Source organism: Streptomyces sp. NPDC002742 (assembly GCF_042888885.1).
In the GTDB taxonomy this organism is placed as follows: Bacteria; Actinomycetota; Actinomycetes; order Streptomycetales; family Streptomycetaceae; genus Streptomyces.
The window spans coordinates 57515-113528 of sequence record NZ_JBIAQF010000024.1 but is presented as its reverse complement, the minus strand read 5'-3'; the positions used below and the strand labels follow the sequence as shown (position 1 = coordinate 113528).

The following is a 56014-nucleotide window of genomic DNA, read 5'->3' as shown; positions in this document are numbered from 1 at the left end:
ACGCCGAGCGCATAGGCGCCGACGTCGCGATGCCGTTCCAGGGACCTCATACCGAATACCGAATCCTCGTGGCGTTGGTGCGGACTGTGAGTGGTGTTGCTGTTGCCCACGGGTACGCACCAGACCGTCGAATCACTCAAGACTCGTCCGGAATCGGGGTCAGGACATTCGGAGCACGGGAGCTCGCGGATTGGTGCGAGCTCGAAAAAACTGTTCCCGGCGCGATCTCGGCCGTCGCCGGAAGGGTCCCGGCGCGGTCATGGCCCCGTCAGAAGAGGTGGATGGCCAGATGCCCGAGCGGCAGTCCCAGCCGCCAGGCCGCCGTCCACACCTTCGGACCGTCGTCCTCACCTGGTACGGAGCCGCCGCCGGGCACCGCGTCCAGGTCCGGAGCGAGCAGTTCCGTCTCCTCCAGCCAGCGCCAGGCCGCGGACGCCAGCTTCAGATCGGGGTCGGGCGCGGCGGATCCGACGGCCTCGGCCGCGCGCAGCGCCAGGTGTTCGCGCACCCACTCGTGCCAGGGCTGGTCGTACGCCGTCAGCGAAAGCCAGGTCTCCATCTGGGTGATGACCCGGATCCCGGGGAGTTCGCCCCCGCTGTCGGACAGGAAGACGGTCAGCGCCAGGGCGTCGCGCCCGGCGCGGAACTCGAAGGAGGTGGGCGGCATCAGGTCGCCCGTCCGCAGCAGTTCGTCAGCGATGTACTCGGCGTACAACCAGGCCATGGGGACGGTGAGTTCGCCCCCGCCGGTACCGTCCGTGCTCTCTTGCCCTCTGTGCAGCATCCCTTCCTGCCTTCCTCCGGTGCGTGCGCGTCGCCCGACCCCGGGCCCCAGTCCGGAACACGGATGAGGCAAGCTGATTGCTCAACCATGGTCCTCAGCAAGGCGCTTTACGGAGGTTTGACCAAACCTTCCGTTTCACCGCAGGTCGGCCGCGTATCCCGGAAGAACCCGGCGCAGGGCGCGCAGCGCGTAGTACGCGCGAGACTTCACGGTACCCGGCGGAATCCCGAGTGCCGCGGCGGCCTCCGCCACACTCGCCCCTTGGAAGTACACCAGCACCAGGACTTCACGGTGTTCGGGAGTGAGTGTCTTCACAGCCTCCCGCACATCGAGCGTCGCCGCCGACCGTTCGGCGTGATCGGCACAGACCCGCGCGGTGTCGAGGACGGCCTCCCCGACCTCCGGAGGTCGTGCCTGCCGGGCCCGGCGCGCGTCGATGGCGAGCCGCCGCCCCACGGTCAGCAGCCAGGGCCGAACGGAGTCGAACTCGTCGGCACGCAGGGCCTCGGGGTGCTGCCAGGCGCGTACGAACGTCTCCTGCAGCAGGTCCTCGGCGCGCTGGCGGTCGCCGTCGGACAGGCGCAACAGCAGGGCGAAGAGGGGGCGGCCGTGCTCACGCTGGAGTGCGGCCAGCTCGTGCTCGGCGGTCGTCCCGTGGGTGATGGTGGTGGTTCCGGCCGTCATGGCGTGTATGTCAGCGTGCCGGGCCCCGTGCGGACAGGCCGGGAGCACGGTTGTGCGGTGGGCGGTCGAAGCCGTCGGTGAACGGTGCGCCGAACGGTCCGCCGAGGTGGAGCCCCGGATTCCGGGGCAGCCGCTCCCGGCGCGCCGCCGTTCGCCCCGAAGGGCATGCCCGTGCGCGCCGAACGGGTTAGCGGCGGTGGTGTCTCCTTGACTGCCGGCTGCCCGTGTACGTGGATGCGTATCAATTGGTAATTAAATACGACGGTATGGGGTCGGCATGATCACACGCGCGCGACTGATCAATCTGGCCCTCGCGGCCGCCCTCGTCGCGGCGGCGGCCTGCCAGGCCCAGCGTTCGGGCGCGCACGGGCGCGGCGGGCAGCCCGCACCCGCGGCCGCCCGCGGCTTCACGCTCGTCGCCGGCGGCGCAGTCCTGTCCGACAGCTCGGTCGTCGAGCGGGCGAACTCCGACGCGGGAGGCGTCGGATACGACTTCCGGCCGATGCTCGCGGGCGTACGGCCGGTGGTGTCGGGGGCCGACCTGGCGATCTGCCGGATGGAGACCGTCTACGACGCCGGCCACACCGGCTCCCCAGCCTTCAAGACCCCGCCCCAGGTGGCCGAGGGCCTCGCCGCGACGGGCTACGACTCCTGCTCCACCGCCTCGGACCACACCCTGGACGACGGCGCCGAGGGCGTCCGGCGCACCCTGGACGCGCTGGACCGCGCGGGCGTGCGGCACGCCGGATCGGCGCGCACCGCGCGGGAGGCGAACGGCGTGACCCTCATGCGGGCGGGCAGCGCCCGGGTCGCCCATCTCGCGTACACCGACGACGCGAACGGGCTCCCGCTCCCCGGCGGGCAGCCCTGGGCGGTCGGCCTGATCGACCCCGACCGGATCGTCGCCGACGCCCGCGCCGCCCGGAAGGCGGGCGCCGACGTGGTCGTCGTCTCCCTCGACGGGGGCACCGCGTGGCAGGACGAGCCCGACGAGCGGCAACTGCTGCTGAGCCGGCGGCTGACCGCGTCCCGCACCGGCGGGCGGCCCGACATCGACCTGCTCCTCGGCACCCACGCACGCGTCCCGCAGGCGTACGAGAAGGTCAACGGCACCTGGGTCGTCCACGGCACCGGCGACCAGATCGCCGGCGAGATGTACAACGACCAGGGCGTCCAGGACCCGCGCGGCGACGAGAGCACCATCGCACGCTTCACCTTCGCCCCGCCCGCCCGGCGGGGAGCGCGGTGGGAGGTGACGAAGGCCGAGTTCATCCCGCTGGCCTTCGACCTCGACGCCGGCCGGGTCGTCGATCTCAACGCCGCGCTGGAGCAGGGCGCCGCGGTCGGCGCCGTGCGCGACCGGATCAGGGACGTCGTCCTCGGCCGGGGCGCGGGCCGGTCCGGCCTCGTCATGGGGAAGTGACGCAGGAGCCGTCCTACGGCACGACCGTGACCGGCCAGCGCCCCGCCTTCACCAGACGGATCGCCACCGAGCCGACGATACGGTGCCCCGCCTGCTCGGACGCCCCGACCACCACGGCGTCCGCCTTCAGCTCGTCCGCGGCGGTGACCAGGCCGTTGTAGGGGTCGCCGTGGAAGGTGTGGAACTCCCAGCGCACATCGAATATGTCCTTCACCCGCTCGGTCGCGTCGCGGATGTACTGGATCAGATCCGCGGCGATCTCGTCGGTCGTCTCCGCGACCGGCACCCCGAGCGCCGCCCCCGCCGCCATCACCGGCTGGATGTAGACGACCGCGAGCAGCGCCCGCTGCCGCCGCGCCAGCCCCCCGGCGTACGCCGCGGCGCGCAGCGAGGAGTCGGAACCGTCCACGCCGACGACGATGACCTTGGGACCGTCCGTCCCGCGCTCGAACCCTTGCGCGTGCTGCTCTTCCGTCACGGCTGCGAGGCTATCGGAAGGCGCAGGTCCCACGGCCTCGGGGGAGCGGGGAGGATTCGCTCGACGGGCGGGGCGGCGCCGCTCTTCCTACAGTCGGAACCATGAGTGCCACCGTGGAGGCCCACCCCCCGAAGACCACCACCGGCCCGAAACGGCCGCCTCGGGACGGCTTCCTCAGCAAGGTGCCCGAAGCCTTCGCCACGTTCTTCGGCGCCATCGGCCTGCTCTGCGCCCTGCTCGCCTTCATCCCCCCGGTCCGCGCGCTGCTCCGCCCGGTGGTGCGCTTCCTCGACCTTCTGATCATCCCGGTCAGCGCCAACCTCGCGTACGCCGTCTTCCTCTTCCTGCTCGCCGCCGCGACGGCCGCCCGCAAGCGGATCGCCTGGTGGCTGGTGGTCGTCTACCTCGGCCTGCTGGTCCTGACCGACGCCCTCGGGGTCTCCGTCGGCCTGTACGCCGCCTCGATCCCCTCGCTGGTCGTCTGCGGGCTCCTGCTCGCGCTGCTGATCGTGGCCCGACGGGAGTTCTACGCGGACTCGCGGCGCGCCGCCGTACGACGGGCGCTGCTCGTCCTGTTCACCGGACTCGTCGTGGCGATCCTGCTCGGCTGGGGCCTGGTCGTGCTGTTCCCCGGCACTCTGCCGGAGGGCCAGCGGCTGCTGTGGGCCGCGAACCGGGTCTGCGGCGGACTGGTCTCCGGGCGGTCGTTCGACGGCCGTCCGCCGCGCTGGCTGTTCTTCGTCCTCGGCCTGTTCGGCGCCCTCGCCCTGCTCAACGCCGCCGCCGCGCTCTTCCGTTCCCAACGCCTGGTCGCGGCCCTGCACGGCGACGAGGAGGCCCGTATCCGGGCCCTGCTCCAGGCGTACGGCGGTGACGACTCGCTCGGCTACTTCGCCACCCGCCGCGACAAGGCCGTCGTCTTCTCGCCCAGCGGCAAGGCGGCCGTCACCTACCGCGTCGAGGCCGGAGTGTGCCTCGCCAGCGGCGATCCCGTCGGCGACCGGGAGGCCTGGCCGCACGCGATCGCTGCCTGGCTGGACATCGCCCGCCGCTACGCCTGGGCGCCCGCCGCGATGGGCGCCTCCGAAGACGGTGCCAGGGCGTTCGCGCGCGCCGGGCTCGGCGCCCTCCAACTGGGCGACGAGGCGATCCTGCACGTCGCCGGCTTCGACCTTTCCGGCCGCGACATGCGCGTCACCCGGCAGGCCGTCAACCGCGTCAAACGCACCGGCGCCGGCTGCCGGGTACGCCGCCACTCCACCCTGTCCGAAGCCGAGATGGAGGAGATCGTCAGCCGGGCCGACGCCTGGCGCGACACCGAGACCGAACGCGGCTTCTCGATGGCCCTCGACCGGCTCGGCGACCCCGAGGACGGCGACTGCCTGCTCGTCGAGGCGATGGGGTCCGACGGCAAACTCCTCGCCCTGCTCTCCTTCGTGCCCTGGGGCCGCGACGGCATCTCCCTGGACCTGATGCGCCGGGACCGCAGCGCGCCCAACGGCGTCATGGAGTTCATGGTCGCGGAGGTGTGCGCGGTCGCCGGGAAGTTCGGCGTCCGGCGCATCTCCCTCAACTTCGCGGTGTTCCGCTCGGTCTTCGAGGAGGGCGCCCGCATCGGCGCGGGCCCGGTGCTCAGACTCTGGCGCAGGCTGCTGCTGTTCTTCTCCAAGTGGTGGCAGCTGGAGGCCCTGTACCGCTCCAACGCCAAGTACCACCCCGAGTGGTACCCGCGCTTCATCTGCTACGGCGACACGGGCGCCCTGGCCCGTATCGGCATGGCCTCCGCCATCGCCGAGGGCTTCGTCTCGGTGCCCTCGCTGCGCACGCTGTGGGGAAAGGGCCATGTGAAGGGCGGACCCAAACCCGCCACCACCGCGGGGCTGCCGTCGCTGTCGGCCCTCGGTCTGCCCACGGGGGACGGGACCGAGGCCGGTGATCCCACCACCGGTCTGCCCGACCAGGTCCGCGTGCGGCACCGCAAACTCGACCGGCTGCGCGCCGAAGGAACCGACCCCTACCCGGTCGGCATCCCGCCGCGCACGCATGTCCTGGCCGACGTCCGCGGCGGCGAGGACGTGACCGTCGCCGGGCGCGTGATGCTCGTACGCGACTTCGGCGGCATCCTCTTCGCCGTGCTGCGCGACTGGTCGGGCGATCTCCAGATCGCCCTCACCCGCAAGGAGTCCGGCGCCGCGCTCGACCGCTTCCGGCAGGTCGTCGACATCGGCGACCACATCAGCGCCGACGGTCTCGCGGGCGCCAGCGACACCGGCGAACCCACGGTCTTCGTCACGTCCTGGCAGCTCACCGCCAAGTGCCTGCACCCGCTGCCCGACAAGCGCAAGGGACTCGCGGACCCCGAGGCGAAGGTCCGCCGCCGCTATCTCGACCTGGTGTCCAGCACCGGGGCCCGCGATGTCGTACGGGCCCGCTCCACGGCCGTCCAGGCGCTGCGCCAGGGCCTGCTCGACCGCGGCTACCTGGAGGTCGAGACCCCGATGCTCCAGCAGATCCACGGCGGTGCCAACGCCCGGCCCTTCACCACCCACATCAACGCCTACGACCTGAACCTGTATCTGCGCATCGCGCCCGAGCTCTACCTCAAACGGCTGTGCGTCGGCGGCATGGAGAAGGTCTTCGAGATGGGCCGTACCTTCCGCAACGAGGGCGTCTCCTACAAGCACAACCCCGAGTTCACGATGCTGGAGGCCTACCAGGCCTTCGCCGACTACGACGTGATGCTCGTCCTCGCCCGCGAGCTGATCCAGGGCGCCGCGACCGCCGCCTTCGGCTCACCGATCGCCCGCAAGGACGGCACCGAGTACGACATCTCGGGGGACTGGCCCGTCAAGACGGTGTACGGCGCCGTCTCGGAGGCGCTGGGGGACGAGATCGACGCCGACACGTCCCTGGAGGCGCTGCTGCGGCTGTGCGACCGTGCGGGCGTGCCGTACACCGCGGACGACGGACGCGGCGATGTCGTACTGGAGATGTACGAACGTCTGGTCGAGGAGAAGACCCGGCTGCCCACCTTCTACAAGGACTTCCCGACCGAGGTCTCCCCGCTCACCCGGCAGCACCGCACCGATCCACGCCTCGCGGAACGCTGGGACCTTGTCGCCTTCGGCACCGAACTGGGCACCGCCTACTCGGAGTTGACCGACCCGGTCGAGCAGCGCCGACGGCTCACCGAGCAGTCACTGCTGGCCGCCGGGGGCGATCCCGAGGCGATGGAACTCGACGAGGACTTCCTCGACGCGCTGGAGTACGCGATGCCGCCCACCGGCGGGCTGGGGATCGGTGTCGACCGGCTCGTCATGTTCCTCACCGGCCTGACGATCCGCGAAACGCTGCCGTTCCCGCTCGTGCGACGCCGCTGAAAATGGTCCAGGCGGGTGCATTCACGGGGCCCTACCGGTGTTGCTCGGCGTGGTGAGCCCTCCGCCGGGTGACTGATTGGTCATGAAAAAGGATCAGCTGATTACCCGGCGCCGGGCGTTGATCGCGGGCGCCGCCGCCCTGGGGGCGGCCGGGGCGGCGGGCACAGCCCGCGTCCTGACCGCCGGCCAGGACGTCGAGCCGGCCCGGACTCTCCCGCGTTCCGGCCCGCAGGCGTCCCGCGCCCTCAAGCCGTCCGCCTACCGCCTCCAGCCGATCGCCGGGTACGGTCCGCCGCCGAACAGCGCCCACCTGCAGACCCTCGTCCGGCACGAACCGTTCATGCGCGTGTCCGCGCGCGGCCGCAGCCTGGTGCTGACCTTCGACGACGGCCCCGACCCGCACTACACCCCCGAGATCCTGCGTACCCTGCGCGAGTACGACGTGCACGCCATGTTCTTCGTGTGCGGGGAGATGGCCAACGACAACAGGGACCTGCTGAGCGAGATGGCCGACGACGGACACACCGTGGGCAACCACACCTGGAGCCATCCGCTGCTGACCAAGCTCTCGCGCTCCGCGATCCGCTCCGAGATCGAGCGCACCAGCAAGGTCATCGAGGAGGCCTACGGCGAGCCGCCGGTCTGGTTCCGCGCGCCGTACGGGGAGTGGAACCGGGCGACATACCAGATCGGCGCCGAACTCGGCATGGAACCCCTGGCCTGGACGATCGACACGCTCGACTGGTCGATGCCGGGCACCCGTTCGATCGTCGGCGCGGTCGAGAAGGGGGCCGCCCCGGGCGTCGTCGTCCTCTCGCACGACGCGGGCGGTGACCGCTCGCAGAGCGTTCAGGCGCTGCGCGCCTATCTCCCGCACCTGCTGGACTCCGGCTATCACATCACGGTACCGCGCCGGAAATACGCCTAGAAACGAAGGCGGGCCCCGCGCACCGAGCGTCGCGGGGCTTTAGGCCGGACCGGCCGGCGGGAGGTGAAAATCCTCCCCGACCGGCCTTTCGCCCGCCCGGTCCGGTAACGCTCAGCGCACCTCGGACAGACGGGCGAAGACGACCACGTTTCCGTCGTAGCCGTGCTGCTTGGAGAAACCGCCTCCGCACGTGATGACGCGCAATTCCGGGGTGCCCTTGCTGTTGTACACACGGTCGCCGGGGAAATCGCTCTTCGCGAAGACCTCGATGCCGTAGATCTCGAACACCGCGGTCTTCCCGTCCTTGCGCAGGACCTCGATCCGGTTCCCCTTCTTGAGCGCCCCGAGCCCGTAGAAGACGGCGGGGCCCCGCATGTTGTCGACATGGCCCACGACGACGGCCGTGCCCTTCTCGCCGGGCGAGACCGCGCCGGTGAACCAGCCGGCGAGATTCGGGTCGTCGGGCGGCGGCGCGTCGACCCATCCGTCCATGTCCAGGCCCACCGGCATCACCGGGGCGTCGACCCGGATGGCCGGGATCCGCACCCGGTCGACGACGGAGTACGGCAGCGGGTCCGGCGTGTTCGAGAACGTGGCACCCGGCGTTCGGCTGTCCGCCGCGGCCGCCGAGGCGGGCTGCGGGGGGCCCACGTCGAACTCACCGGAACCGTTCCGAATGAGTGCGAGGCCGGTCAGCAGAACAAGCGCTATCACGCCCCAGGGGGCGCGCTTCCTCTGCCGCTCCTCCTCTTCGGCCAGCTCGGACGCAGACATTCGCAATCCCCTCTCGACGCGGCCGTCGCCTCGTCATCCGCGCATATGAGCACGCTAATGGCAGCGGGACCGCCCGGCGACGGGGCGCGGGCGAACGGGTGGCGGGACGAATGCCCCGTGCGCCATCCGAGTTGCCGTGACCAGGAATCTTCCGACGGTGCGTGACCTGCGGCAATATCCGATTGTGTGGAATTCCTTCGGCGTGTCTTCTCACCAGGACGGACCATTCCCGAAATGCGGCCCCGCGCACGGCATCTGAGGGTCTGTCTGGGAGGCGCTTTCTCGCCGATCCACCGGGGACGGTTCCCGGGGCGCCCCCGCGGAGGATCACATGCGTACTACTCGTGCCCTGGCGGTGTCTGCCGCCGCGGTCGCCGCCGTGGGGCTCGCCGCCCCGATGGCCGCGGCGTGGAACACCCCGAGCAACATCGTCGCGATGCCCAGCGTCATCGCCCGCGGCGGCCAGCTGACCGTGACGGTCGACGGGTGCCCCAGAGGAGGCACCATGACCTCGCCCGCGTTCCGTCAGGCGAGGCTCTCGCCGCTCCAGGGCAGCCACAACGAGTCGTCCAGCGGTACGGCAACCATCAACCAGGACGCCCGCCCCGGCTCGTACGACATCACCGTCAACTGCGAAGGGACGGGCCCGCTGACCCGCCCGGCCGCCTTCACCGTCATCGGCGGTGTGCGCGGCGGTCTCGGCGGCAGCACCTCGACCGGTGCCACGTCCACCGACATGGCGATCGGCGGCGGGCTGGTGGCCGCGGCGGCCGTCGGCGGCGGGGTGTTCTGGATGCGGCGCAGGTCGGAGAGGCACATCTGACCGTTCCGCCCGGCGAGGCGGCCGGTCCCGCCCCCTTCGGAGGCCGGCCGTCCGCCGCGCGGAGCGCATCTGACAGCCCTTCGCTCCGGACCCGCCTGACAGGGACCGGGGCGAAGGGCTGTCAGATGCGCTCCGGCCGGATCCCGTGACGTCCGGGTCAGGATTCTTCGGACGTGTCACGTCGGCGCGACAGGTACCAGGCGGCGCCGACGGAGCCGGCGATGAGCGCGGCCCCCAACGCGATCTCCTTCGGATCGAAGCCGCCGACGCTGCCGCCGACACCGGCCCGGACACCTCGGTGCAGGGGGACCGGGGTCGGAGTGACCGGCCGGCCGCCGGCGATGGTGAGACCGGTGCTCCCGCTCGCTCCGCCGCAGGAGAACGTCACGTCGTACACGGCCCCGGGTCTGGCGTCCCAGTCGACCATGGCGGTGGCCGAGGACTGCCCTGGCGGGATCGTGACGGTGTCGAAGACCCCTGAGGTGACCGTGGCGGTTCCCCTGCACCCGCCGTCCCGCTTCAGGAGCAGCGACACCTGACCGCCCGCGGCGATGGTCGACGGCTGCACGCTGAAGGCGAACGGGGTGATCGGGGTGAGGCCGTGGTCCCCGTCACCGGCGAGGGCGGCGGGCGCGGCGAAGGTCAGGGCGGTCACGCCCAGCAGTGCGGCCGAAGCGACGCGTATCGCGCGCATGGTGAGCCTCCAGGTCCCCGAGGAGCCTTGCTGCGGACCTTTTCCGCTTGCGCCAGAAATGCACCTCGATGACCGGAACGCTAGGAAGGAGCGAACAAGGGCGCGATCCCAGTAGCGCGAACGGGGCAATGCTGTGGGCCGTTCGAGGGACGGCGTGCGTGCGGACGGGGGACGGACACGGCGTGGCGTCCGTCCCCCGAGCCGTCGCCCCCGGTCCGCTGGGGCCGCCCGGCGGAGCCGTTACCCGGGAAGCTGTGGGAACAGCGCCGTGAAGGGCTCCGCCGACTCCGTGATCCCCCGGCTGTAGGGCGCGTCGAAGTCCCAGATCAGGAAGAGCAGGAAGGCGATCAGGGCCGAGAACAGCCCGGCCAGGATCAGTTCCCGGGCGGTGCGCCGGATCTGCAGCGCGAAGATCATCCCGACCGTGACCACGGCACCGGTGATCAGCCCGAACCACACCACCCCCGGCATGGTCGCCCCCGTGGAGTCGGCGCGGGCGCTGCGTGCCGTGTCGGCCGCCGTCACCTGGTCGAGGAGCGGCTGGTACGCCTGCGCCTCGAAGTCCGACTTCGGCTGGTAATCGGTGACGTCGTGCCGGATCCGGTCGAGGAGCCGGCCGCCCTCGGCGGTCACCCGGCCGTGCTCGGCCATGCTCTTCCACTCGGTGGTGACCACGTAGTGGACGTACGTGTCGACGTCACCGCGGATACGGTCGCGGACGTCGGGCGGGTAGACCCTGACCCGCTCCGAGATCTCGTGCAGGGCCTGCGCCTCCGCCTGCACATGGTCCTGGGCGCCGCCGCGGGCCTCCCAGACACCGGCGATGGCCAGACCGAGGACGATGGCGTACACCACGCCGATCATCATCGTCATGTACTCGATGACGTCCGGGGTCTCGGTGGGGTCCTCGTCCTCGCGTGCCCTGCGATGGCGTACGAGGGTCACGATGAGGACCACGAGGCACGCGGCCGCCATCGCGAGGGCGAGAACAAGCCAATCCGACAAAGTGTGCCTCCAGGGGTCAGCGCGGGCGCAGTGCCGCGACGGCGAGCACCGCGGGCGCGGTGATGAGCAGGGTGAACGAGACCAGCGACGGACCGCCGCGGGGCTGGTGCTTGTGGGGCGGCGTGCGGTACGCCGGATAGCTGACCGGAACCGGCGGCGGAGTGGGGCGCGCGCTCGGGGTCGGCCGGGGCTTCGGCGTGGGTCTCGGTGCCACGACGGGGGCCGGCCGCGGCGGCAGGGGTCTCGGCTTCGGCGCGGGCGGAGGCGGAGGCGGAGGCGGCGGTGGGGGTGGGGGCGGAGGCGGAGTCGGTGGCGGCGGTACGGGCTTCGGAGCGTGGGTGGGCGGAGGGGGTGGTGTCGGCTTCGGCTTCGGCGGCGGAGGGGGCTTGGGGGGCGGCGGGGTCGGTGTGGGTGTCGGCGGGCAGGGCGGGGTCGGGGCCGGGCACTGGTTGGTGCTCCCGGCGACGGCGACCGCCCCGCCGCCCGCCACGGCCACCGCGGTGAGGCCGTCGCCGCCCGGGCCCGTGGAGGCGTACGCGCAGGCGTCGGCCGCGGCCGTTCCGCTCGGCGCGCCGACGAGGAGCCAGGTGAGCGCCGTCAGTGCCAATACGCGTATGAGGAGGGCGGATCGGGTCCGCTGGGGTGCGTGCACGACGGAGATCATGAGGCGCGCGGGAACCGGTCACGCCGGAGTGTCCGGGATTGCCCCCGAAGGGGGTACCTCCGGCCCCCGGCGGCTTGACGTGCGAAGGCCGGAAACGCGGGCCTGGATCGAATATGCGGGCGAGCGGCGTCGCGCGCGTCACAGTCTTCCGAAAGAAATTTGAGGCCCGTTTGAACACTACTGCCCCTCCCGTGCGTACCTAGGGCCATGCGCGGCGCTGCAGGGCGCTGCAACACTTATGCGAACAGCGGGAGTTACCAATGAAGACCTCCTGGCGGAGCGCCTCACTCGTAGCGTCAGCTGCGGCCGTGCTGGCGCTCACGACGGCGTGTGGTCAGGAATCGGGCACCCCTTCGACGGGCGCTCAGAACGTGGGTGCCACCGCGGTGGCGGGAGGCTACGGGACGAGCACCACCGCCGGCGCGGGCAACGGCTACGGCGCCGATTCCAAGGATCAGAGCGCTGCCGCCAAGCCGGAAGTCGCGGGCCAGCTCGCCGTGACGGAAAGCGCCAAGCTCGGCAAGGTGCTGACCGACGGCGCCGGATTCACTCTTTACCGCTTCGACAAGGACACCGCCGAACCGCCGAAGTCGAGTTGTGACGGTGCCTGCGCCACCGCCTGGCCGCCCGTGCCCGCCGACGGTGCCGAGGCCGCCACCGGTGTCGACAAGGCGCTGCTCGGCGAGGTCACCCGGACCGACGGCACGAAGCAGCTGACCATAGGCGGCTGGCCCATGTACCGGTTCGCCAAGGACACCAAGGCCGGTGACGCCAACGGTCAGGGTGTGGGCGGTACTTGGTTCGCCTCGGCGCCCAACGGCAAGAAGGCGACGCTGGCCGCCCTCCCCGGTCTGTCGGTCCGCAAGGACCCGAAGCTCGGCGACATCGTCGTCGACAAGAACGGCATGACCGTCTACCGGTTCATGAAGGACCAGGCCTGGCCCGTCTCGAAGTCGGCCTGCACGGGCGCCTGCCTGCAGAAGTGGCCCGCCGTCGCTCCGGTCCCCGCGAGCGACACCAAGGGCGTTCAGAAGAAGGGCCTGATGGGCTTCACCCGCCCGGACGGTGTGAAGCAGATGACGGTCAACTGCTGGCCGATCTACACCTTCTCCGGTGACAGCGCTCCCGGTGAGACCAACGGTCAGGGCGTGGGCGGCACGTGGTACGCCGTCTCGCCCGACGGAAAGCCGGTCGGCGCGTCCAAGTAGGGCATCGACTCCCCACGGTCGATGCGGAGGATCGGCACCCCACGGCCGATCCTCCCGCCGGACGGCATGGAACGCGTCGCCAAGGGTCCGCCCCCTCCGCACGGAGGGGGCGGACCCTTGTGCGTCCGGGCGCGGGCGAGGCGTTCCGGCCGTCGTCGGAACGTGAAAGATCCCGACGGCGGCCCGGATGTGAAAGAACGCCGCGTACAGACCGGCGACTTGGCCACGCTTCGTGACTCCGCTGAGCTTTTTGGAATGCTTCGGAGTGATTTCGCAGGGGCGGTGAGTGGCGTGCGCGGTATACGTTCGCAGATGCCAATCGGGCACTTGCCCGCGGCAGTGACCGGGAACGGACGGTCAATTTCCGTTTTGACTCGCCCCTTTGGCGGGCGATCAGTAGCCTCTGCTCGAACACCGGATCGTCCATGCCGTCGCCTACGCCTTGGAGAGATAGATGGAGCGTCCCGCCTGGGCCCCTCGCAGCATTGACATCTCAGTGCCGAGCGTGTCCCGAATCTACGACTATTACCTGGGCGGTTCGCACAACTTCGAGGTCGACCGGGAAGCGGCACGCAGGGCGATGGAGTTCATGCCGGGCCTTCCCAAGGTCATGCAGGCGAACCGGGCGTTCATGCGCCGGGCGGTCCGGTTCGCGGCCGGAGAGGGCATCGACCAGTTCCTCGACATCGGTTCCGGCATCCCGACGTTCGGCAACGTCCACGAGATCGCGCAAGGCACCCGACCCGGCGCACGGGTCGTGTACGTCGACCACGATCCGGTTGCCGTCGCACACAGTCAGGCCGTGCTGCGGGACAACGAGGACGCGGACGTCGTCGCCGCCGATCTGCTCAAGCCCCAGGAAATTCTGGCGAGCGCCCAGGTTCAGCGACTGATCGACCTGAACCGGCCGGTCGCCCTGCTTCTCGTTGCCATACTTCACTTCGTGGAAGACGCGGACGACCCGTACCGGGCGGTGGCCGAACTGCGCGACTCTCTCGCGCCGGGAAGCATGCTCGTCGTCACGCATGCCTCGTTCGAGGGAATTCCGCTCTCCCGGGAGCAGGCCGAGGGCACGGTCGACGTCTACAAGAACATCCGCAACCCGCTGATCATGCGCACGCGCGAGGAGATCGCGCGGTTCTTCGAGGGGTACGACATGGTGGAACCCGGACTGGTGCCGATGCCGAACTGGCGGCCCGACACGGCATCCGAGGACGAGGATCCTTATTCCTTCTCCGGGTTCGGCGGCGTGGGACGCACGGCGTGAGCGCCGAGCCGGACGGGCCGGAGGACAGACTGCGCCGGTTCGCGACGATCTGGAGCCGAGCGGTCTTCCCGGTCACCTCCACCTCGCTGACCCGGCCCGAGTTCGAGGAACAACTGCTGCCCCTCGCACGGCGGTTGAGCGAGGCGCTGCGGGCCAGGAACTTCGAGGCGGTCGAGGGGCGGATTGTCGGCGCCGCGCTCGTCGCCGCGCACTGCACCGACCCCGAGGCCCTCAGCCGGGCCCTCGACTGCGTCGACGCCTACCTGGTGCTCTACTGCGGCGAGGACGGCCCGGGGGAGGCGCTGCGGACCCGCTCCGCACGGCTCCAGCACGCCATGGCCGCCGGGTACGCCGAGGCGCTGCGCGAGCGGACGCTCGCCGAACAACAGGCCATCTCGCATGCCGCCCTGACCGCGCGCAGCGCCGTCGCCGAGGCGCTGCACGACAGTGAGGCCCGCTTCCGCGCGGTCTTCGAAGGCGCGGCCATAGGCATCGGCATCGCCGACCTGGAGGGCAACATCCTCCAGGTCAACGGAGCCCTGCTGCGTATGTTCGGCGGCTCCGAACAGACCATGCGCGGCCGCAAGGTCCCCGAGTGGACGCACGCCGAGGACGCTCCTCAAGTATGGCGGCTGTACGAGGAGTTGGTGAGCGGCCAGCGCGAGCACTACCACGTCGAGAAGGCCTTCTACCGTCCCGACGGCACCGCACTGTGGACCAATCTGACGGTCTCGCTGCTGCGCGACGCGGACGGCGAACCGCAGTACCAGCTGGCGCTGATGGAGGACACCACCGAGCGGCGGCTGCTCAACCTGCGGCTGCGCTACGAGGCGACGCACGACGCGCTCACCGGACTGCCCAACCGGACCCTGTTCTTCGAGCGTCTGGAGAAGGCGCTGGCCGCGGGCGAGGGACAGCGCTTCGGGCTGTGCTACCTCGACCTCGACGGCTTCAAGACCATCAACGACAGCCTCGGGCACGCGGCCGGTGACCGGCTGCTCGTCGAGGTCGCCGACCGCCTCCAGTCCTGCGCGACCGCTCCCGGCGAGATGGTCGCCCGGCTCGGCGGCGACGAGTTCGTGGCCCTCACCACCGGCCCGGACACCGAGCGCGAGGTCGACGAGCTGGCCGGGCGCATCATGAACGCGCTCGTCACCCCGATCAGCATCGACGGCCGCGACCTGACCGTGCGCGGCAGCGTCGGCATCGTGGAGGGCCCGGCCGGGGAGCGCGGCGCCGCCGAGGTGCTGCGCAGCGCCGACATCACGATGTACCGGGCCAAGTCCGCGGGCGGCAACCGCTTCGAGCTGGCCGACCCCGAGGCCGACGCCCGCGCGATCACCCGTAACGGACTCACCACCGCACTGCCCGCCGCCCTGGACCGGGGCGAGTTCTTCATCGAGTACCAGCCGCTGGTGCACCTCGGGGACGGCAGTGTGCAGGGTGCCGAGGCACTGGTGCGCTGGCTGCACCCGCAGCACGGCGTGCTCGGCCCCGACCGTTTCATCCCGCTAGCCGAGCACACCGGGCTGATCGTGCCGCTCGGCCGCTGGGTCCTGGAGCAGTCGGTGCGGCAGGCCCGCACCTGGCAGGAACGGCACTCCGGCGCGGGCCCGCTCCGCGTCAACGTCAATCTCTCGCCGTGCCAGCTGACCCATCCAGGTCTCGTCCAGGACACGGTCGACATCCTGGAACGTGAGGGTCTCGACGCCCAGGCGCTGTGCCTGGAGGTCACCGAGTCCGCGCTGATCGGCGCGGACGACGACCTGCTCAAACCGCTGCGCAGGCTCGCCGAGATGGGTGTCGACATCGCCCTCGACGACTTCGGCACCGGTTACTCGAATCTCGCCAACCTGCGTCGTCTGCCGGTCAGCATCCTCAAGCTGGACCGGTCCTTCACCAGGGGCATGCAGCAGTTCCCGGCGGATCCGGTCGACCTGAAGATCGTCGAGGGCATCGTCTCCCTGGCCCACAGTCTCGACCTCGCGGTCACGGTCGAGGGCGTGGAGACCGGCGCACAGGCCGAGCAACTGCGGATACTGGGCTGCGACACCGCCCAGGGCTGGTACTACGCCCGTCCGGGACCGCCGGAGCGGCTGCACGAGCTGGCGCTGGTCGACGCGGTCGGCTGAACCCGCGCGCGGCCCGGCCTCCCGCGACGGTGGCCGGGCCGCGTCGGCGGCCCGTCGTTCCGCCGGCCGGGCCGGACTTCCCGCGCCCGGCCGGACGCGTCGCCGCCCCGGCCGGGTGTCCTGTCACCCGGGCCGGACGTTCCGCCACCCGGGCCGGGTGGCCTGCCCGCACCGACCGGAGGGGTGCCCCGGCCGGCGTACAGGCCACCGCCGCCCGACCGGCGTACGAGTCGCACCGCGGTCCGCCCGGTCCACCGGTCCCGGCGCGGCCCGCTCGTCGTGACCGAGCTCGGACGGTTCCCGGGACGCCTCGCGCGCCCGGTCCCGCGTATGTCTCACTGGCCGTATGCCTCACTGACGGAACGCACTTCTCAGAAAAGGAGCCGAGACGGATGAGCACGGAACTTCAGGGCAGGACCGCCGTCGTCACCGGGGCCAGCAAGGGCATCGGGCTCGCGGTCACGGAGGCGCTGGCCGGCGCGGGCGCGACGGTGATCGCCGGCTCCCGCGGCACGTCCGCGGGCCTCGACTCCCTGGTCGGGAAAGGGAACGTCACCTGGGTGCCGGTCGACCTCGCCGAACCCGACGCGGCCGGGCGGCTCGTCGAGGCGGCGGGCGGGCGGATCGACGTCCTGGTCAACAACGTGGGTACGGCCCCCGCCCGCACCGGCGGCTTCCTTTCGGTGACCGACGAGGAATGGCGGCGCACCGTCGATCTGAACCTGCTCACGGCCGTACGGGTCACCCGTGCGGCCCTGCCGTCGATGCTGGCCGCCGGGCAGGGTTCGGTCGTGACGATCGGCTCGGTCAACGCGACCCTGCCCGACCCCCTGGTGATCGACTACAGCGCGGGCAAGGCGGCCCTGGTCGCGTTCTCCAAGGCGCTGTCGAAGGAGGTAGGCCCGAAGGGCATCCGGGTCAACACCGTGAGCCCCGGACCGGTGGAGACCGACCTGTGGCTCGGCGGCGGGGGAGTGGCGGCGACGGTCTCGGCCGCCGCCGGGCTCACTCCCGACGACGTGGTCGCCCAGGCCTCCGGCGCGATGGTCACGGGCCGTTTCTCCAAGCCGTCGGAGGTGGCCGACCTGGTTCTCTTCCTCGCAGGGGACCGAGCGGGCAACATCACCGGCAGCGACTTCGTCATCGACGGCGGCTTCATCCCGACGTGGTGAACCTGATGGGGTGACCCGGACGTGGTGAACCTGATGGGGTGAGCCGGACGCGGTGAGACCGATGTGGTGAGCCGGATGTCGTGAGACGGATCCGCTGGGCAGAGCCGGACGTCGTGAGACGACTCTGCCGGGCCACGACTTGGTGAACCCGGAGCTGACGAACCGGGCCGGGCCGCCGTGCCGCCCCGCGCGCCCGGGTGCGGCCGGCATCAGCGTTCCAGCAGCATCCGCTGGAGCTCCCGGGCCGCCCGGGGCGGTGCCACATCGCTGCGGTGCGCCAGCGCGATCGTCCGCTCAAGACCGGGCCTGGTCAGCGGGGTCACCCGCAGACCCGACCCGGACCGGGCGGCCACCATGCGCGGTACGACGGCCACACCGAGACCCGCCCGGACGAAGCCCAGGACCGCGTCCATCTCGCCGCCCTCGACCGCGAAGTCGGGTTCGAAGCCCTCGGCGCGGCAGGCGGCGACGGTCAGTTCCCGCAGGTCGTAGCCGTGCCGGAACATCACCAGACGCTCGCCCTCCAGATCGGCGACGCGCACCGTACGGCGGCTGCCACCACCGCCGGGCGCGGGGGCATCCGGCGACGACACCACGACCAGGTCCTCGCGCAGCAGCTCCACCGTGGTCAGCGCCGGGGACGGGGTGGGCAGGGGCAGGACGACCAGGGCGAGGTCGAGGGCGCCGCGTGCGAGCTCCCGTACGAGATCGTGCGAGCCGCCCTCCTCGATCAGCAGCCGGATGCCCGGATAGCGGTCGTGGAACGCGCGCAGCACGTCCGGCAGCAGGCCCGTGCACAGGCTCGGGGTCGCGCCGAGCCGCACCCGGCCGCTGCGCAGCTGGGCCAGTTCCTGCACCTCCTGCCGGGCCGTGTCCGCGTCGGCGAGGATGCGCCGGGCCAGCGGCAGCAGGGCCTCGCCCGCGTCGGTGAGCGTGATGTTCCCGCGCGCCCGCTGGAACAGGTCCGCCCCCAACTCCCGCTCCAGCGCCTTGATCTGCTGGGACAGCGAGGGCTGCGCGACATGAACCAGGTCGGCGGCCCGGGTGAAATGCCGGGTCTCCGCGACGGCCACGAAGTACTGGAGCTGTTGGAACTGCATCCCCCGACGATAGCTCTTGCCTATGGAAACGAGCCGGACCATGTCTTGGACTGATCGGTTCCTCGCGTCCTAGCGTTCCGTCCATGGCTCTGGCAACGCGGACGGACCGACGGCCGTCCTTGGCGCGCACCGTGTGGGACAGCTCCGTCGGAAAGAAGACCGTGATGGCCGTCAGCGGCCTGGTCATGCTGCTCTACCTGGTCGCCCACATGATCGGGAATCTTAAGATCTACTTCGGCGCGGGCGAGTTCGACCACTACGCCCACTGGCTGCGCACCGTCGGTGAACCGTTCATGCACTACGAGTGGACGCTGTGGCTGATCCGCGTGGTGCTGGTCGTCGCCGTGGTCGCGCACGCCACGTCCGCGTACCAGCTCAGCCGCCGTGACATCAGGGCGCGCCCCAGCAAGTACGTGCACAGGAAGCGCGGCGCGAGCTACGCGACCCGCACGATGCGCTGGGGCGGGATCATCCTCGGCCTGTTCATCGTCTGGCACCTCCTCGACCTGACCACCGGCACCGTGCACCCCGGCGGCTTCCAGGAGGGGCACCCGTACCAGAACGTCGTGGACACCTTCTCCACCTGGTACGGCGACGTCGTCTACATCGTCGCGATGCTCGCGCTCGGCCTGCACATCCGGCACGGCTTCTGGAGTGCCGCACAGACCCTCGGGGCCGGCAGCCGCACCCGCGACCGCGCCCTGAAGACCGTCGCGAACGTCCTCGCGCTGCTGCTCACGGCGGGCTTCATCGCCGTACCCGTGGGCGTCATGACCGGAGTGGTGAGCTGAAATGACCGCTGAATACGCCCACTTCACGACCGGGGAGCCGGTCGCCGACACCAAGGCACCCGCCGGCCCGGTCGAGGAGCGCTGGGACACGCGCCGTTTCGAGGCCAAGCTGGTCAACCCGGCCAACCGCCGCAAGCACACCGTGATCGTCGTCGGCACCGGTCTCGCGGGCGGCTCCGCGGGGGCCACACTCGCCGAACAGGGTTACCACGTAGTCCAGTTCTGCTTCCAGGACTCCCCGCGCCGTGCCCACTCGATCGCCGCGCAGGGCGGCATCAACGCGGCGAAGAACTACCGCAACGACGGCGACTCCGTCCACCGGCTCTTCTACGACACCGTCAAAGGCGGCGACTTCAGGGCGCGCGAGTCCAACGTCCGCCGCCTGGCTCAGATCTCGGTCGAGATCATCGACCAGTGCGTCGCCCAGGGCGTGCCCTTCGCCCGCGAGTACGGCGGCCTGCTCGACACCCGTTCCTTCGGCGGCGTCCAGGTCTCCCGCACCTTCTACGCCCGCGGCCAGACCGGCCAGCAACTCCTGCTCGGCGCCTACCAGGCACTGTCCCGGCAGATCGCCGCGGGCAACATCGAGATGCACCCGCGCACCGAGATGCTGGACCTGATCGTGGTCGACGGACGGGCGCGCGGCATCGTCGCCCGCGACCTGGTCACCGGCAGGATCGACACCTACTACGCGGACGCCGTCGTCCTGGCGAGCGGCGGCTACGGCAACGTCTTCTACCTGTCGACGAACGCCATGAACTCCAACGCCACCGCGATCTGGCGGGCCCACCGGCGCGGCGCGTACTTCGCCAACCCCTGCTTCACCCAGATCCACCCCACCTGCATCCCGCGCACCGGCGACCACCAGTCGAAACTCACGCTGATGAGCGAGTCGCTGCGCAACGACGGCCGTATCTGGGTGCCGAAGGCGCACGGCGACACCCGCCCGCCGGACGAGATCCCCGAGGACGAGCGCGACTACTACCTGGAGCGGATCTACCCGTCCTTCGGCAACCTCGTCCCCCGCGACATCGCCTCCCGCGCAGCCAAGAACGTCTGCGACGAGGGCAGGGGAGTGGGCCCCGGCGGACAGGGCGTCTACCTCGACTTCGCGGACGCCGTCCGGCGCATGGGCCGCGAGGCCGTCGAGGAGAAGTACGGCAACCTCTTCGACATGTACGCCCGGATCACCGGCGAGGACCCGTACGCCGTGCCCATGCGGATCTACCCCGCCGTGCACTACACGATGGGCGGACTGTGGGTCGACTACGACCTCCAGACCACCGTCCCCGGCCTGTTCGCCATCGGTGAGGCCAACTTCTCCGACCACGGCGCGAACCGGCTCGGCGCCTCCGCCCTCATGCAGGGGCTCGCCGACGGCTACTTCGTCCTGCCGTCGACCATCAACGACTACCTCGCCCGCAACCCGCACCGCTCCAGCGACGACGACCTGAGCGACGAACACCCCGCGGTGCAAGAGGTGTTGGCCGAGACCGAGGACCGGCTGCGGCTCCTCCTCGCCGTCGACGGCGACCGCACCCCCGACTCCTTCCACCGCGAACTCGGCGAACTCATGTGGGAGTTCTGCGGCATGGCCCGCACGGAGAGCGGGCTGCGCAAGGCCCTGGAACGCATCCCGCAGATCCGTGAGGAGTTCTGGCGGCGCGTCAAGGTGCCCGGCAGCGGAGAGGAGTTCAACCAGTCCCTGGAGAAGGCCAACCGGATCGTCGACTACCTGGAACTCGCCGAGCTGATGTGCCTCGACGCGCTGCACCGCGCCGAGTCCTGCGGCGGCCACTTCCGTGAGGAGTCCCAGACCCCGGACGGTGAAGCGGCCCGCCGGGACGAGGAGTTCTCGTACGCGGCCGCCTGGGAGTTCACCGAAACCGGCACCGCGCCCGTCCTGCACAAGGAAGACCTGGTCTTCGAGTACGTCCACCCCACCCAGCGGAGCTACGCATGAAGCTCACCCTGCGCGTCTGGCGGCAGAAGAACGCCGACGCCGACGGAGCGATGTCCACGTACGAGGTGGACGGCATCTCGGCCGACATGTCCTTCCTGGAGATGCTCGACACCCTCAACGAAGAGCTCATCCTGGCCGGAGACGACCCCGTCGCCTTCGACCACGACTGCCGTGAGGGCATCTGCGGCGCGTGCAGTCTGGTCATCAACGGGGACGCGCACGGACCCGAGCGCACCACCACCTGCCAGCTCCACATGCGCTCCTTCCACGACGGCGACACGATCGACATCGAGCCGTGGCGCGCCGCCGCCTTCCCCGTCGTGAAGGACCTCGTGGTCGACCGCTCCGCCTTCGACCGGATCATCCAGGCCGGCGGTTACGTCACCGCCCCGACAGGCGCCGCGCCCGAGGCACACGCCACGCCGGTCCCCAAGCCCGACGCCGACTTCGCCTTCGAGCACGCCGAGTGCATCGGCTGCGGCGCCTGCGTGGCGGCCTGCCCGAACGGCGCCGCGATGCTGTTCACCTCCGCCAAGGTCAACCACCTGAACGTGCTGCCGCAGGGCGCCCCCGAGCGGGAGACCCGGGTGCTCGACATGGTGGCGCGGATGGACGACGAGGGCTTCGGCGGCTGCACCCTCACCGGGGAGTGCGCGACCGCCTGTCCGAAGGGCATCCCGCTGTTCTCCATCACCAGCATGAACAAGGAGTGGCTGCGCGCCACCCGCAAGACGGGCAGGCGTTAGGCACGAAGTCGTTCGCCGTACGGTGCGGACGGGCGGGACCGGGTGTGGTGCTCACGCCCCGGTCGCGTCTCGCTTTCCGGGTCACCCCTGTCATTCAGCATCCTCACATCCGCCCTCCTGGCACTGGTCACGCGCACGCCAACCGGCGTCGGAAGAACAGGAGCGCGCAGACCGTTCGGATCCGGCCTGCCGCCCCCGAGCCATCGACTCCGTTCGAGCAGGGGGTACCCCCTCCGCCGAACCGGCCCGTGACCAGGAGAGTGCCATGACCGGCGTTTCCACCCTCGACAGCCCGACCGAGCCCGTCGCCCCCACCCGCTACACCGTCACCTTGGCCCACGACGAGGCCGACGTCCGGGCCGCGCAGCGGCTCCGCCACGACGTCTTCGCCGGGGAGATGGGCGCCCTCCTGAACACCCCGCAGCCCGGTCTCGACGTCGACGCCTTCGACGCGTACTGCGACCACCTGCTGGTGCGCGACACCGAGACCGGCCAGGTCGTCGGCACCTACCGACTGCTGCCGCCCGAGCGCGCCGCGATCGCCGGACGGCTCTACTCGGACAGCGAGTTCGACCTCGGGCCGCTGGCCGGAATCCGCTCCGGGCTGGTCGAGGTCGGCCGCTCCTGCGTCCACCCCGACCACCGCGACGGCGCGGTCATCGGCCTGATCTGGGCCGGGATAGCCCGCTACATGGTCGACGGCGGCCACGAATGGCTCGCCGGCTGCTGCTCCATACCGCTCGCCGACGGCGGCACGCTCGCCGCGGGCACCTGGGACCGGGTCCGGGCCAAGCACCTGGCGCCGGAGGAGTTCCGCGTCCGGCCGCTGCGGCCCTGGAGCGCGGAGGGTGTCGCCCGCCCGGCCCGCACCGAACTGCCCCCGCTGCTCCGCGGCTATCTGCGCCTGGGCGCCTGGGTGTGCGGTGAGCCCGCGCTCGACGCGGACTTCGGTGTCGCCGACATGTACGTGCTGCTGTCGATGAGCCGGGTCAACCCGCGCTACCTCCGTCACTTCCTCTCGCTCGTCCCCGCCTGATGAGCACGCCCCGCACCGGAGCACCGCGTCTCACGTTCGTCCGCCGCCCCCGCCTCGGGGGCGGCGGGACGGCGGTGCTCCCCGGAGCCGTCCCCGCGCCACGGCGGCCCGCCGCCGGCCCCGTCCAGGGGACCGGCGCCTGGCTGCCCACCGCGCCCTGCTCGCCGCGCGGCTGCGTGGAGTCCGTACGGCCCTGGACGGGTGCGCCGCGCGCCGTCGTGCGGCTGACCGGACTCCTGGTCGTGGTCGTTCTCGGGGTCGCCCTGATCCCGCTGGTCCGACGGCTGCGGTCGGAACGGCGCGACCGGTGGATCCGCCTCTGGTGCCTCGCAGTGGTGCACACGGCCGGGGTCCGCACGCGGATCACCGGAGCCGCCAGGCCCACCGGTGGGGTGCTGATCGTGGCCAACCACATCTCGTGGCTGGACATACCGCTGCTGGCCGCCGTCCGACCGGCGCGGATGGTCGCCAAGACCGAGGTGCGCGGCTGGCCCGTGGTGGGTGTGCTGGCGGCCCGCGGCGGCACCCTCTTCATCGACCGCGACCGGCTGCGCGCCCTGCCCGGCACGGTGGAGCGGATCGCCGGGACCCTGCGGGGCGGCTCGGCCGTCGCCGCGTTCCCCGAGGGCAGCACCTGGTGCGGCCGGGCCCAGGGGCGCTACCGCCGGGCCCTCTTCCAGGCCGCGCTGGACGCCGGTGTGCCGGTCCAGCCGGTGCGCATCCAGTACCGGTTCGCCGACGGACAGGCGAGCACCGCGCCCGCCTTCGTCGGCGAGGACTCGCTGCTCGCGTCGCTGTGGCGGGTGGTGTCGGCGCGCGGCCTGGTGGCCGAGGTGCGTCTGCGGCCCCCGGTCCCGGCGGGCAGCCACCCCGACCGCCGGTCCCTGGCCGAGGCGGTACAGGGGTGCGCATACGGCCCCGGCTCACCTCCCGGCGCGCACCTCTGAGATCCAGGGGCACCCTCCGGTCCGTGTCGCGGGAGACCTCGGGCCAAGAACCGGTTCACCGCCCGAGGAGCGGGTCCAGGGTCCCGGAACAGCGGGTCCAGGGTCCCGGAACAGCGGGTCCGGGGTACCCGGACGTGCGCGTCGGCTCCTGTGCCGGTGGCGGGACCCCTGAGACCCAGGGGTCCCGCCACCAAGGCCGTCCGAGCACGCGGCCCGGGTGGAACGAGACCGCCCGCGCACGGAGACGATCTCCTCGCCCGCTTTCCGCCATGGAGGCCTGATGCCGGAGTACATCGGTGCTTCGGCGTCCTTCAGCCGGTGCGTATCCGCCTGCGGTACGAGGCGATCACGGTCAGCGCGAAGACCAGCGGCAGGCCCGCCCCCATCACCGCGAACGGCTGCAGCATCGACTCCAGCCATCCGGGCATGTCCACGAAGGCCGGCAGCAGCATCAGCACCGTCAGCGGGACGAACGCCAGCATCGCGTTGGCGAAACCGGCCGTCAGCGCGTCCCGGCGGAGTTTGCGCCGGTCGATGCGGACCGCGGCCTCGGGGTTCGGTGCCCAGTCCGCGCCGCGGAGTTCCTCCCACGCCCCCACCAGTGCCCCGACTTCGCGCTCGACGTTCACGTTCAGGTCGTCGAGGAAGGGCAGCAGCATCTTGCGGCCGTCCAGGCCGTAGGCGTACACCAGCACGTCGGGCGCGGTGTCCTTCCTCGCCGCGGCCGGATTCGCCTCGGCCCTGATGTCCTGGATGTCTTCCCAGGCCAGTCGGCGCCTCTTGAACACGCCACGTACCTGGATCGCCTTGAGGTCCGCCGTGGTGGAGGAGCGCAGGACGGTGTAGAAGATCCAGCTCATCAGCGCCACCCACGCGATGAGGAAGGGGTACGTGAACGAGAGGGGCATGCCGTCCGTGGTCAGCAGGCCCGCCGCCAAGCTCACTGTCGCCGTCGCGATCACCCCGAGGGACGCTCGCATTCTGGACCGGCTCAACCGGTACTCGCGTGGCAGCCCCTCGTGCCCCATGCCCACCGACCCGCTCCCCACTGTCCGGCCTTCCTCGACGCACCATGGTGTCGCCCCGACTCCGGTGTGTCGAGGGCTATTTGACGTTCGGCGGCCGCGCCGCATGGCTGCTGAGCACCATGGTCACCGCAGACCCGCCCCGCACGGACGACGACGACGTGCTGCCGGCCCACGGGCGCCGCCGGGGTCCTGCGGCCGACCCCGTCGAACCGTGCCGGGCACGGGTCCGCACCTGGGCCCTTGCGTACCGCGCCCGCCCTGTCCGGCACCTCCGGGAACGCGTGACAACCCCCGCGTTCTGCTTCAGGACGGCACGTTCTCCAGGTCCAGGAGCTGTCGCTTGCGTTCCAGGCCCCCCGCGTAGCCGGTGAGCGCCCCGCTCGCGCCGATCACCCGGTGGCAGGGGCGGACGACGAGCAGCGGGTTCGCCCCGATCGCCGTACCGACGGCACGGACCGCGGCCCGGGAGGCGCCGATCCGCGCGGCGACCTCTCCGTAGCTGAGCGTGGTGCCGTACGGGATGGTCTCCAGGGCCTTCCAGACGCGCCGCTGGAAGTCGCTGCCGCTCCGTACGTACTCGATGTCGAAGGCGGTCAGCCGGCCGTCGAAGTACGAGCGCAGCTGGGAGACGATCTCCCGGAAGGCGTCCGCGTCCTCGCGCCAGCCGTCCTGGACGACCGCGCCGTACTTCTGGTCCGGCACGGACAGCGCGGCGAGCGCGGTGCCGCCCTTGGCGGTGGCCGACTCCTCACCCACCAGCAGCAGTCGGCCGAGCGGGCTGTCCATGGTCGTGTAGACCGTCATCGGTCCGGTCCTTTCCGAGGTCTCACAGCGTCTTCACCCTCAACAGTGCGCCCCGCGCGGCATTCCGTCCGGCGGGATTCGGACAGAGCGCTGGGCGGCCGTCCGGGAACGCCGTACGGGACACCGTCCCACCCGTTGGGGTCGCGCCGGGGACGGTACGGGCACACGATCGAAGTCGACCACTCCGCACGGCCCAGGAGTCCACATGGTCTGGATCCCGCAGATCTCCGACCTCGTCGACCGGCTCGGCGCCGCCGAGCTCGCCGACGCGCTGCGCGACCCGGCGTCGGCCAACGTGCCCGTGGCCCTCGACGACCCGGAGGCGGGCCGGATCAGCGGTGTCGGTGTCCTGGCCGCGTGGCTGGCCGTGCAGGACACCTGGCGGGCGGAACGGAAGGTGGACATCGAGGAGGTCGCCACCACGCTCGGTGAGGGGCGGGCCGTCGGTGAATGGGTCGTGTACCTGCAGGGCCCGGAGGGCGAGCGCGTCGGGCTGCCCGTGGCCGCCGCCGTGGACCCCGCCTCCACGCTGCCGGTGCGCATCCACCACTCCCGTCTGCCGCTGCTCGGCCGGCATGTCGTGCGCCGCCCGATGGTGCCGCCGGACCCGCGGGCGCGCGCCTCCGACGTGGTCGGCGCCTACAAGGCCGCCCTCGACGCGGGGGACACCGCGGCCGTCGTCGCCGCGTTCGCGCCGGACGGCTCCTTCCGCGGGCCCACCGGTGACGCGTACCGGCGCGTCGGGACCAGAGAGCTGACCGAGCTCTACGACGCCCTCTTCTCCTCGGGTGGTGGTATCCCGCTCAAGCTGTGCACCGTGACCGAGGACGGCACCCGCAGCGCGTTCGAGTACATCTGCGACCGCTGGGGCGACGCCGACCTGCCGCCGCAGCCGGGCCTCGCGGTGTGCGCCCGGGGCGGTGATGGCCTGATCGCGTCGGCGCGGGTGTACGACGACGTCGAAGCCCCCGTGGAGTAGGGCTGTGCCGCGCCCGTGGCGGGCAGGGATCTGTCCTCGGTTCTCCCCACCCCACCCCCACCGGCAGCAAGAGCAGGAGTGAGCATGCAGTACGTGAAGCTCGGTTCGACGGGTCTGGACGTCTCCCGGATCTGCCTGGGCTGCATGAGTTTCGGCATCCCCGACCGGGGCGCCCACGAATGGACGCTCGACGAGGAGGCCTCGCGCCCGTTGATCCGCCAGGCACTGGAGGCCGGGATCACCTTCTTCGACACGGCGAACGTGTACTCCGACGGCACCAGTGAGGAGATCGTCGGCCGGGTGCTCGCCGAGCACGCGCGCCGCGACGAGATCGTCATCGCCAGCAAGGTCAACGGCGCGATGCACGAGGGCCCCAACGGCCGCGGTCTGTCCCGCAAGGCGATCATGACGGAGATCGACCACAGTCTGCGCCGCCTCGGCACCGACTACGTCGACCTCTACCAGATCCACCGCTTCGACCGCGCCACCCCCGTCGAGGAGACGATGGAGGCACTGCACGACGTGGTCAAGGCGGGCAAGGCCCGTTACATCGGGGCGAGTTCGATGTACGCCTGGGAGTTCTCCAAGGCCCAGTACACCGCCACGCTGCACGGCTGGACCAGGTTCGTCTCCATGCAGAACCACTACAACCTCCTCTACCGCGAGGAGGAGCGCGAGATGCTGCCGCTCTGCGCCGACCAAGGTGTCGGCGTCCTGCCGTGGAGCCCGCTCGCCCGCGGCCGGCTCACCCGCGACTGGGACACGGCCACCGCACGCAGCCGCAACGACGAGTTCGGCCGGAAACTGTACCGGGACGGCGACCGCGAGATCGTCGACGCGGTCGCGCGGATCGCCGCCGAGCGTGAGGTGCCGCGTGCCAGGATCGCGCTCGCCTGGCTGCTGCGGCCCGGCACGGTCACCGCGCCCATCGTCGGCGCCACCAAGCCGCTGCACATCGAGGACGCGGTCGCCTCGCTCGACGTGGAGCTCTCGGACAAGGAGATCGAGGAGATGGAACAGCCGTACACACCCCGGGCGATCAGCGGTCACTGACGGCACGAGCCGCCACAGCGCCGACTGCGGCCGAGCCGACTTCGGCCGGGCCGGCTGCGACCGAGCCGGCTAGGACCGAGCCGACTGGGGCCGGGCCGGCTACGACCGAGCCGGCTACGACCGAGCCGGCTGGGGCCGGGCCGGCTGCGACCGAGCCGTCTAGGACCGAGCCGGCTGGGGCCGGGCCGGCTGCGACCGAGCCGCTCGCACCGGTTCGGTCGTTACGGCGCCCGCGCACCCGGCGTGGCCGTCAGCGCGCTCGGCCATCTCCGCGCCGGCCGTCATCGCGCCCAGCACCCCACCCCGTCGGGCGCACGACGGCCGGCGTTCCGGGGCGGGTGGGAGGGTCACGACGGCCGGCCCACCGCGAAGGCTCCGCGCCGTGCCGCCGGAACGTCGGAGATCGGCGTCCGAGTGACAGGAATTCCGTGCGGAAAGGCGCTCGGATGAGCGCGTGAGAGCGCTCCCATTGCGGAGACTTCGGACGGATGGTGGATCCTTCGGGTTTCCGAATTCCTTTTAGCGCGGGCTTGACTGACATTTGGTCAATATCCAGGGCGGCGCCTCGTTAAGGGAAAATCGGGGATCGCTTGTTCCTGCTCGCCGCCCTGTGCAAAGGTGTGCGTTGTCGGCGTGCAGACAATATTGGCTTCGTTCTGCGCGCGTGCGGCGCGCCCGCTCCCCTCGCCCGAAAGGGCTGTCAGAGGTGGTCGTTCGCGGCGGCACCCCCCATGGGTAGACCCTCCGGCTCCGTCGGGCGGTCTACATACCCATTGGTATGGACTATTTGCCACGCTACCTTTGGGAGGAAAGCGGACGTGAATGACGGAACGCTGTCTCATTCGTCTGACCCCGGTCGCTTGTCCGAGGTGTCGGATGAGCGGCTCGCGGCCGAGCTGAAGAGCCAGGGAGGCGCGCCCGCGAACTATCCCGTCGGAGAACTCCTGGACCGCCACTGGGAGGCGGTGTTCTCTTACGCGCGGCTGTGCACCGGCGGCGTACGTCCCGCCGGAATGCTCACCACCGCCTCATTCACGCGCCTGTTCGGTGATTCGCTGCACCAGGGCGGGCCCAGCGCCGCGTGGCGGCCCCAACTGCTCGTCACCGTCCGCCGCATCGCGGCCGAGTGGCTCGCGGACCCGCGGCGCGAACTGCTCGATCCCGAACTCCTCGCCGAAGCGGACCGGGAGGACCGTCAGGACCGGGCGGCGGCACGACTGCTTCCGCCGGAGGACAGGCGACTGATCTCCCGGGCGTTCCAGCGGCTGCCCGAACCGGCCCGCTGCCTGCTGTGGCACGTGGAGGTGGAGGCCGAACAACCGGACGTGCCCGCCGCCCTGTTGGGCATCTTCCCGGAGGACGCGGTCACCGAGCTGGAGCGGTCCAGGGAACGCCTGCGCCAGGGCTGCCTGGAGATCCACCACGAACTCGCCCCCGGGGACGAGTGCCGCCGCTACCACCGCATGCTCGACGTCTCCTTCCGGCGCGGCGGCGCCGACCTCGACCCCGACCTGCGGCGCCACATGGACGAATGCGGCCACTGCCGGTACGCGGCCGACCAGTTGAGCCAGTTCAACGGCGATCTCGCCGTTCCGCTCGCCGAGGCGGTCCTCGGCTGGGGTGCCCGCGCCTACGTGGCTTCCCGGCAGGCGCGGGCCGCGGCCGGCGCGGAGGCGGTCCGGGAGCCGGGGGCCGGCGACAGCGACCAGGGCATGCCTCTCGCGGGCGGAGCGACGGCCGCCGGGAACTGGCCGACCGCGGAAACCGCCCGCATCGTCGAGTTCCGGCCCGAAGGCGGCGCGGTACGCCCGCTGGACCTTCCCCCGCTCACCCCGCCGGACACCGGGCCGGTCATGGGCGCCCCGCCCATGGCTCAAGAGGCGACGGCGCCGCAACCCGCCGCCCCGTCCCCCCGGGGTGACACCACACCCGGCGCCGCCGCAGCAGGCCGAGACACCCGTGCCTCCCGCCGCCGGGGTGCGCCCCTCTCCCGCCCCGGCCCGCGCGCCTCCCGCAGGGCCACAGGGCACAAGGCCCCCCGGCGCTCACCGGGGCGTCGCAACGTCGCCCTCGGCGTGCTGACCGTCAGCGCGCTGATCCTGGTCCCGCTGGTCCTGTGGGCGGCCGACTCGGACACCGGCGGCCAGAAGGGTACGGCCGACGGCACCCACTCCTCCGCGGCACCGAGCCGGCGTGACAACCCGTCCTGGGCCGGGACCGGCGAGCAGAAGAACGGCACCGTGCGCGGCCGGCTGCGCAACGCCGCTACCGGGCTGTGCGTCGGAATCGCCGGGACCACGCCCGCGAGCGGCGTGGAGACCCGGCTCATCCCGTGCTCGTCAGCGTCGGCGACGGAATACACGTACGCGGCGGACGGGCTGTTGCGCGACGCGGCCCACCCCGACCTGTGCCTCGACTCCCACCTCGGCTACTCCGTCCAACTGGCCCCCTGTACGGGCCCGTCGCAGCCCGGCGCCAAGAACGTCCGCTACGACTTCACCCTCCAGGGCATGCTGGTGCCGCGCTGGAACCAGGATCTCGCCCTCGCCCCCGCGTCGGCCGCGGGGGAGTCGGCGCTCGTCCTCAAGCTCCGTACGGACGAGCCGGTCCAGCACTGGACGCTCGACGCCTCGGCGCCCTCGCTCCAACTGGAAGTGGTCAACTGGGACTCCACGACCGGCGACGCGAAGGACTCCACCACCCGGGAGCGGTCCACGTCCTCGGCGGCACCGGCCCCGACCGCCACCAGGGCGCCCACCGCGACACCGTCGACGGCGGGTGAGACCGCCTCGGCCGCGGCCCCTTCCGGCGGCTCCTGCTCCGCCCTCTCCGCCTACTGTCCGGCGGACGGCCACAACGGCTCGGTCCGGGACGGCGGATACGGTACGGGCTCCGGCGACGGCGGCTCCGGATCGTTCGGCGGAGGGGGCCAGGGAGGCCGCCGCTGATGCGATGGGCTCCGGCGGCTCCGTGCCCGCAGGCGTTCATCGACGCGCCCGGCCGCGCGGCCGGCCCACTCCCGGCCCCGCGTTCGGCCCTCCCCGCGGCAGCCGGGCGACTGTGCCCCGTTGTGCGCCCCGTTGTTCTCCCGAGCGGGATCCGGCCGAGCATCGAGCTGTCGAGAACGACGACGAAGTCCCGGGCCATCGCTCGGGCGCCCCGGACATCTCGCTGTCAAGCTCGTCACGCGGTCCAGGCGCGAGCAGTCCCGATCAGCGAGGGACGACTTGAGCCGGCATGACCACCACCGACCGCCGGGCAGCTGCTCCCGCTCGTCCTGCTCTCCACGAGTAGAAAGCTCACCACGTGATCCGTGAGAACACGCCCGCGTTCGTCGACGAGCCACGGGAGAGGGCGAATCGTCGCCCGGTCTCCTGGGAGCGGCGGCTGCGGCAGTTCGGGCATGTCGAGCGCCCGCGTACGTCCGTGCGCGACCGTCTGGTCGTGCCGTTTCCCGAAGCCGGGTCACGGCTTTGGCGCACTCTCGGGCTGTCCCCGGCAGCGGCGTGCCGGTTGGCGCGCTGGTCGCAATGGGGAGGGCCGCTGCTGGTGGCGCTCCTTGCCGGGCTGCCGCGCTTTTGGCATCTGGGCAGCCCTCGGGCGGTCGTGTTCGACGAGACGTACTACGCCAAGGACGCGTGGTCCTTGCTGCGGTCCGGCTACGAGGGCACCTGGCCGAAGGGCCAGATCTCCGACCCGCAGATCCTGGCCGACCCCCAGGTGATCCCGCTCTCCGACGCCGGGTCCTTCGTCGCCCACCCGCCGACGGGCAAATGGGTCATCGCCCTCGGCGAGTGGATGTTCGGCCTCACCCCCTTCGGCTGGCGCTTCATGACGGCGCTCCTCGGCACGCTGTCGGTGCTGATGCTGTGCCGAATAGGACGCCGCCTGTTCCGTTCGACACTGCTGGGCTGCCTGGCCGGAGCACTGATGGCGGTGGACGGTCTGCACTACGTGATGAGCCGCACCGCCCTGCTCGACCTCGTCGTCATGTTCTTCGTACTGGCGGCGTTCGGCTGCCTGCTCATCGACCGGGACAGCGCGCGGGCCCGGCTCGCGGCAGCTCTGCCGGTCGAGGAGGACGGCCGGGTGCGCCCGGACGGACACACCGGCGACCGGGCCGGGGCGGGAGCGCGTCCCTGGCGGCTCGCCGCCGGACTCTGCCTGGGACTGGCGGCCTCGACCAAGTGGAACGGCCTGTACTTCCTGGTCTTCTTCATGATCCTCACCCTGCTGTGGGACGTCGGCGCCCGCCGCGTGGCGGGGGCGCGCCACCCCTACCGCGCGGTCCTGCGCAAGGACCTCTGCTGGTCCGTGCTGTCCCTCGCCCCGGTCGCTGTCCTGACGTATCTGGCGACATGGACCGGCTGGTTCCTGTCCGACAACGGCTACGGACGCCACTGGGCGGACGCCCGCGGTGGCACGTGGTCGTGGATTCCGGCCCCGCTGCGCAGCCTGTGGCACTACGAGCACGGGGTCTACCAGTTCAATGTGGGGCTGAGCACTCCCCACAAGTACCAGTCGAACCCCTGGAGTTGGCTGGTCCTCGGCCGCCCCGTGCTGTTCCACTACCAGTCGCCGGCACCCGGGAAAGACGGCTGCCACGCGGCGGCGGGCTGCACACAGGCGATCCTCGCCCTGGGAACACCGCTCCTGTGGTGGTCGGCATGCTGCGCACTCGTGTACCTGCTCTACCGATGGGCGCTGCGCCGCGACTGGCGCTCCGGTGCCGTCCTCTGCGCGGTGGGTGCCGGCTATCTGCCCTGGTTCCTGTACCAGGACCGCACGATCTTCTCCTTCTACGCGGTCGTCTTCGTGCCCTACCTGTGCCTGGCCGTGACGATGATGCTGGGAGCCCTGCTGGGTCCGGCGGGAGCGACCGACAAGCGCCGCAGACGAGGTGCGGTGGCCGCAAGCGTGCTGGTCCTGCTCATCGCCTGGAACTTCATCTATTTCTTCCCGGTCTACACCGGACAGACCATCCCGCGGTCCGACTGGCTCGCCAGAATGTGGCTCGACACCTGGATCTGAGCCCGGCCACCCGGTACGCGCCGGCGACCCGCGCGCGCCCTGGACCGGATGGGAACCGATTCGCCGTCGGGTGGCGGGGGGAGCGCGGGACGGCCGTCGTGGGCGTGCGGTCAGGCGCCGCTCCCGGGGCGGACGACCGTCAGGGAGACCGACGAGGCGTTGCCGGACACGGGCACCTCGCCCCCTGTCCACCGCACGGTGAGGGAGTCCTTCTCGTCGGGCGGTGTGACGATCAGTGAAGCGGGCGTCGCCGTACCGGCCCCGCTGATCCCCGGATTGGAGAAGGTCAGACCCGACCACGCGCTGTGCCCGGGCGCGAGCACGACCGTCGTGGGCGTGCCCGCGGACCGCAGCGGGTCGGCGCCGAGTTGCTTGCCGGACGCGTCGACGAACGCCGCTCCGGGATAGCCGCGCACGGTGCAGGTGCGCCCGGAACCGTTCGTCAGGACGACGGGGAAGTTCTCCTGCCCCGCGCCCGGGTCGTTGCGGCCGACCGAGGCACGCAGCTCCGAGGTGTGGCAGCGGCCGCCGGCGACGCTCCCCGAGGAGGCCGGGGCCGAGCCGGATCCCGACCCGGTTCCCTTCCCGGTTCCCGTCTTCTTCGCGGGGGCGCTCGCGGCCGGGTCGGCCGCTCCGGTGGAGCCCGCCTTCGTGCCGGTGTCGCCGGAGGCCGGTCCGGCCGTGCCGGGAAGGGTCTTCGGCGAGCTCTGCGGGGTGCCGTTGCCGCAGGCGGTGAGCAGGCTCAGCAGTGCGACACCCGCGAGCAGCGCGGCCCGTCGTGCGGCGGGTGAAGGACGGTGCGTGGGCACCGTGCCGGACCGGTCCGTGTCCGCCGGCGTGCGCGGGAAGGTCGACATGTCACCACTCCTTGCGTGTCTCCGCACGAGCTTGTCGCCCGTGCGCGGGGCGCTTCGTGCCCGTCACTACTGTCGGATGCGCCCGGGGGCCGAAAAGTTCGCGGGACCGCCGACGAATTCCGCCGGGACCGCCCGCGCAGGATCAGGCCTTGAGCCGTACGGAGCCGATGACGCCGTCTGCCGTCTCGTCGTCACCGCTCTCCTGGCGGATCTGGACATAGATCTGAGGCTGTCCGGGACCGCCCGCCGAGGTGAGCGCCGCTTCCGTGAGGGACCCGTGTCCGCCCGGACAGCGGTCCCAGGTCCGTATCAGTCCGTGCCAGCGCGCGCCGGAGTAGGCGCGGCTTCCGGCGTAGTGGCATCCGGGGTGCGTGACGGCGCGGACCTCGCCGGTCACGTCGCCGTGTTCGCTGAGTCCCGCGAAGGCTCCGTCGACGGCGGAGCCGAGGTCCTGCCAGCGATCCAGGCGGCTCGCGACGACGAGACCGGGTTCCGTGCCGTCCTGGAGTCCGACCGTCTTCGGATTCCACCCGGAGCCGCGCAACTGCCCGCCCCAGCCGGCCGGTACCTCCACCGTGATCCGGCCCGTGCCGTCCTCGACCCGGAGGGTCTTCGGGGCGGCCGAGCGGCTCAGCAGTAGGGCGGTGGCGCCGACGGCGCAGGCCACGACGAAGCCCGTCAGCGTCAGGAGGGTGGTGCGCCGACGCCGCCGGGTCCGGGGGACGCCCTTGTCCGAGACCTCCTCGGCCAGCCGGTCGAGCTCCGCGGCGAAGGCGGCCGCGGTGGGCCAGCGCCGCTCCCGGTCGGGTTCCATGGCGCGCAGCAGTGCCCGCCCGACGGCCGGGCCGACCTCCGTACGGAGCCGGTCGGGCCGTTCGACCTTGCCGGGCGGGCCCGGAACCGAACCGGTGACGAGATGGTGGCCGAGGGCGCCCAGGCTGTACACGTCGGCCCGCGCGTCGATCCCGGATCCGGGCTGGGCCTGCTCGGGCGGGGTGTAGCCGGCCGAACCCGCCGCGATGGTGAGTCCGGAGGCCTGGGCCAGGCTCTTGGCCAGTCCGAGGTCGGCCAGCAGGACCCGGTCGGCTCCGCCGGGGGTGGTGCGCAGCAGTACGTTGGACGGCTTGATGTCGCGGTGCACGATCCCGGCCTCGTGCAGCGCCGCCGCGCCCCGGGCCGCCAGGGCCGTAAGACGCAGCGCCTCCGCGACGGGCAGCGCTCCGGCCTCGATCCGGTCGGCGAGGGTGCCTCCGTCGGCGTACTCCATGACGAAGTAGGGCCTGCCGTCGGGGAGTTCACCGATGTCGTAGACCTGGACGACCCGGCTCGAGTCTGCCTTGCGGAGCAACCGGGCCTCGGAGAGGAAGCGTTCCCGGATGTCCAGGCGGTCGATCCAGTTCTCGGAGAGCACTTTGACCGCCACGGTCGCGTCGAGGACGTCGTCGTGGGCGAGCCAGACCACGCCGAAACCACCGGCGCCCAGGCGCCGTTCCGGACGATAGCGGCCGATGCGATCGAGAGGATCCCTCAGCACGGACGTCCCGCCGAACGGCTCGTCGACCGGTGGGGGCGGCCACGGCCTTCCTGGCTCGCCGTCGTCGCACCGCCGGCGGAGCCGGACGAACGCCCCTGAGGCGCCTGTCGGTAGGTGTTCCCGGTTCCTCGACGCCGAGAGAGGTGTTCACGGCGGTCGTGTCCGGTCGGCCGCGTCCGTGGAGGCTTACGCATCCTGTGTTCACCAACGGGCATGTGCTCTCCAGGGCGGGGCGGAAACCACGAGCGCCACGCCGTGGCCGCGGTCCGTCTGAGGGCTGCTGCTCCCGGCAGAGCTCGAACCACTGAAGCGTACCGGTCACGTTCGTCGCCGAACACGGCCCCTTTTCTCCGCGGGGATGCCCGCGAGCTCCTTGCGGAGACGGTCGCTGCTGAGGAGCGTGACGCCGAGGCGATCGGCCAGCGCGCCGGAGAGAGTGGACTTGCCGCTGCCGGGCAGGCCGCCGACGAGTGCGAGGCCGACGGCGACGGCGCAGCCGGCGTGATGGACGGCGGCCTGGGCCACGGGCCCCAGCCGGGCCGTCAGGTGAGGATGGTGCCGGCGTCGGCCGACCGTCAGCAGCCCGGCACCCTCGGCCTCCCGCAGGACGGCCTTCGCGGGACTTTCGAGCCGCACCACATCGGTCACCTCCACACCGGGGAACTTCTCGCGCCATGCGCGGAGCACCTGGTTCAGCTGCTCCCGGGCCTCGTGGGCGATCTCCTCGGCCACGCCGTGGTCAGTGCCCCAGGGGGCGTGGGCGTGCAGCGGCAGGCTGCGGCCGTGGACGACCCGCAGGGGGGCGCTCCACGCCGCGGCGGTGACGAACGCGAAGGAGAGCACGTCCTCGCACGGGCCGTGCAGTTGCACGGCCGCGACCACGGGCTCTGCCGTACGGGGCGGCGCGGGCCGCGGGCCCGCCTCGCGCGTGTTCGCGCGGACCAGGACCACCGCGTGCTCGGCCCGAGCCACGACGGGCATGCTGATGTCGCCCAGGAAGTAGCTCTCGACGGATCCCAGCCCGCGCGAGCCGAGCACGATCATCTCGGACTCCCCGGCAGCTTTCAGCAGTGCCTGCTGGGCGTCGTCCGCGACCAGCTCGCCGACGACGGAGAGCCGCGGGTAGCGTGCCTGGAGTTCCGACAGCGCATTGTCGACGATGCGCTTCGCCCAGTAGTTCTGATCCACCTCCGCGGGAAGACGGGCAAAGACGGGCCGGTCCGGGCACCAGCAGGGGCCATGCGTGCAGCAGGCGCAGTGTGAGCTGCCGCCGCTGGGCTTCCTCGGCGGCCCAGTGGGCGGCGGCAAGGCTCTCGGGTGAGCCGTCGAGGCCCACGGTGATGGCTGGCTCCATGGCGGCTGCCTCCGTCTCGTACCAAGCTGGAGTGACGATGAAGCTGTCCCTTCGTCCAGCGTGCGCCCGTATGCCGCGGACGGCCTCTTCTCAAGAACGTGGGGAGGTACCCCCGAGGCCCCCGAGGCCCCCGAGGCCCCGTGCAGCACCTGACGGCCCTTGCCGGAGCAGGGCTCAGGCCGACGCGGAGTCCCGTCGCCAGGACTGGACGAGCGGAGTGAAGATTCCCCGGGTGGCCGCGGTCCGGGGACCTTCGGCCCTTTGACCGGGAGCCACGGACCGTCCGATCGTGGAAGGGAACCCGACCGGCGCCTTCTGGAGGCCAGGTCATGAACGCACACGGCAAGCGCCCGTCCCGTGCCCGTCCGTCGCGCCAGGACGACTCGTCCGCCGGCGCGGAACCGCCGCGGCGTCCGTCCCCCGGGTCGAGGCGTGCCTCCGGGCAGGGGGCGCCCAGCGCGTCCTCACGGCGACGTGCCGTCGGCTCTCGCCCGGGACACGTCCGGGTGGCGTCGCATGCGGCGGTGTCCCGCGCGTGCCACGTTGGCTCCACCACCCTCTCTTCAGGAAGCGGAGGCGATCATGCGAGCTCACCTCGGAGATCACCTCGTCATCGAAAGCGTGACGACCGGCGCCGCCAGGCGCGACGGAGAGATCGTCGGAATCCACCATCCGGACGGCACACCCCCCTACGACGTGCGCTGGTCGGACACGGACGAGGTGACACTGGTGTTTCCCGGGCCGGACGCCCGTGTCCGTCCCGTCGAGCCGGCCCCCGAACCCCCCGGCACCTCCCGGCCGGAGGAGGAACCGAGTGGCGTGGGCGGCATGAGCTCACACCACGAGCCCCCCAACCCCGGTGACATCGGCCGGCGCCTGACCGCCGCGCGGGAGCGGCAGGGGCTGACCCGGACCGAAACGGCACGGCGCGCGCGCATGGCGCCGGACTACCTGGCGTACCTCGAAGAACGCCAGGCCGATCCGAGCCTGGCGAGTCTCATCAGGCTGGCCGACGCGCTCGGCGTCAGCGTCGAGGCCCTGCGTGGCGGCGGCGCCGAGCTGCCGCCCGGCCGAGGGCAGGCGCTCCTCCACCCCCGGTTGAGGGACCTGGGACCCGAGGAATGCCGCGCCCGGCTGTCCACGCACGGCGTGGGCCGCATCGCGGTGTCGGCGTCCGACGGCCCATCGGTCGTCCCGGTGAACTACGAGGTCGTGGACGACGCGATCGCCTTCCGGACCGCTCCCGGATCAGTGGTGGCGGAGGCGGTGGGAAAGGAGGTCGCCTTCGAGGTCGACCATCTGGACGAGGCGATGAGCCAGGGCTGGAGCGTGCTCGTCGTCGGTACCGCGCTGAGCGTCACGGAACCCGAGGCTGTGCGACGGCTGGCCGACCATGCCCACACCGAGCCATGGGCGGGCGGTGACCGTCGGATGTGGGTGTCGATCCGCCCCGAGCGCGTCACCGGGCGTCGCATCACCGCGGCCGATCAGTGACGGGTGCGGGACGGTCGCTCTCAGGAGCCCGCCGCCCGCAGGCGATGCCCACGACCACCGACGAGACAACCGAAGAACGGTCCCGTCCCCCGGGGCCGCCGACTCGCGAAGGGAGGCTCCCATGAGCCCTCGGACACCGACCGACGAGTGGGTGGCGGCCCTGGTCCACGATGCTGCCGCCGCCCCGTCGATGCACAACGCACAGCCCTGGCGCTTCGTCTACTTCCAGGGCAGCCGCACGGTACACGTGCGGGCCGACTTCGACCGCACCATGCCGCACGCCGACCCCGACACCCGGGGCCTGCACGTCGGCTGTGGCGCGGCGCTGCTGAACCTGCGGGTCGCGGCGCTGCACGGGGGCTGGTTCCCGGTGACCCGGCTGCTGCCCGATGCGGCCGATCCAGGGCTGCTCGCGGCCGTGGAGCTGACCGACTCCGGCCGGAGCGAGAGCGGCCTCGCCGACCTGTACCCGGCGGTACACCGGCGGCACACCAGTCGCTTCCCGTTCGAGGCGACGGAGATCTCCGGCGCCGTCCGCACGGCGCTCGGTGACGCGGCCCACCGTGAGGGAGCCGTCCTGGAATTTCCCGACGCATGGCGGCTGGAGGAAGTACTGGAACTGATCGAGGAGGGCGAGGCGCGCAACCTGACCGACCCGGGCAGCAGCGAGGATCTGGCCACCTGGACCCGACTCGACACCCCTGCCGGGACCACCGCTTCCGACGGGGTCCCGGAGCACGCCTTCGGTCCGCTCAAGCACGGCGGCAGGGCTCCGATGCGCGACTTCGCCGGGGACGAGCCCCTGGCGCATCGCGAGGCGAGACAGTTCGAGCGATCCCCTCAACTGGCTCTCATCAGCACGGCCGAAGACGGTCCGGCGGACTGGTTGTGCGCCGGACAGGCCATGGAGCGAGTGCTGCTGGTGGCCACCGGCAAGGGGCTGTCCAGCTCCTTCGCCACTCAGGCACTTGAGTGGACCGACCTGCGCTGGCCGCTGCGCGACCCGGTGTCCGGGACCGGCAACGTACAGATGGTGCTGCGCCTCGGATACGGTCCGGACGGTCCGGGCGCACCGCGCCGTCCGGTCTCGGACGTACTGGAGTTGCGGCCCTGACCCGCCCCGGAACGTCGAAGTACTGCTGCCGGGCCACGGCGGAGCGCGGGGCACCGGTGTCCCGAACTCTGCGGTGCCTTCGGCGGCCCGGCTGATGGCGGCCGTGTCCGACCATGACAGCCCGCCGCCGACCGGGTCCGACGAGGACGGCGCGCCCCGACCGTTTCCGACCACGACGGCCCGTCCCTGTCCGCGAGCGAACTCATGGCAGCGGACGAGCCGGGCACAGCGGCGCGCCGGTGCCGTCGGAATCGTGCTGGAGAGGCGTTCGACTATCATCCTGGCCTCTGATCGACATCGAGGGGAGCGCCCGGTGGGGGACGCGGCGGAGACGGAGCAGCTTGCCCTGCGGGCGGCCGCCGGTGACGGGGCGGCACTCGACGTCCTGCTCCACCAGGTCCGGCCCGAGGTCGTGCGGCGGTGCGGACGCTTTCTGCCCTGCCGCGAGGACGCCGAGGAGGCGGCCCAGGACGTTCTCCTCCAAGTGGCCCGGAAGATCACGACGTTCGAGGGCCGCAGCCGCTTCAGCACCTGGCTGTACACGGTGGTCGCCAACTGCGCCCGGCAGAAGTACCGCGAGCTGAGGCGGCGCGCCGCCGAGCAGCCGGAGGCGATCGACGCGGCACAGTACGTCGATCCGCGCACCACGAGTGTCATCGCGGGTTCCCGGATCGACCTCCTGGAGGCGCTGGAGCGCCTGGAGCGCGAACACCCGCATCTGGTCGCGCCGTTGGTCTACCGCGACATCTGTCAGCTGGAGTACGCGGAGGTGGCCGAGCGTGTCGGGATTCCGCTCGGCACGCTCAAGTCCCGTCTGCACGAGGCACGCAGAAAGGTCAGGCCCTGGCTGTCGGACGCTTCCTGACGGGCGGTCGACCCGGGTCCACCGCGGCCCGGCGCAGGCGGCGATCGTCTTTCGAATTCGCCTCCACACCCTCAAGCGCCTTTGCGGACCGGCGTGTTGGGCCGGCATTCCCGTCACGTTCTCCGCCGAGCCCGTTGGAACTCGGCGGAGAACGTGTTCGGTGCCTGTCGTCCGCTCAGCGCTGGGTGTAGATGAAGCCGATCTTGTCGACCTCGTCGCCCGCGCGGCCGTGGAAGCCGGCGATCTGACGGCCGGAGGGCGCGGTGCGGGTCACGCAGTCCGACGTCGTCGTACCGCCGGCCAGGGTGCGGCCGAGGTTCGTGGTGAACTTCGTGTAGAAGATCCGGGTGTGGCTGTCCTTCACGCCCTCGCAGAGCTGCGCGGAGGTGACGTACTCGCCGCTGCCGAGCGTCAGTGAGGCGGCGGTGCCGCCGGTGCCGCCGTGCGCGAACGTCGTGCCGTCGCTCAGTGTCAGCCCCATCCGGTCGACACGGGCGCCGCTGCTCAGGGTCACGGTGGTCGCGCGGGCGCCGGCCGGTACTCCGGTGATGTCGTTGAAGTAGTCGCCGTGCGGCCCGCCGAACTGGTCGCTGAGCTGGAAGGCGGTGTTGCGCGACCAGGTGAACGACGCGGTGATCGGGTCGTGGTCGGAGAGCATCAGGCCGTCGGAGGTCAGGAAGCGGGTGTGCTCGTTGTCGTAGTTCGTCGCGTCGAGCGTGACGAGCTTGCTGCCGCGGTAGAGGATCTTGTCGACGACCTCGCACGTGTCGGGCACGGTGGTGCCGCTCTGGTCGCAGACGAGCGCGTCGCTTCCCTTGGCCGGCGCGGTGCCGCCGCGAACGAGCTGGACCCAGGCGTCCGTCAGCCCGTTGGCGGCGGCGAACTCCGCGATGGTGTCGCCGGAGCGGGTGTAGCGGGTGTTCGTGTCGCCCATGACGACGACGGCGTTGCCCGCGGAATGGGTGCCGATGAACGCCGTGAGCTGGCTCAGGTTGTCGGCGCGGGAGGTGAGGTCGCCGGCGTTGGTGCCCGCGTTGGTGTGCAGGTTGTAGAAGTCGACGTAGACACCCTCGGCGAGGCGTTCCCGCATGAAGGTGAAGCCCTTGGGCGTGAGGCAGTCGCCGGAGTCGATCTGGCAGGAGTTCCAGCCGACCCGCTCGAAGTCGTCGGTGTCGTAGGGGATCTTCGAAAGGGTGTTGAGGCCGCTGCCGATGCCGGCGCCGCCGCTGGTGGGGGTGCGGTAGGGGTGCGCGGTGTCGGCCGCGTACAGGGCCGCGTGGTAGTTGAAGTCCTCCTCGACATGGACGATGTCGTAGGGGGCGATGAGCCCGCCGATCGCCGTCGTGCTGGACTCGCGGGGTGTCGGGGCGCTGGAGACGCCGTCGGGCAGCCCGGCGACGTTGTAGCTGAGCACACTGAACGTGCCCGAGTCGGCCGCGGTGGCGGGGGACGCGGCCGCGGTGAGTCCGCCGAGTGCGGCGGCTGCTGCCGCCGCACCGGCGAGAAGTCTGCGGAGAGGGGACATCGGGGGTTGTCTCCTGGGGACGAAGGGACGTCAAGAACCGACCGAGAAGGTGGCGTCGGCCTTGTCGGTGGAGGTGGAGATCGGATCGATGCGCAGCACGTAGTCTGCGTGCCTGAGGTAACGGTCCGGGTGGTTGTAGGAGCGGAAGGATGACCACGACGTGTCGGCCAGGCCCGCCGTCCGGTAGAACGTGGCGTCCTGCGCGAACACCGTGGTCCCGTCGTTGACGTCGAGCGCCATCTGATAGTCGCTGTGCCTCAGGTAGCGCGTCGGGTAGTTGACCGAACGGAACGAGACGCCCGCTGTGTCGGCGAGTCCGGGCACCAGCGTCCACTGCGAGTCCGTGTACGGGTCGAAGGGGTACTCGTCGATCCTGCCGACGTAGTTGGAGTGCCGGATGTAACGCGCCGGATAGTTGTAGGACTTGAGCCGGTTCCAGGCCGGAGCGCCCCACTTCGCGAGGAGGTTGTCGTACTCCGTCGTGGTGATCGGCTGGATGCCCGCGTGCTTGGAGTTGAGCGGCTGTGTGTACCGGCGCTGGTCGACCGCGGTCCAGGTGCCGCTCGCGAGGTCGGTGGACTGCCAGGCGTAGAAGACCCCGTTCGGCGTGTAGGTGTCTCCCCAGAGGAACCAAGTTCCGGTCGACTGGGCCTTGATGAGGATCGGGGCCTCGGTGCCGCCGTGCGCGACCGGTGTGCTGAAAACCGTGAAGCTGCCGGGGTTCAGTGACGTCGACCTGGCGCCCACCAGGGTCTGGTCCTTCTTGAAGTACAGGTAGTTCACGCCGCCGGCGCCCACGGCCAGGTCGCCGTCGATCACGTCGTAGCCGGGGTCGAAGAAGACCTGTGCCGCCGATGCCGTCACGAAGTCGGACGTGTAGTTGACCATGATGACGTTGTGGCCGGTGGAGTCGACCGCGGAGTAGATGATCCCGTACTGGCCCCGCCCGGCGTCCCAGTACGCCTCGGGCGCCCAGCTGTGGGTGGCCATGTCGTGCAGCTTCAGCCGGCGGTAGTTGGCGAAGGACCGCAGGTCGGCCGAGTCCCAGACGTGGATGTACTGGCTCTGCAGACTCCAGTCGGTGCCCTTGAGGTCTGTGGCGAGCACCACGAACGTGCCGTCCTGCCTGCGCAGGATGAACGGATCGCGCAGACCGCCGGTACCGCCGGTCGGGGTCACGACGGGCTTGTTCTGGTTCAGCGGCGTCCACTGGAGGGAGTCGGCGCTGACGGCCAGATGAAGGCCGTAGTCCGCTCCGTCGCCGTTCGGGGACTCGGTGAAGTAGCCCATCACATAGGCGCCTCCGGCCGCGGCGCGGGCGGCCGGGGTGCCGAGGGCGAAGGCGGCGGTGAGGCCGGCCATCGCGCCCAGCGCGACGCGCCGGGAGGGCTGAACCGGTCTGTCGTTCATGCCGGTCTCCTCGATGCGTGTGACGCCGTGTCGGGTGTGGTCATATGCGGCTCTCCTCGGATCGGTCCCGGGGCCGGCGAGAGGGGGTTCAACGAGAAGGGCGGGGGTTCGCCCGGACCTCCGCATGCCGAAGAGCGGGGCGATGGGTCCCTCCACCGCCCCTCTCCTGTTCGAGATGTCGAATGTTGTGCGACATGCTGTGCGAGGCATTACGGTAAGGGCTTGCCAGGTGATGTGAACAGGGCCCGTGGGAACGGAAGTTGAGCGTGTCGACGCGTGGGGTCGGGCGGTCGTGGCGCACCCGGTGTCGGCGCCGCTCTCTAGGCTGGTCCGCGTGAAGGAACAAAGCAGCAGGCCACTTGCCGTGTTCGACCTGGACGGCACCCTCGCGGACACCGCGCACCGGCAGCGGTTCCTGGAGCGCTCGCCGCGGGACTGGGACGCGTTCTTCGCGGCGGCGTCCGAGGACCCGCCGCTCGCGGAAGGCGTCGCGCTGGCGCTGAGCAGCGCGCGGGAGTGCGAGGTGGTCTATCTGACGGGCCGTCCCGAGCGGTGCCGGCGGGTGACCGTGGACTGGCTGGCCGCACAGGGCCTGCCCGGCGGGCGCATCTGGATGCGGCGCAACGACGACCGCAGGCCCGCCCGCCGCACCAAGCTGGAGATCCTTCGCCGGCTCGCCCGCGACCGGGAGATCCGCGTCCTCGTCGACGACGACGAATTCGTCTGCGAGGAGGCGGAGCGGGCCGGCTTCACGGTCGTACGGGCACGGTGGGCGGCCGCGTCAGCGGCGCTGAAGGACGCGCAGGAGCGGGAGGGGCGGACCTGAGGGGTTCTCGGCGGGTGGCGGACCCGTGGGCGCGGGTCGGGTCAGTCGGCGTCCTCCAGCCGGAAACCGAGCTTCAGGCCGACCTGGTAGTGCTCGATCCGTCCGTTCTCGATCTGGCCCCTGACCTGCGTGACCTCGAACCAGTCGAGGTTGCGCAGGGTCTGCGAGGCCCTGGTGATCCCATTGCGAATGGCCTGGTCGACGCCTTCGTGGGAGGTCCCGACGATCTCGGTGACCCGGTAGGTGTGGTCGGACATGCGGGTGCTCCTCTCCGCCGTGGCGCGAGTGCCAGGCGTCATTCCACGGTGCCCCAGGGTGTGGCCGTCCGCGAGACGGCGGGGTGACCCGGGTGACGTCGGGTGGCGGTGGGCCCTCGGCGGGGTTGATTGGTCCATACCAAACTCCAGACGCCCGTTCGAGCGACCGGCTCGTTCCCCGCGTCGGGCCCCATGCCCCGCCCTTGCCCCTGTCCGCAAGACGGAACAGGACCCTCGTGAACGTGAAACGCCGCCTTTTCGCTGTCGTCTGCGTCACCGCCTCCCTGCTCACCGCCTGCGGCACCCGCCGTCGCTCGGGCCCCGTCCGGGGCTTACGGCGAAGACGTCGGCTCGGCTGAAGGGGGGCGATCGTCCGCTCGCCGCCGGTGACGCGCGTCGTTACGCCGTGCTCGCGGGCGCGGTCGGTCTGTTGTTCCTGGCGGCGCGGGTGGCCCGCCTCGGCTTCCTGGCCGACCTCCTGTCCCGGCCGATCCCGTGGTCGCGATGATCGGTCTCGACGCGCACGGCAGCGCCGTCATCGGCGAGGCGCTCACGGCGGTCGTGGCGTACGAGGAGTGGCGCCGCCTCGACGGCGAACAGCACCGTGGGAAGGGGGTCGGCGGTGAACGTCCCCGCGACAGCCGTGACATGGGCCGTCCGGGCGCGAGCGATAAATAGCCTCCCTCCCGCCCAGGGCGAGGTACCGACGAAGCCCGGTCCCACAGGCCGTACATGATGGTCCGGCCCGCGGCGGTGAGACCGACAAGGCTTGCAGGAAAGGGCCGTTCGGCCCAGGGGGCACGGCCCTACGGCACCCGGCGCATGGTGCGCCGGGTCGGGAGAGTAGGCCGTGTCGGGCACCAGCCCGGCATCGTCCTTCTCCCCGAAGGGATCACCGTCATGGCAGTCCACGAGCAGTCTCACCGTCACGCAGGGTTCCGCTTCCCGTCGCTGCGCAGGACCCGTTCGGCACAGGCGCCGGGTGAGGCCGCGACCACGTCGGCCACGGCGGTCAGCTCGTACGCCCTCGCGGGTCTGCGTCTGCTGACCGGGTTCGTCTTCCTGTGGGCGTTCCTCGACAAGACCTTCGGGTTCGGCTACGCGACCCCGTCCGGCAAGGGCTGGATCGACGGCGGCTCGCCCACCAAGGGATTCCTCGGCGGGGTCGCCGCCGGCCCGATGGAGTCGACGTTCCACTCCTGGGCCGGCGCCGGCTGGGTCGACTGGCTGTTCATGGCCGGCCTGCTCGGCGTAGGTGTCGCCCTGGTCGCCGGTGTCGCGCTGCGGCTCGCCGCGGTCGCGGGCACGCTGATGATGGCGTTCATGTGGCTGGCCGAATGGCCGCCCGCCCGACACCTGTCCGACGGCTCGCCGAGCATGTCGCCCAACCCCTTCACCGACTACCACGTCATCTACGCGATCGTCCTGATCGCCCTCGCCGCCGCGGGCGCCGGTGCCACCTGGGGTCTCGGAAAGCTCTGGGAGCGGCTCCCCCTCGTGAGCCGCACCCCCTGGCTGCGGTGACCGCGGGAACGCGGGCGGCCCGGACGAGCCCCGCTCTTCGCGCCGCCTGCGCCCGGACGGGGCCGATCGGCCCTTGCCGAGGACATGCGGCCCCTGCACGACGAATCCATCGGGCACGACGCCGGAATCGGCACCCCGATTCAGGAGGTGGACACCATGCCCCGCATGAAAGCCGCGGACGTACGAGCATTCGGTGAGCCGCTGCCCCTGGTCGTGGGTGTCGACGGCTCCGAGCCCAGCTTGCGTGCCGTCGACTGGGCCACGGACGAGGCCGCTGCGCAGCGCGCCCACCGCCGCTGACTCGGATGACCGCACACCGGGCGGGTGTCCCCGCGAGGCCGGAGCGCGCCTCCTGTGTGGTTGTCGGAACCGTCCGGCGCGGCCGGGCGCAGAACCCACGGCGCATGGGCCGGTCGGCCCCCGTAGAGGACCAGCGGCCCCTCCTGCGGCGCCCGTGCGAGCGCAAGACTGATCATGTATCCCTCAAGGAGGTCCCCAGATGTCCCGCACCATCGTCGTCGGTCTGGACGGTTCGCCCGAGAGTCTCGCGGCGGCCGAGTGGGCAGCCCTTGAAGCCCTGCGCACGGACGCGCACCTGCGCGTCGTGCACGCCTGGCTGTGGCGCCCCCGCGTGTACGCCCCGCTGGCCGGCGTTTCCATACCGCCGCCGACGGCGGACGATCCTGAGCGTGTATGGGCCGAACGCCTGCCGCACGAGACCGCGGCCCAACTCGCCGCACTTCATCCGGGCCTGTCGGTCAGCGCCGAGCGCGTCGCAGAGCAGCCCGTCACCGTGCTGCTGGCCGCCGCTGAGAACACCGCGCTGCTGGTCCTCGGATCCAGGGGCCTGGGCGGTGTCCACGGGTTCCTGGTGGGCTCCGTCGCGCAAGCTCTGGTGGCCCGGAGCCGGACGCCGATCGTCCTCGTTCGCGAAGGCGCCGCTCCCGAGGGCGATCATGAGACCCGGGATGTCGTCCTCGGCCTCGACCTGGAGCACCCGGACGCCTCCGTGATCGCCTTCGCCCTCCGGGCGGCGACCCACAGGGCGACGGACCTGCGCGTCGTTCACGGCTTGAGTCTGCCGCCCTATTACGGCTACAGCGGAGCCTCCGGCGCGGGAGTCAAGGAGGAACTGCTCGCCGAGGCGCAGCGGCAGCTGACCGAGGTCCTGAGCCCCTGGAGGGAGAAGTTCCCCGACGTGCAGGTGCGCGAGCAGGCCGTGATCGGCGGCGCGGGCCCCCACCTCGTCGAGGCCTCGCAAAACGCCGCGCTGGTCGTGATCGGCCGCCGCAACCGGCAGTCCCCGGTCGGCGCCCACATCGGACCGGTGACCCAGGCGGTCATGCACCACTCCACCGCACCGGTCGCGGTGATCCCGCACGACTGACCGTAACGGCTCACCGCAACGACAGACCGTCCGTCGGGGAAGTGCGACGAAGGGCCCCGGGGTATGTGACCCCGGGGCCCTTCGTGCCTGGACACGCCTGGACATACGAGGGCACACCGGGGCGCGGTAGGTTTCCATGCGCGGCTGCCCGCCCACCGGCCCCCGTGCCCGGCGCGGTCAGCGATGTCCCTGCGGTCCCGTCCCCGCCCGGCTCTCCTCCGAGCCGCCCATGTCCAGTCGGAACGGTGGATAGGCATCGGTCATCAGGGCCGAGTACGCGACCACGCGCAGCACCCATCGGTTGAGGCCCAGGATCAGGTCGTACAGGTCCTTCGGATACTTCTCGGTGACGGCGAGGATGACTGCGGCGACGAGTGTCAGCACGGCGAGGAGGCCGCCACTCCACCAGCCGGCGTGGAATCCGCCGACGAAGAAGCCGACGACTATGTACTGCGGGATCGCCAGGAGCCACCACTTCACCAGCACCAGGCCGCGGGAGAGCCTCTCCGGGTACGCGATGTCGAGCCGTGCCGGGTAGTCCGGCTCCTCCCCGAGGCTGAACGGCGGATACCGGTCGGTGCCGAGGGCGCCGTACGAGTAGTAGGCGACCCGCCAACTCCAGCGCAGCACGCCGACGTTGAAGTCGAAGAGTGTGCGGGGATAGCGCTCGGTGAAGAGAATGGCGAAGAACGCGATCACGCTCACCACGGAAAAGGCGATCCAGAGGAAGAACAGCACTACGTAGTGCGGTACGGCGAGCAGCCACTTCACCAGCCACAGCCATCGGGACAGCGGCGTGTCGAGGTGAGCGGTCACCCTCACCGGACGGTCCGGAAAAGCCGATGGGGTCGTCATGGGATCAGCTCCTTCGCCTACAGGGTGAGCGTCGGGTCATGCTTGACCATCCGACGCCACACATGGCTGTGACTCACGCTTGGCAGCTCGTCGGGGCCGTAGCGGGCAGGGCGCTCGGCTGCCTCGGCCGGGGTGAGACCGCGCGGGGTACTGCCCATGGCGGTGAAGACCTCGGCGACCGGCAGGGCGGGGAGGGAGGAAGCGGCGACGTCCGGTCGATCCAGGAGGGGCGCCGGTGCCGAGAGGGCGCGTGCGCACGGGCCGCCGTCGCGCAGAGCGGCCGTCCCCTTCCCGGCCGATTCAGGACTCATGCGGGGCTCCGGCCTGTGCAGGTGGCTCCGGCGGTTCCTGCAGGACGCTCCAGGCGACCGGGCCGAGCAGGTCGGTGAGCCTCCGGAAGACGTCGAGGAGCAGGTCGTCGATCGTCAGCACGCCCGCCACCTTGCCTGCGTCCAGGACCGCAAGCCGGCGGACCCCTGTGCGACGGAAGGTCCGGTAGGCCACCTGGAGGTCGTCGGCGGCTTCGACCGTGACGACGCGTGGCGACATGACCGCGTCCACCCGGGCCCTTGTGCCCAGGCTTCCACCCATGCCGCGTACGGCGAGGTCGCGGTCGGTGACGATGCCGTGCAGTGCTCCGTCCTCGACCACGAGAACCGACCCGACGGCGCACTCGGCCATCTGTCCGGCCACCTCGGCGAGGGGGACGTGAGGTGCCACGCACACCGGAGGAGCAGTCATCGCCTCCGAGACCTTCATACGACTATTCCTCGCTGTTCGATGCGCCCGCTTCACAGGACGTAGAGCGGATCGGCCATCGGCCGCCGTGGGCTCGCCTCGTCCCCGGGGCCGTAGGCGGGCCGGATCACCGTCCGGAGGTGCACCATGGCCGAGAGCGTCGCGGACGGGCCACGCCGCTTCCCCGCAGTGGAGCGGAGAAGGCCGCCGAATCCATGGAAGGCTCCGACGGCGCGTCTCTGCCAGGGGCCATTGGTCCCCAAGGGGGGCCGACCGACCCTCCGCGCACGGGGACCGGTCACTTCGTAGAGAAGGCTGGTGGTGATGCCGGACACGGTCATCGCCGCCGCATGCCGAGGTTCCCGTTCCCGGAGATGCCGGACTGGTTCGAGACCGTTCCCGGCAGGTTCACGATGCCCGCAGTCCGGATCGAGGATTACCTGGAGGACGACTGCTACGTCATGCGCGCCGAACTTCCTGACCGTCCGCGTGGGTCCGGGTGCCGAGAAGGCGGAGGCCAAGCACGTCGAGATCAAGCACGACAACTGGCGGAACGCGCCCGCCCGCGGCGGGCCCCGCGTGGGCCCGCCGCGGCCGTGGGCCGCGCGAATGATCTGCGGAGCAGGAACACACCGGATCGTCTCCGTACGCACTGGGGCTGACCCGGCCGTCCTCTCTTTGGGCCGGTCGGCCCCGCCCTCGGGGACGACCGGCACCTTCCCGGGGACGACTGGCACTTCCCGGGCTCCCTACGCGATGTCACGGTGGAATGGCGTTGAACCTTGGAGGGATCATGGCTGCCGTGCACGGACCGATCGTTGTGGGGGCAGACGGATCCGAGGGTGCCGCGCCGGCGGTACGGTGGGCCGCCCTCGAAGCGGCGTCCAGGGGCGTGCCGCTGCACATCGTGTGCGCTACCGGCCTCGACACCTGGGGCGCGAAACTGTCCCCCGACTCCGTGGTCCAGCGGGTGCTCGACATCGGCCTGGACACCGTGGAACGGGCGGCCGCACAAGCGGAAGAGCAGGCCCCGGGGCTCCGGGTCACCTCCAAGGTCAGCCGGGACGGCGCTGCCCCGGCACTGCTCGGCGAAGCGGGCGACGACGGCCTCATCGTGGTGGGTTCCCGTGGGGCCGGAGGGTTCTCGGCGCTCCTGCTCGGCTCGGTGGGGCTCCGGGTCGCGGCTTGCGCGACCGCTCCTGTCGTCGTGGTGCGCGGGACGCCCGACCACGTCACGACAGGCGTCGTGCTGGTCGCCGCACGCGACGAGCGTGACCTCGACGTGATGCGGTTCGCGGCACAGACCGCCGACCGCCGCAAGGCCTCGCTGCGCGTGCTGAGCGCCTACACCTATTACCAGTACGCCGGGAGCATGGTGCCGCTGCTCGGTGACCTCACGGAGGTCGCCGAGCAGCAGGCGAGCTCCATCGCCCGCCTCATAGCGCCCGTGCGGGACGAGTTTCCCGATCTGACGGTGACCAGTGAACTGGTGCGAGCCCACTCCCCGGCCGGTGCCCTTGTCGACGAGTCCGCTCATGCGGACCTGGTTGTGGTCGGCGCCCGTCGGCCCGCACACGCACCAGGCACCCCGTTGGGGCGCGTCGTCCACGCTGTGCTGCACCATGCGCACTGCCCCGTCGCGGTTGTCCCTTACGGCGAGCGTCACCGCCCGGGTGACTGACCACGCCTACCGGTCCGAGGGGTCTCGTATCGCCGGACAGTGACTTCGGTCGGTCGGGCGGCATGGCCGTCCCGTGCCGTGGCCGCGGTGCCCCGATCCGGACGGCGTCGGTTTCGCCCACGGACCCACGGATGACCGTGTGCCTGCCGGCCGTTGAGGCATCGGACCGAATCCCGCCCTCGGAAGACGGACGCTCCCGGCAGGCGGACGTCTCGGTAGGCGGACGCTCCCGGACCGGAGGGCCGGTTGTCGTCGGTGGGGGCCGGACGGCCTCTGGGGCTGCCGCACGGTCGGCGAGAGTCTGTACGAAGAGTCGTCGGCCACCACGGCTGTGCCGGGCGGCACCATTCGGGAGACGTGAGGACCATGAGCCGCCACCGTACGCAACAGACCGCCACCGTCGCGGCCCTGGTTCTGGCGGGCACCGCCGTCCTCGGCGCGTGCGGCGCGAACAGCGACAACGCCGGTACCGGCACGATGCCCAGCCGTACCCCCGGCGTGTGGGCCGGCCCGACCCCCACGAGCTCCGGCGGCGACAGCTCGACCGCCCCCGCGGCCGGCACACCCACCGTGGGCCCGACCAGTGGCTGGGGACCGTCCGCGTGGAGCGGCGGCCGGGGCTCCGGAATGATGGGAGACGGCTCAGGATCCTGGGGGCCCGGCATGATGGGCCCGGGAATGATGGGCAACTGGTGGCTGGCCGGCGACGGCAACCAGGTACGCACCCTCGACGCGGCCCGCCAGCGGGCCACGGCCTTCGCGAACAGACTGGGGCTGCGCGTCGGCGAGATCATGCGGTTCTCCCGGAACTTCTACGCCGAACTCGAAACCACCGGCGGCCGTCCTGCGACCGAGGTCCTGGTCAACCCCGCTGACGGAGCGGTGCAGATCGAGTACGGCCCGGCGATGATGTGGAACACCGAATACGGCCTGCACTCCGGCCGGCAGGGCCGGACCCGTATCTCGGCCGCGCAGGCCCGCAGCGGCGCCCAGCGGTGGCTCCATGGCCAGGACGGCGCGCTGACCGCGGGCGACCCGGAGGCGTACCCCGGCTACTACACCCTGCACAGCATGAAGTCGGGGAAGATCACCGGCATGTTGTCGGTCAACGCCTACACCGGCCAGGTCTGGTACCACTCGTGGCATGGCGCCTTCCTCGGCACCAGCCGGCGATAGGTACCTCGAGAGGGCGCCGGGTCTTCAGGGCCAGGGCGCGACCCGGTGCCGGCAGTCCGACGGGCGCCCGTGAGACTTCGTGTCGACCGCGGGTCTCATCGAAGCGGTCTCCGAGGTGAGTTGCTCCACCCCGGAGACCGCTCGAAGGTGAGTCCGGTCGGTCGGGTCCGGCCGTCGTCCACGGCGCGCACCGGACCACCACCGTCCGGACCGGTACTACGCCGCCGTGCTCAGCGACAGCGCGAAGCGGCCCTCCGTGTCCGTCCACCAGTGGGTCAGGCCGAAGCCCGCCGCGGCCAGTTCGGCGCGGACGCCGTCCTCGCGGAACTTCGCCGAGATCTCCGTCCGCAGTTCCTCACCCTGCGCGAAGTGGACGGCCAGGTCGAGGGCGGGGATCTTCACGGTCTGCTCGATCCGTGACCGCAGCCGCATCTCGATCCACTCGTTCTCGGCGTCCCAGAGCGCGACATGCTCGAACGCGTCGGGGTCGAAGTCGGCGCCGAGTTCACGGTCGACGACGCTCAGCACGTTCTTGTTGAACGCCGCCGTGACACCGGCCGCGTCGTCGTAGGCGCGCACGAGGACCGACTCGTCCTTGACCAGGTCGGTACCGAGCAGCAGGGTGTCGCCGGGCGACAGCAGGGCCCGTACGGACGCCAGGAACGTCGCGCGCTCGGCGGGCAGCAGATTGCCGATGGTGCCGCCGAGGAAGGCCACGAGCCGTGGCCCGGGAGTGTCCGGGAGCGCGAGACCGCCGGTGAAGTCGGCGATCAGCGCGTGCACGTTCAGGCCGGGCCGCTCGGCGATCAGCGCGTGCCCGGCCTGGGTGAGCGCGCTCTCGCTGACATCCACGGGCACGTAGGTGTGCAGGTCCGGCAGCGCGTCCAGAAGATGCCGGGTCTTGTCCGACGAGCCCGAACCGAGCTCGACGAGGGTGCGCGCACCGCTCGCCGCGGCGATCTCCCCGGCCCGCGTCAGCAGGATCTCGCGTTCGGCGCGGGTCGGGTAGTACTCCGGGAGTTCGGTGATCTTCTCGAAGAGCTCGCTGCCGAGGGCGTCGTAGAACCACTTCGGCGGCAGTGTCTTGGGCAGGTGTCCGAGGCCGTGCAGGACGTCGGCACGCAGGGCCGCGTCCGTGGCGTCCTCGGGAAGGGTGCGGGTCAGCAGGAACGGACTCACGTACGGGGCTCCTTGCGCTGTGCGGATGCCATGTCGTCGCTCATGTCCTTGAGCGGGGTGAGCAGTACCTCGGTGCGGTTCGCGGTGAGGAGGGTGCGGTCGGGGACCTCCCTCCAGCGCGGGTCGTCGTCGTGCGGCTCGGAGGCCACGAGGGTGCGACGACCCGGATCGAGCAGGTACCAGAGGGTGTCGCCCCAGGCGGTCGCGGTGATCGTCCCGCCGTCGGTGAGCAGCAGGTTGAGCCGGGACCCGGGGGCCGCCTCGGCGACCTCCAGGACCGTGTCGGCCAGCGCCTGGCCCTCCTCGTCACCGGCGCGCAGCCGGTGCAGGACGAGCGCCCACACGAACGCCGCGTCGCACCGGGCCTCCAGCGACAGCAACTCGGCCGCGGGCAGGCCCGATACGAGGGGCGCGAGTGTGTCCGGCCACCCGGCGACCGCGCCGTTGTGGCTGAACAGCCATGGGCCCGCGGCGAACGGCGCCGCCGCGGCCTCCCCGTCCGCGCCCGCCACGGTCGCGTCCCGCACCGCGGCGAGCAGCGCCCGCGTCCCGACCACCCGGGCCAGGTCCGCGAACGACAGGTCGCCCCAGATGGGGCCGGTGCGCCGGTAGCGGGCCGGGACGGGGTCGCCCTCGGCGTACCAACCCACCCCGAAGCCATCGGCGTTGACCGTCCCGTGCCGCTGCCGCCGGGGTGCCCACGACTGCCGGAACAGGCTGTGCGCCGGCTCCACGAGGAGCGCGCCGAGCCTCTCCTCGTCTCCCAGGAACGCCAGATGACGGCACATCAGGAATCCCCGTCGCGGGCCGTGCGGAACCCGGAGAAGATCTGCCGCCGGATCGGGTAGTCCCAGTTGCGGAACGTGCCCCGGCAGGCCACCTGGTCCACCGCGAACGAGCCGCCGCGCAGCACCTTGTACTCCGGGCCGAAGAACACCTCCGAGTACTCCCGGTAGGGGAAGGCGACGAAGCCGGGGTACGGCTCCAGATCACTCGACGTCCACTCCCACACGTCGCCGATCAACTGCCGCACGCCGAGCGGCGACGCGCCGGCCGGGTAGCTTCCCGCCGGGGCCGGGCGCAGATGGCGCTGACCCAGGTTGGCGTGCGCCGGGGAGGGGTCCTCGTCACCCCAGGGGTAGCGGGTGGAACGGCCGGACGCCGGGTCGTGGCGGGCCGCCTTCTCCCACTCGGCCTCGGTGGGCAGCCGCCGCCCCGCCCAGCGCGCGTACGCGTCGGCCTCGTACCAGCACACGTGCAGGACGGGCTCGTCCGGCGGCACGACCTCGGTGACACCGAAGCGCCGCCTCAGCCACTGCCCGCCCTCGCGCCGCCAGAACAGCGGCGCCTCGATGCCGTGTTCGCGGATGTGGTCCCAGCCCTCGGGGGTCCACCAGCGCGGCTCGCCGTAGCCGCCGTCCTCGATGAAGGCCTGGTAGGCGGCGTTCGTGACGGGAGTGGTGTCGATGAAGAACGACGGGACCGTACGCCGGTGCGCGGGACGTTCGTTGTCGAGCGCCCATGGCTCGGTGGACGTGCCCATCACGAACGTGCCCCCGGGCACCAGGACTTCGGCGGGTCCGTCGAACGGCGGCACGGGCTCGGGGTCCGGTGCCGTGAGGGCGGCGGGCCCCCGACGGAGCTGATGGGTGATCAGCATGGTCTCGTCGTGCTGCTGTTCGTGCTGCGCGATCATGCCGAAGGCGAATCCCGACTCGGTCAGCCGGGTGCCCCGGAACGCCGCGCTCTCCAGGACGTCGATCGCCCGGCCCCGCACCTCGGCCGCGTACGTACGGGCCTCGGCGGGCGGCAGCAGCGGCAGTCTGGGCCGTTCGGAACGCGCGTGCTCGAAGGCGTCGTAGAGTCCGTCGATCTCGGGCCGCATCGCCTCACGCCCCGCGACCTCCCGCAGCAGCCACAGCTCCTCCTGGTTGCCGATGTGCGCGAGGTCCCACACCAGCGGGGACATCAGGGGCGAGTGCTGCGCGGTCAGGTCGGGGTCCTCCACGCACGAGGTGAGGAGGGCGGTGCGCTCCCGGGCGGTGGTCAGCGCGTCCAGCGCGCGCCGCCTGAGCGACTCCGGATCCGTGAGCGGACCGGGGGCGGTCGTGCCGGTCATGAGCTGATTTCCTTCCCGTCGGACCGACCGTGCGGGCGGCCGTCGGAGCGGCTCCCGGATCGACCGTCGTGCTGCGAACGGACCACGCCGACCAGGTCGTCGGCGGGGCAGCGGCCCCGTGCCACATAGCGCTCGGTGAACTCCGCGACCGCTTCGAGGACCTCGGTGGTGGCACCGAGCCGGGGCAGCGCCTCGGACGCCGCCGCGAAACAGACCGCCGCGGCCTCGCGCAGCTCGGGATCGGCGAGTCCCAGCCGCGCGGCGTCCCGCCACAGCGGGTTGCGCGGCGCCGGACCGGGGCCCGCCCGCTCCGCGAGCGGCTTCACGGTCCGGTAGGCGACCTCGGCCGCTTCCGGGTCGTCGAAGAGCGCCGCCGTCACCGCGAGCGGCACGATCCAGCCGTTCTCGCCAGGCTGCGCGTCGATCATGCGCAGTTCAAGATGGCCGCGCGGCCGCACCGGCGGGAACAGCGTCGTCATGTGGTAGTCGAGGTCCGCCCGGTCCGGAGGCGCGCCGGACCGGGTCCAGTCCCGGAAACTCAGGTCCTCCGGGACGTCCCAGGGTGCCTCGGGCGCCCGTACGCACATCACCGGCGCGTCCAGCACACGGCGGGCCCACGCGGCACGGGGATCGCCGCCCAGAGCGGGCGCGTCGCTGCGCCCGGGGTCCATCGACGCCCACAGCGACTGCCGTGTCGAGCGCCAGCCGGTGTGCCGCCCCCGGGCCATCGGGGAGTGCGCGAACGCGGCCACCAGGACCGCGCCGAGCTGGTGGGCCAGCCACCAGCGGCGGCCGTGCCCGAGCGGGCCCGGCTCCTCGTAGCCTGCGTCGAGGCACACCTGGACCGACGCCGACGTGCACATCATGGCGCGGCCCTCGGGTCCCGCGCGGTCGAGGCAGCGCTCCATGGCGTCGTACCTGGGCTCATGGAGATAGCGGCTCGGGGGGTTCCAGGGGTCCTGGCCGTAACCACTGAGGCCGAGACCCGTCTCGCGCAAGGTCGCGCGGACGGCGTCGAGGTCGGCCGAGACGGACTCCACGCACTCCATGAGGGAGGCGGCGGGAACGGAGCTGAGCTCCAGCTGACCACCGGGTTCGACGGTGAGCGCCGAACGCAGGGGCAGGGTCCGCAGTGCGGCGTACGCCGCTTCGAGTCGTTCAGGCGGTACGGGGAGCCGCGGCCTGCGCAGCTCGTGGACGAGCCATTCAACTTCGACACCGAGGA

At 71.5% G+C, this 56014-nt stretch carries 50 protein-coding genes and 2 pseudogenes (2 of these 52 cut by a window edge); 27 read left to right on the top strand and 25 right to left on the bottom strand.

The genetic code is table 11. The features are described from left to right. The 3 genes from ACFYW8_RS33785 to ACFYW8_RS33775 form a co-directional block, all read right to left on the bottom strand. A protein-coding gene (locus tag ACFYW8_RS33785; protein WP_389086659.1) for an anti-sigma factor family protein crosses the window boundary here: on the bottom strand, nt 1–50 show its beginning. It extends 631 nt beyond the left edge of the window; 50 of the gene's 681 nt are visible here — the first part of the coding sequence; the start codon lies at nt 48–50; its stop codon lies off the left edge, out of view. Nucleotides 51–268: 218 nt separating this feature from the next. After that, entirely contained in the window at nt 269–784 is a 516-nt protein-coding gene (locus tag ACFYW8_RS33780; RefSeq protein ID WP_365869871.1) for a hypothetical protein, read from the bottom strand. A gap of 135 nt (nt 785–919) precedes the next feature. Then, on the bottom strand, nt 920–1468 hold the full coding sequence (locus ACFYW8_RS33775) for a sigma-70 family RNA polymerase sigma factor (protein WP_389086652.1): 549 nt from the start codon (nt 1466–1468) through the stop codon (nt 920–922). 277 nt (nt 1469–1745) lie between these two features. On the opposite strand from ACFYW8_RS33775, the gene ACFYW8_RS33770 reads away from it, so the two are divergent. Further along, nucleotides 1746–2891 carry a CapA family protein gene (locus tag ACFYW8_RS33770; protein ID WP_389086647.1) on the top strand — a complete coding sequence of 382 codons (1146 nt, stop codon included), beginning with the start codon at nt 1746–1748 and terminating at the stop codon, nt 2889–2891. A gap of 13 nt (nt 2892–2904) precedes the next feature. On the opposite strand, the gene ACFYW8_RS33765 is transcribed toward ACFYW8_RS33770, so the two are convergent. After that, nucleotides 2905–3369, bottom strand: a complete 465-nt coding sequence (locus ACFYW8_RS33765; protein ID WP_365869874.1) for a universal stress protein — start codon at nt 3367–3369, stop codon at nt 2905–2907. A 101-nt stretch (nt 3370–3470) separates the two neighbouring features. Here ACFYW8_RS33765 and lysX point away from each other — a divergent pair, with 101 nt between their 5' ends. Next, the gene (gene lysX, locus ACFYW8_RS33760; protein ID WP_389086639.1) at nt 3471–6749 is read left to right on the top strand and encodes a bifunctional lysylphosphatidylglycerol synthetase/lysine--tRNA ligase LysX; all 3279 of its coding nucleotides are present in this window, start codon (nt 3471–3473) and stop codon (nt 6747–6749) included. Between the two features lie 82 nt (nt 6750–6831). Continuing rightward, entirely contained in the window at nt 6832–7677 is an 846-nt protein-coding gene (locus tag ACFYW8_RS33755; RefSeq protein WP_389086634.1) for a polysaccharide deacetylase family protein, read from the top strand. Between the two features lie 111 nt (nt 7678–7788). On the opposite strand, the gene ACFYW8_RS33750 is transcribed toward ACFYW8_RS33755, so the two are convergent. Next, nucleotides 7789–8451 carry a class F sortase gene (locus tag ACFYW8_RS33750; RefSeq protein ID WP_365869877.1) on the bottom strand — a complete coding sequence of 221 codons (663 nt, stop codon included), beginning with the start codon at nt 8449–8451 and terminating at the stop codon, nt 7789–7791. 331 nt (nt 8452–8782) lie between these two features. Here ACFYW8_RS33750 and ACFYW8_RS33745 point away from each other — a divergent pair, with 331 nt between their 5' ends. Then, nucleotides 8783–9274, top strand: a complete 492-nt coding sequence (locus ACFYW8_RS33745; protein ID WP_365869878.1) for a hypothetical protein — start codon at nt 8783–8785, stop codon at nt 9272–9274. Nucleotides 9275–9431: 157 nt separating this feature from the next. Here ACFYW8_RS33745 and ACFYW8_RS33740 read toward each other — a convergent pair whose 3' ends face one another. The 3 genes from ACFYW8_RS33740 to ACFYW8_RS33730 all read right to left on the bottom strand — a co-directional run bounded on the left by ACFYW8_RS33740 (nt 9432) and on the right by ACFYW8_RS33730 (nt 11187). Next, nucleotides 9432–9968, bottom strand: a complete 537-nt coding sequence (locus ACFYW8_RS33740; RefSeq protein ID WP_365869879.1) for a hypothetical protein — start codon at nt 9966–9968, stop codon at nt 9432–9434. A gap of 240 nt (nt 9969–10208) precedes the next feature. Next, nucleotides 10209–10973 (bottom strand): hypothetical protein, encoded by a 765-nt coding sequence (locus ACFYW8_RS33735; RefSeq protein WP_389086621.1) that lies wholly within the window; start codon nt 10971–10973, stop codon nt 10209–10211. A 16-nt stretch (nt 10974–10989) separates the two neighbouring features. Further along, entirely contained in the window at nt 10990–11187 is a 198-nt protein-coding gene (locus ACFYW8_RS33730; protein WP_365869881.1) for a hypothetical protein, read from the bottom strand. A 710-nt stretch (nt 11188–11897) separates the two neighbouring features. Between ACFYW8_RS33730 and ACFYW8_RS33725 the strand changes: the two genes are divergently transcribed. From ACFYW8_RS33725 to ACFYW8_RS33710, 4 genes are all read left to right on the top strand, one after another. Beyond that, nucleotides 11898–12845: an SCO0930 family lipoprotein gene (locus ACFYW8_RS33725; protein ID WP_389086615.1), complete on the top strand. Its 948-nt coding sequence runs from the start codon at nt 11898–11900 to the stop codon at nt 12843–12845. Between the two features lie 454 nt (nt 12846–13299). Beyond that, a complete protein-coding gene (locus ACFYW8_RS33720) occupies nt 13300–14112 on the top strand; it encodes an SAM-dependent methyltransferase (protein ID WP_365869883.1) in 813 nt (270 codons plus the stop codon). Next, nucleotides 14109–16244, top strand: a complete 2136-nt coding sequence (locus ACFYW8_RS33715) for an EAL domain-containing protein (RefSeq protein ID WP_365869884.1) — start codon at nt 14109–14111, stop codon at nt 16242–16244. Before ACFYW8_RS33720 ends, ACFYW8_RS33715 begins: the two co-directional genes overlap by 4 nt. Before the next feature lie 392 nt (nt 16245–16636). Continuing rightward, nucleotides 16637–17416 carry an oxidoreductase gene (locus ACFYW8_RS33710; RefSeq protein WP_365869885.1) on the top strand — a complete coding sequence of 260 codons (780 nt, stop codon included), beginning with the start codon at nt 16637–16639 and terminating at the stop codon, nt 17414–17416. 209 nt (nt 17417–17625) lie between these two features. Here the strand turns inward: ACFYW8_RS33710 and ACFYW8_RS33705 are convergent, their stop codons facing one another. Further along, nucleotides 17626–18516: a LysR family transcriptional regulator gene (locus ACFYW8_RS33705; protein WP_389086603.1), complete on the bottom strand. Its 891-nt coding sequence runs from the start codon at nt 18514–18516 to the stop codon at nt 17626–17628. A gap of 119 nt (nt 18517–18635) precedes the next feature. Between ACFYW8_RS33705 and ACFYW8_RS33700 the strand changes: the two genes are divergently transcribed. The 5 genes from ACFYW8_RS33700 to ACFYW8_RS33680 all read left to right on the top strand — a co-directional run bounded on the left by ACFYW8_RS33700 (nt 18636) and on the right by ACFYW8_RS33680 (nt 23999). Further along, on the top strand, nt 18636–19307 hold the full coding sequence (locus tag ACFYW8_RS33700) for a succinate dehydrogenase (protein ID WP_389086794.1): 672 nt from the start codon (nt 18636–18638) through the stop codon (nt 19305–19307). Nucleotide 19308: 1 nt separating this feature from the next. Beyond that, entirely contained in the window at nt 19309–21270 is a 1962-nt protein-coding gene (locus tag ACFYW8_RS33695) for a fumarate reductase/succinate dehydrogenase flavoprotein subunit (RefSeq protein WP_389086598.1), read from the top strand. After that, nucleotides 21267–22016: a succinate dehydrogenase/fumarate reductase iron-sulfur subunit gene (locus tag ACFYW8_RS33690; protein WP_365869888.1), complete on the top strand. Its 750-nt coding sequence runs from the start codon at nt 21267–21269 to the stop codon at nt 22014–22016. The genes ACFYW8_RS33695 and ACFYW8_RS33690 overlap by 4 nt, the downstream gene beginning before the upstream one ends. A 265-nt stretch (nt 22017–22281) precedes the next feature. After that, nucleotides 22282–23052: a GNAT family N-acetyltransferase gene (locus ACFYW8_RS33685; protein ID WP_389086590.1), complete on the top strand. Its 771-nt coding sequence runs from the start codon at nt 22282–22284 to the stop codon at nt 23050–23052. Continuing rightward, entirely contained in the window at nt 23052–23999 is a 948-nt protein-coding gene (locus ACFYW8_RS33680; protein ID WP_389086585.1) for a lysophospholipid acyltransferase family protein, read from the top strand. The genes ACFYW8_RS33685 and ACFYW8_RS33680 overlap by 1 nt, the downstream gene beginning before the upstream one ends. A 311-nt stretch (nt 24000–24310) precedes the next feature. Here the strand turns inward: ACFYW8_RS33680 and ACFYW8_RS33675 are convergent, their stop codons facing one another. Further along, a complete protein-coding gene (locus ACFYW8_RS33675; protein ID WP_389086580.1) occupies nt 24311–24979 on the bottom strand; it encodes a PH domain-containing protein in 669 nt (222 codons plus the stop codon). 351 nt (nt 24980–25330) lie between these two features. Next, entirely contained in the window at nt 25331–25831 is a 501-nt protein-coding gene (locus ACFYW8_RS33670) for a methylated-DNA--[protein]-cysteine S-methyltransferase (protein WP_365869891.1), read from the bottom strand. A gap of 205 nt (nt 25832–26036) precedes the next feature. Between ACFYW8_RS33670 and ACFYW8_RS33665 the strand changes: the two genes are divergently transcribed. The 4 genes from ACFYW8_RS33665 (at nt 26037) to ACFYW8_RS33650 (ending at nt 32894) form a co-directional block, all read left to right on the top strand. Next, on the top strand, nt 26037–26810 hold the full coding sequence (locus tag ACFYW8_RS33665; RefSeq protein ID WP_389086574.1) for a nuclear transport factor 2 family protein: 774 nt from the start codon (nt 26037–26039) through the stop codon (nt 26808–26810). 84 nt (nt 26811–26894) lie between these two features. Continuing rightward, a complete protein-coding gene (locus ACFYW8_RS33660) occupies nt 26895–27863 on the top strand; it encodes an aldo/keto reductase (RefSeq protein WP_389086569.1) in 969 nt (322 codons plus the stop codon). Nucleotides 27864–28723: 860 nt separating this feature from the next. After that, on the top strand, nt 28724–30811 hold the full coding sequence (locus ACFYW8_RS33655; protein ID WP_389086564.1) for a ricin-type beta-trefoil lectin domain protein: 2088 nt from the start codon (nt 28724–28726) through the stop codon (nt 30809–30811). Nucleotides 30812–31169: 358 nt separating this feature from the next. Further along, nucleotides 31170–32894, top strand: coding sequence for a dolichyl-phosphate-mannose--protein mannosyltransferase (locus tag ACFYW8_RS33650; RefSeq protein ID WP_389086558.1), 1725 nt, complete (start codon nt 31170–31172; stop codon nt 32892–32894). Between the two features lie 110 nt (nt 32895–33004). Here ACFYW8_RS33650 and ACFYW8_RS33645 read toward each other — a convergent pair whose 3' ends face one another. From ACFYW8_RS33645 to ACFYW8_RS33630, 4 genes and pseudogenes are all read right to left on the bottom strand, one after another. Then, nucleotides 33005–33751, bottom strand: a complete 747-nt coding sequence (locus ACFYW8_RS33645) for a DUF4232 domain-containing protein (RefSeq protein WP_389086554.1) — start codon at nt 33749–33751, stop codon at nt 33005–33007. A gap of 142 nt (nt 33752–33893) precedes the next feature. After that, nucleotides 33894–35285, bottom strand: coding sequence for a serine/threonine-protein kinase (locus ACFYW8_RS33640; RefSeq protein WP_389086549.1), 1392 nt, complete (start codon nt 35283–35285; stop codon nt 33894–33896). Between the two features lie 318 nt (nt 35286–35603). Beyond that, on the bottom strand, nt 35604–36473 hold the full coding sequence (locus ACFYW8_RS33635; protein WP_389086544.1) for a universal stress protein: 870 nt from the start codon (nt 36471–36473) through the stop codon (nt 35604–35606). Nucleotides 36474–36507: 34 nt separating this feature from the next. Continuing rightward, nucleotides 36508–36639: pseudogene (locus ACFYW8_RS33630) on the bottom strand (universal stress protein); the annotation flags it as partial. Nucleotides 36640–37221: 582 nt separating this feature from the next. On the opposite strand from ACFYW8_RS33630, the gene ACFYW8_RS33625 reads away from it, so the two are divergent. The 3 genes from ACFYW8_RS33625 (at nt 37222) to ACFYW8_RS33615 (ending at nt 40112) form a co-directional block, all read left to right on the top strand. Next, nucleotides 37222–38133, top strand: a complete 912-nt coding sequence (locus ACFYW8_RS33625) for a DUF1918 domain-containing protein (RefSeq protein WP_389086539.1) — start codon at nt 37222–37224, stop codon at nt 38131–38133. A gap of 121 nt (nt 38134–38254) precedes the next feature. Continuing rightward, nucleotides 38255–39247, top strand: a complete 993-nt coding sequence (locus ACFYW8_RS33620; RefSeq protein WP_389086533.1) for an Acg family FMN-binding oxidoreductase — start codon at nt 38255–38257, stop codon at nt 39245–39247. A 313-nt stretch (nt 39248–39560) separates the two neighbouring features. Further along, entirely contained in the window at nt 39561–40112 is a 552-nt protein-coding gene (locus ACFYW8_RS33615; RefSeq protein ID WP_365869899.1) for an RNA polymerase sigma factor, read from the top strand. Between the two features lie 175 nt (nt 40113–40287). Here ACFYW8_RS33615 and ACFYW8_RS33610 read toward each other — a convergent pair whose 3' ends face one another. Then, entirely contained in the window at nt 40288–41637 is a 1350-nt protein-coding gene (locus ACFYW8_RS33610; RefSeq protein WP_389086526.1) for a jacalin-like lectin, read from the bottom strand. A gap of 30 nt (nt 41638–41667) precedes the next feature. After that, on the bottom strand, nt 41668–43047 hold the full coding sequence (locus ACFYW8_RS33605; protein WP_389086521.1) for a glycoside hydrolase family 43 protein: 1380 nt from the start codon (nt 43045–43047) through the stop codon (nt 41668–41670). 334 nt (nt 43048–43381) lie between these two features. On the opposite strand from ACFYW8_RS33605, the gene ACFYW8_RS33600 reads away from it, so the two are divergent. Next, entirely contained in the window at nt 43382–43873 is a 492-nt protein-coding gene (locus ACFYW8_RS33600; protein WP_389086516.1) for an HAD family acid phosphatase, read from the top strand. Between the two features lie 41 nt (nt 43874–43914). Here ACFYW8_RS33600 and ACFYW8_RS33595 read toward each other — a convergent pair whose 3' ends face one another. Next, nucleotides 43915–44130 carry a dodecin gene (locus ACFYW8_RS33595; RefSeq protein WP_261707589.1) on the bottom strand — a complete coding sequence of 72 codons (216 nt, stop codon included), beginning with the start codon at nt 44128–44130 and terminating at the stop codon, nt 43915–43917. Between the two features lie 504 nt (nt 44131–44634). Here ACFYW8_RS33595 and ACFYW8_RS33590 point away from each other — a divergent pair. From ACFYW8_RS33590 to ACFYW8_RS33575, 4 genes and pseudogenes are all read left to right on the top strand, one after another. Continuing rightward, on the top strand, nt 44635–44808 hold the full coding sequence (locus ACFYW8_RS33590) for a hypothetical protein (protein WP_389086508.1): 174 nt from the start codon (nt 44635–44637) through the stop codon (nt 44806–44808). 222 nt (nt 44809–45030) lie between these two features. After that, nucleotides 45031–45654: a hypothetical protein gene (locus tag ACFYW8_RS33585; protein WP_365869905.1), complete on the top strand. Its 624-nt coding sequence runs from the start codon at nt 45031–45033 to the stop codon at nt 45652–45654. A gap of 165 nt (nt 45655–45819) precedes the next feature. Then, nucleotides 45820–45930 (top strand): annotated as a pseudogene (locus tag ACFYW8_RS33580) (universal stress protein); the annotation flags it as partial. Nucleotides 45931–46153: 223 nt separating this feature from the next. Continuing rightward, on the top strand, nt 46154–47041 hold the full coding sequence (locus tag ACFYW8_RS33575) for a universal stress protein (protein WP_389086501.1): 888 nt from the start codon (nt 46154–46156) through the stop codon (nt 47039–47041). A 177-nt stretch (nt 47042–47218) separates the two neighbouring features. On the opposite strand, the gene ACFYW8_RS33570 is transcribed toward ACFYW8_RS33575, so the two are convergent. The 3 genes from ACFYW8_RS33570 to ACFYW8_RS33560 are packed head-to-tail and all read right to left on the bottom strand — an operon-like array spanning nt 47219 to nt 48655. Beyond that, complete coding sequence (locus ACFYW8_RS33570; protein WP_389086497.1) at nt 47219–47896, bottom strand: DUF4389 domain-containing protein; 678 nt, start codon at nt 47894–47896, stop codon at nt 47219–47221. A gap of 17 nt (nt 47897–47913) precedes the next feature. Next, a complete protein-coding gene (locus ACFYW8_RS33565) occupies nt 47914–48207 on the bottom strand; it encodes a cation-transporting P-type ATPase (RefSeq protein WP_389086493.1) in 294 nt (97 codons plus the stop codon). Continuing rightward, on the bottom strand, nt 48197–48655 hold the full coding sequence (locus ACFYW8_RS33560) for a CBS domain-containing protein (protein WP_365869909.1): 459 nt from the start codon (nt 48653–48655) through the stop codon (nt 48197–48199). The genes ACFYW8_RS33565 and ACFYW8_RS33560 overlap by 11 nt, the downstream gene beginning before the upstream one ends. Before the next feature lie 772 nt (nt 48656–49427). On the opposite strand from ACFYW8_RS33560, the gene ACFYW8_RS33555 reads away from it, so the two are divergent. Then, entirely contained in the window at nt 49428–50315 is an 888-nt protein-coding gene (locus tag ACFYW8_RS33555) for a universal stress protein (RefSeq protein ID WP_389086485.1), read from the top strand. A 366-nt stretch (nt 50316–50681) separates the two neighbouring features. Continuing rightward, nucleotides 50682–51491, top strand: coding sequence for a hypothetical protein (locus ACFYW8_RS33550; RefSeq protein ID WP_365869911.1), 810 nt, complete (start codon nt 50682–50684; stop codon nt 51489–51491). A gap of 216 nt (nt 51492–51707) precedes the next feature. On the opposite strand, the gene egtD is transcribed toward ACFYW8_RS33550, so the two are convergent. The 4 genes in view from egtD to egtA are tightly spaced (each overlapping or abutting the next) and all read right to left on the bottom strand, a layout consistent with a single transcriptional unit that may run on beyond the window. Beyond that, the gene (egtD, locus tag ACFYW8_RS33545; protein ID WP_389086477.1) at nt 51708–52670 is read right to left on the bottom strand and encodes an L-histidine N(alpha)-methyltransferase; all 963 of its coding nucleotides are present in this window, start codon (nt 52668–52670) and stop codon (nt 51708–51710) included. Beyond that, the gene (egtC, locus tag ACFYW8_RS33540) at nt 52667–53458 is read right to left on the bottom strand and encodes an ergothioneine biosynthesis protein EgtC (RefSeq protein ID WP_389086472.1); all 792 of its coding nucleotides are present in this window, start codon (nt 53456–53458) and stop codon (nt 52667–52669) included. The genes egtD and egtC overlap by 4 nt, the downstream gene beginning before the upstream one ends. Further along, nucleotides 53458–54789: an ergothioneine biosynthesis protein EgtB gene (gene egtB, locus ACFYW8_RS33535; RefSeq protein ID WP_389086467.1), complete on the bottom strand. Its 1332-nt coding sequence runs from the start codon at nt 54787–54789 to the stop codon at nt 53458–53460. The genes egtC and egtB overlap by 1 nt, the downstream gene beginning before the upstream one ends. Then, on the bottom strand, nt 54786–56014 hold the 3' portion of the coding sequence (gene egtA / locus ACFYW8_RS33530; RefSeq protein ID WP_365869915.1) for an ergothioneine biosynthesis glutamate--cysteine ligase EgtA. The gene runs 109 nt beyond the window's last position; the window shows 1229 of its 1338 coding nt (coding positions 110–1338); its start codon lies off the right edge, out of view — the gene reads right to left on this strand; it ends in the stop codon at nt 54786–54788. The genes egtB and egtA overlap by 4 nt, the downstream gene beginning before the upstream one ends.

Coding starts and splice junctions, on each gene's coding strand:
- ACFYW8_RS33770 (WP_389086647.1), top strand. CDS start 1,746: ATGATCACACGCGCGCGACTGATCAATCTGGCCCTCGCGGCCGCCCTC.
- egtB (WP_389086467.1), bottom strand. CDS start 54,789: ATGACCGGCACGACCGCCCCCGGTCCGCTCACGGATCCGGAGTCGCTC.
- ACFYW8_RS33610 (WP_389086526.1), bottom strand. CDS start 41,637: ATGTCCCCTCTCCGCAGACTTCTCGCCGGTGCGGCGGCAGCAGCCGCC.
- lysX (WP_389086639.1), top strand. CDS start 3,471: ATGAGTGCCACCGTGGAGGCCCACCCCCCGAAGACCACCACCGGCCCG.
- ACFYW8_RS33665 (WP_389086574.1), top strand. CDS start 26,037: ATGGTCTGGATCCCGCAGATCTCCGACCTCGTCGACCGGCTCGGCGCC.
- ACFYW8_RS33620 (WP_389086533.1), top strand. CDS start 38,255: ATGAGCCCTCGGACACCGACCGACGAGTGGGTGGCGGCCCTGGTCCAC.
- ACFYW8_RS33675 (WP_389086580.1), bottom strand. CDS start 24,979: ATGCGAGCGTCCCTCGGGGTGATCGCGACGGCGACAGTGAGCTTGGCG.
- ACFYW8_RS33555 (WP_389086485.1), top strand. CDS start 49,428: ATGGCTGCCGTGCACGGACCGATCGTTGTGGGGGCAGACGGATCCGAG.
- ACFYW8_RS33775 (WP_389086652.1), bottom strand. CDS start 1,468: ATGACGGCCGGAACCACCACCATCACCCACGGGACGACCGCCGAGCAC.
- ACFYW8_RS33670 (WP_365869891.1), bottom strand. CDS start 25,831: ATGACGGTCTACACGACCATGGACAGCCCGCTCGGCCGACTGCTGCTG.
- ACFYW8_RS33780 (WP_365869871.1), bottom strand. CDS start 784: ATGCTGCACAGAGGGCAAGAGAGCACGGACGGTACCGGCGGGGGCGAA.
- ACFYW8_RS33695 (WP_389086598.1), top strand. CDS start 19,309: ATGACCGCTGAATACGCCCACTTCACGACCGGGGAGCCGGTCGCCGAC.
- ACFYW8_RS33585 (WP_365869905.1), top strand. CDS start 45,031: ATGGCAGTCCACGAGCAGTCTCACCGTCACGCAGGGTTCCGCTTCCCG.
- ACFYW8_RS33575 (WP_389086501.1), top strand. CDS start 46,154: ATGTCCCGCACCATCGTCGTCGGTCTGGACGGTTCGCCCGAGAGTCTC.
- ACFYW8_RS33720 (WP_365869883.1), top strand. CDS start 13,300: ATGGAGCGTCCCGCCTGGGCCCCTCGCAGCATTGACATCTCAGTGCCG.
- ACFYW8_RS33660 (WP_389086569.1), top strand. CDS start 26,895: ATGCAGTACGTGAAGCTCGGTTCGACGGGTCTGGACGTCTCCCGGATC.
- ACFYW8_RS33685 (WP_389086590.1), top strand. CDS start 22,282: ATGACCGGCGTTTCCACCCTCGACAGCCCGACCGAGCCCGTCGCCCCC.
- ACFYW8_RS33680 (WP_389086585.1), top strand. CDS start 23,052: ATGAGCACGCCCCGCACCGGAGCACCGCGTCTCACGTTCGTCCGCCGC.
- ACFYW8_RS33560 (WP_365869909.1), bottom strand. CDS start 48,655: ATGAAGGTCTCGGAGGCGATGACTGCTCCTCCGGTGTGCGTGGCACCT.
- ACFYW8_RS33725 (WP_389086615.1), top strand. CDS start 11,898: ATGAAGACCTCCTGGCGGAGCGCCTCACTCGTAGCGTCAGCTGCGGCC.
- ACFYW8_RS33750 (WP_365869877.1), bottom strand. CDS start 8,451: ATGTCTGCGTCCGAGCTGGCCGAAGAGGAGGAGCGGCAGAGGAAGCGC.
- ACFYW8_RS33690 (WP_365869888.1), top strand. CDS start 21,267: ATGAAGCTCACCCTGCGCGTCTGGCGGCAGAAGAACGCCGACGCCGAC.
- ACFYW8_RS33755 (WP_389086634.1), top strand. CDS start 6,832: ATGAAAAAGGATCAGCTGATTACCCGGCGCCGGGCGTTGATCGCGGGC.
- ACFYW8_RS33710 (WP_365869885.1), top strand. CDS start 16,637: ATGAGCACGGAACTTCAGGGCAGGACCGCCGTCGTCACCGGGGCCAGC.
- egtC (WP_389086472.1), bottom strand. CDS start 53,458: ATGTGCCGTCATCTGGCGTTCCTGGGAGACGAGGAGAGGCTCGGCGCG.
- ACFYW8_RS33740 (WP_365869879.1), bottom strand. CDS start 9,968: ATGCGCGCGATACGCGTCGCTTCGGCCGCACTGCTGGGCGTGACCGCC.
- ACFYW8_RS33745 (WP_365869878.1), top strand. CDS start 8,783: ATGCGTACTACTCGTGCCCTGGCGGTGTCTGCCGCCGCGGTCGCCGCC.
- ACFYW8_RS33570 (WP_389086497.1), bottom strand. CDS start 47,896: ATGACGACCCCATCGGCTTTTCCGGACCGTCCGGTGAGGGTGACCGCT.
- ACFYW8_RS33645 (WP_389086554.1), bottom strand. CDS start 33,751: ATGTCGACCTTCCCGCGCACGCCGGCGGACACGGACCGGTCCGGCACG.
- ACFYW8_RS33590 (WP_389086508.1), top strand. CDS start 44,635: ATGATCGGTCTCGACGCGCACGGCAGCGCCGTCATCGGCGAGGCGCTC.
- ACFYW8_RS33605 (WP_389086521.1), bottom strand. CDS start 43,047: ATGAACGACAGACCGGTTCAGCCCTCCCGGCGCGTCGCGCTGGGCGCG.
- ACFYW8_RS33595 (WP_261707589.1), bottom strand. CDS start 44,130: ATGTCCGACCACACCTACCGGGTCACCGAGATCGTCGGGACCTCCCAC.
- ACFYW8_RS33565 (WP_389086493.1), bottom strand. CDS start 48,207: ATGAGTCCTGAATCGGCCGGGAAGGGGACGGCCGCTCTGCGCGACGGC.
- ACFYW8_RS33625 (WP_389086539.1), top strand. CDS start 37,222: ATGCGAGCTCACCTCGGAGATCACCTCGTCATCGAAAGCGTGACGACC.
- ACFYW8_RS33550 (WP_365869911.1), top strand. CDS start 50,682: ATGAGCCGCCACCGTACGCAACAGACCGCCACCGTCGCGGCCCTGGTT.
- ACFYW8_RS33705 (WP_389086603.1), bottom strand. CDS start 18,516: ATGCAGTTCCAACAGCTCCAGTACTTCGTGGCCGTCGCGGAGACCCGG.